Origin of the sequence: Bradyrhizobium sp. CB3481, assembly GCF_029714305.1 — a bacterium.
Taxonomy (GTDB): domain Bacteria; phylum Pseudomonadota; class Alphaproteobacteria; order Rhizobiales; family Xanthobacteraceae; genus Bradyrhizobium.
Window position 1 is genome coordinate 565,952 of record NZ_CP121647.1, and the last position, 57,671, is coordinate 623,622.

The window sequence follows — 57,671 nt, forward strand, 5'->3', positions numbered from 1 at the left end:
AGGATCACGCCCGCAATCATCTTCAATTCGGCGTCGGTGGCCGTCTTCGGCAGCGCGACCGTGCCCGGCGCCTGCGTCGCGACAGGCTGCTGTACGCGCTTCAGCGCCGCGACCTGAACCTGCGCCTCGCCATTATCCGCGCGACGTTCCGTCGGCGTTGTGGGAGTACGCGGGCGCTCGCCGAACACTTTCTCAAAGTCCCAGCCGGCCGGCAGGTTGATCGGCAGTTCCGAGAGCTTGAGCGGTTCGCCCTGGGGACGGCTTGGCGTCTTGTCGACGGCGACCAGGCTGGTCAGTCGCGTCACGAGCTGGTGTTCGAGCGCCAGCGCGAGGATGGTCTTGTCGGCATCCTCAGGCGTCGCCTGCCGCGTGGTGCGCGCAACCTCCGCATCTGCGATCTTGCGGCGGGCCCAGACCTTGGAGAGGCCCTTGCCTTCGGCCGCATTTGCCAGCGGCAGGGTGACGGTCCAAGGACGGTCGCCGATACGGCCCTTGATCTCGACCGAGCCGGTGAGCTTGTCGAGCTTGGCCGCCAGAACCAGCGGCTCGTCGTGATAGACGTCCGGAAGCGCCGCCGGCGTCATGTCGGAGCTCGCCTCGGAGAATTTTGCGACAAGGTTGGTGACCGCGGGATTCTCCAGCTTGGCAAACAGGCCGCGCATGCGCTCCTCGACCTGCTCGACGGAGCCGATATGGGTGAAGGTGCCGCGGCCGAGCTCGGCGGCGCGCGTCATCAGATAAGTGTTCGGGGCCGAGCCGATGCCGACCATGAAGATGCGCGAGCGGCCGCGCAGCGCATTGATAGTCTCGAACAACTGCTGCTCGTTGCCGATGGCGCCGTCGGTGAGGAACACCACCTGCCGGACATAGTTGGCATCCGCCCCCTTGTCGAACAGCGCCGCGCGCATCGCCGGCACCATTTCGGTGCCGCCATTGGCCTGCAGCGCACCGACAAAGGAGGTGGCGCGGCTGATATGCTCGCTGTCGGCCGGCACGGCGGACGGGAACAGCACGTCCATCGTGTGGTCGAAGCGGATGACGTTGAAGCGATCGTTGGGCTGCAGGCGACCGAGCGCGTAGATGAGGCTCGCCTTGGCCTGGACGATCGAGACGCCGCCCATCGAGCCGGAATTGTCGATCACGAAAATTACTTCGCGCGGCAACGGCTTCTGTTGCGTTTGCTCGACCGAAGGCGGCGTGACGAAGGCAAGTAAATAGTCGCTGTCGCCGACGCGTTCACGAAAAAGTCCGACCGAGGGCGCCTGCTCGGCTGCGGGCTTCCAGGTCAGCTCGAAATCGCGATCCGCCGGCACCGCGCCTTCGGCAAGCCTGATAATGCTCGTGTTGGCATCGGGCTTTTCGGTCTTGATCGCGTGATGGTGGCTCTTGACCTCGCCGAGCGGGAAGCCGGCCTGCAGCCGCACCGTGATGCGGGTCGGATTGACCGGCGCGTTTGTCGCGGGATCGAGCACCTCGGGCGAGATACGGTCGCGGTCCGGTACGGGATCGGACCTGGTCGAGCCCCAGCCGCCGTTGCCGGAGCGGAAGTCGACGCTCTGCACGACGGGTGCCGGATTGTAGCGCGGTGCGACCACCATCGGCAGGCGCAGCGAGAACTCATTGCCGGATTGCTGAACCGGCTCCTGATATTCGATCTGCACCAGCACGGTTTCGCCCGGGCCGATATTGGCGACGGAATTGGTGAAGATGTTCGGCCGCTCCTGCTCGGTCAGCGCTGCCTTGTGCCCGCTCTGCTTGGCCTGTTCGTAGATCGCCTTGGCCTGCTGCCGCTCCTTGATGTCGCCGACCACGACGCGATCGCCGATCACCATCTTCAGCGAATCGACGGCGCCGCCTGCGGGCAAGGGATAGACATAGACCGCCTCGACCCAGTCCTGCGACGGGTTACGGAAAATCTGGGTGACGCGGGCACGGACGGTGGGGCCGGATACGGTAAGATCGACATCGACGCCGAGCCTGGCAGCATCAGCATAGCCTTCGTCGATCTTGAGGAGCAGCGAACCGGCGCGGGCATCGCCGGGCTTGAGGTAGTTGGACTGCAGGCGCTCCGCCGACCAGACCGGCTCAAAACTCAAAAATAATGCCGCAAACCCGACCAGGATTACGGCAACGCCTTGCATCACAAAGAACAGCACCAGCCGGATCAGGCTGGGCTGGTTGCCGCGTTTGTCGGCCTCGATTTCGTCGCATGTCGTCATGTCGTCACTCCCGAACGGCGATTTCGCCATGCGGAGGGTGTGGAATCCGGTGATCTGGCGCGAGCGGAATGATCGGCAATGTTCGGTCACTCGCCACCGCGCTCCGCCGCGGTAGCGGCGGTTTTGTGCGGGTTTGTGATGGATTGTGCGTCTGCTAGACTGGCGCGGATCAAGCAGGGGTGACGATGCCACCGCCGGACCAGCAGCTTTCCGCCGAGCAAAGCCGGCAGATCGCGGATACCATTCGTGAGGAGATCGCCCGCCGCCGGATGTCCCGGCAATCGCTGGCCGAGTTGGCAAAACTCAGCCTTTCGACCCTGGAAAAGGTGTTGGGCGGCCGGCGCCCCTTCACCCTCGCCACCACCGTCCGCCTCGAACAGGCGCTCGGCGTCTCCTTGCGCAAGGCGGTGGAGGCGGCGCCGGTACAGACGCCGGCGGTCAACGGTGAGATCGCGCCCGATGGCCTCGGCGCCTATTCGCGCCGTGCGGTGGCCTGGCTCGAGGGCACCTACGTCACGGTCCGTCCCTCGTTCGGCGAGAAGGACGCGATCTTCGCCTATCGCACCGAGATCGTCTGGGATGCGGCGGCTTCATCACTGGTGTTTCGCGAGAGCGAAAGGCAGGACGCGGCCTTCACCCAGTTCGGCGAAGTGGCCGTGCCGAATCAGTCGAGACACATCTATCTCGTCACCAACCGTCACGGCCAGCATCGCCTGATCACGGTGGCGCACCTGGCGATTTCAGGTGAGATGTACGGGATCATCACGACGCTGCTTGCGGGCCGCGGCTCGTTGCTGACGCCGATCGCAGCGCCAATCGCCTATTTGCCGATTAAGGTGGTACCTAACGCGACCTTCGGCAGGATTTCGTCCGACGATCCCAATCATGCGCTGTACCGTCAGCATCTGCGGCGAACGACGGATGAATCGTTCGCGCTGTTTTTGCCGGGATAACTGTTTCCGCCGCCCACCGCTGTCATCGTCCGCCTTGTGCGCGATTGCGCACTGGGGCGGACGATCCAGTACGCCGCGGCTTCACGGCTTAATCACTGCTGTCAGCGTTTACTGGATACCCCGCCTTCGCGGGGCATGACGAGAGAGGCCGTCAAGACGCCAGCTTGTCGGTCGCGCTCGGCGCATTGAACTGCTGGCGCAGCGTCGGCTTGTGAATCTTGCCGGTGGCGTTGCGCGGCAGCGCATCGACGAACTCGATCAGCTTGGGGCATTTGAAGCGCGCGAGGTTGGCCGCGCAATGCGCATGAATTTCCGCTGGTGTCAGCGTCTGGCCGGGTTTTACGGCGACGATCGCCATGCCGACCTCGCCCCATTGCTCACTCGGAATGCCGATCACGGCCGCTTCGGCAATGGCGGTGAGCTGATGCAGCACGCTCTCGACCTCGGCCGGATAGACGTTCTCGCCGCCGGAAATGTACATGTCCTTCCAGCGATCGACGATGTAGTAAAAACCTTCCTCGTCGACGCGCGTGGCGTCGCCGGTGTGCAGCCATCCATCGGTGAACGATGATCGGTTGGCGTCCGGCCTGTTCCAGTAACCGGGCGTGACGTTCGGTCCCTTGACCCAGAGCTCGCCGAGTTCGCCGATAGCGGCGTCGGTGCCGTCGGGGCGAACGATCCGCACTTCTGTATGCAGCACCGGCTTGCCGGACGAGCCGGCCTTGCGCGCGGCGTCCTCGCGGTCGAGCGCCAGCACGGCCGGCGAGGTCTCGGTCATGCCGTAGCCCTGCTGCAGGGCGACGCCGCGCTCTTCCCACACTTTCAGCAGCGGCACCGGCATCGGCGCGCCGCCGACGCCGCCGATCACCAGGCGGCTGAAATCGGCACTCGCGAATGACGGATGCTGCGCCATGAACTGATAGATCGCCGGCACGCCGAAGAATTGCGTGATGCCATATGAAGGATCGCTGATCAGTTGCAGCGCGAGATCCGGATCGAATGCGCGCATGATCAGCACGGTGCCGCCGGCATGCAGCACCGGGTTAGTGTAGCAGTTGAGCCCGCCGGTGTGGAACAGCGGCAGTACGGTGAGCAGCACGGTCGAGGGCGTGACATAAGCGGGGCCGCCGAGATTGACGCAATTCCAGAACGTCATGCCATGGGTGATGATGGCGCCCTTCGGCTGACCCGTGGTGCCCGACGTGTACATGATGGTCGAGATATCGTCGTGGGTGACGAGCTCGAACGTGTCGAGTGGCTTTGCGGCCGTGATCGCCGCCTCATAGCTGCCGTCGGCACCGAGCAGCAGCGTCGACGAAACATTGCAGAGTTTTGCGACTGATAGCGCGACTTCCGAAAGATCAGCGTCATGGATCATCACGCTTGGCGACGCGTCGCCAACGATGAACTGCAATTCGGGAACCGTGAGCCGCGTATTCAGCGGCAGGAACACTGCGCCGAGACGGCCGCAGGCGAACTGCACTTCGAGTGTATCGGTCGTGTTCAGCGCCAGTACCGCGACGCGGGCGCCGCGCTTGACGCCGAGCGCCTCGCGCAGATGGGTGGCAAGCCGCGAGATCCGTGCGTCGAACTGCTCGTAGGAGAGGCGGCGGTCGGTCGCGAGGTCGATGACCGCGATCTTGTCCGGCGTGCGGCGGCCGAAATGGGCGATCCAGTCGTAATAGCGTACGGCCAAGGTCTCCTCCACGCCAAGCAGTCTCCGTCTATTTTCTTGACGGCAATCCATTGAGCTTATGAGAAGCTAACAGGGACGATGCTGTCTTGCGTGGAGTGGCTGGGCATGAAGGGCCCTTCTGCCTTCTCCCGGTGGGTGGGCATCATCCCGCCTGCCCGGACCGTACCAGTGAATCGGGCTGCGGCTCAGCGATGGCAACCGGCCAGGAAATCACGCCGTTCGCTTCTGTCCAATCGCCTCAAACTGCGCCTTCTGCTCGTCGTTCAGCGTCGCATAGAAGGCCTCGAGCGCGGTGCTCACCAGATGAACCGCTTGCAGCATGTCGGCGAGCCGCACTTCCACGGCGTCAAGGCGAGCGGGTGATGTGATCGCATCTTGTGGCTGGCATTCGGTGGTCAGGATCTCGACAGCCCTGGCATTGGCGTCCTGCAGCACTTTGAGCGCCGCGCGTTGCATGTCGTTCGGGTGCAGCCTGGCCTCGATCTCCTCCGCCGGCCACTGCAGCACCGCAGATGGCGCCGCGCCGCAACCTTGGGCAGATGCTTCCGCGGCCCCATTTCCGGTGGTCGTCCGCCGCCGGTCCTCGGCGAACGCATTGAGCCGCGCTTCCTGTTCTTCTTCGAGCAGGTCGTGAAATTTCCCCAGCGGCTCCCGCACGGCTGACAGCGCTCCGATCATCGCGCCGAGGCGCTGGTGCATGATGGCCAGCCGGTTCGGCGCGGTAAACGCTGTCTGCGTCAGACACGTCGCCCGGATCATCTGGGCGGCAAAGATCCATGCGTTGGTAAGTTCGTCCAGAGCGGCGCGCTGCGCCTCGTTCGGTTGGATCGCCTGCTGAATCTGATGGATGGGAAGGCCGGCCATTTCGCTTCTGTCGTCGCCACAGAATTGCTGCAGCGGGGGGACCCTGCGATGTCTTCGGCCGTGGGGGCTCGGTCCGGCAAAGGCGGCGAGTTCATCACGGCCGTAAGGGGCAAAGATCGCAGCGTGGATGTCAGGATAACCGTAGTCCCAGAAGCCGGTGCTATCGCCCCAGACGATGTAGTCGTTCATGTCGTTACTGGCGAATGGCCAGAACAGCGGCCCGACCCATCCATATCCGCCGTCCTCGTGCCGCCACCACCCCTTCGCGGTCTGGCCGCCGTGCCAGCCTGCGAGGGCTGTCGCCGCGGCTATTTGCTTGCGCGCCGCCGGATTACGAAGGTCCGAATCCATGGCGTTGCGCAGGTTTTGAGGTCGGGGAGAAGCCGTTCGGATGTGGCGCTGGCGAGCAAGGGCACGACCGTGATGCAATCCCCCCAGCGACAGCACGCTGGTGACTGCAAATCTCGCGACCCCAAGGGGCCCGATGCCAAGACGCGCTCTGGCCAGTGCCGAACTGGACAGCAGGTTTGCCAGAACGGCGACGGCAATGCCAATGCGCATCTTCGACATGGCACCCTCCCGCGCCAAGCCTCGTCACGTCACATCTCGTCACGTTACATTAGGTGACGCCGAAGGAGACGACGCCGAAAGGAACCGAAAGTTCCCGCGTGCGGTCCGGGTATCAGCTTGGTGAGCGGACGTCGTCGAACCGCGTCCGGGTCGGTCGTCCATGCTTCCAATGGATTCGCGGCGAGTGAGCTGGCCAGGGCAAAAAACCAATGGGTCCAGGCTGATGAAAGAAACGCGAAGCGATTACGGCGACTCAGCCAGCTTCGCGCGGTCGGCGCACCGCGGGATCGTCATTGACCCCGCGGCGACGCGATAATGCTTATGCGACTTCCTCTGCGACAATTTTTTCTTCCAGCACTGGCTCGGCCGGCGTCGCAAGCTTCTCGGCAAGCTCCTTGGCAAGCCTGGTCGCGCCGACATAGTCGGTCTTGCCGGAGCCGAGCAGCGGCACGGTGGCGACCACGCGGATATCTGCCGGCACCGCCAGCTCGGACGCGCCGACGCCCTTGGCCTGGCGCTGCATCGCGGAGCGATCGGCATCCTTCTGCGTGGTCAGCAGCACGATCCGCTCGCCCTTGCGGGCATCGGGGATCGATACCGCCACCGACATCGCCTGCGGCCACAATGTTGCAGCCATGGCTTCGACCGCCGACAGCGAGACCATTTCGCCGGCGATCTTGGCGAAGCGTTTGGCACGGCCCTTGATGGCGATGAAGCCGGCCGCATCGATGGCGACGATGTCGCCGGTGTCGTGCCAGCCGCCGGCGAGCGGCTCCAGCACGCCGGGGTTTTCCGCACGGAGGTAGCCGAGCATGACGTTGGGCCCGCGCACCGACAGGCGTCCGCCTTCCTCGATGCCGGGGACGGGATCGAGGCGGGCTTCCATCAGCGGCGACAGCCGGCCGACGGTGCCCGGACGATTGGCCATCGGCGTGTTCATCGCGAGCACAGGCGCGGTTTCGGTGACGCCATAGCCTTCGAGGATGCGGATGCCGTAGCGCTCCATGTAGACCTGTCGCGTGCGGTCCTTCACCGCTTCCGCGCCGGCGATCACGAGGCGCAGGGTGCGGAAGTCGTAGGCATGGGCCGAGCGTGCGTAGCCGGTGAGGAAGGTGTCGGTGCCGAACAGGATGGTGGCGCCGGTCTGGTAGATCAGCTCCGGCACGATCCGGTAATGCAGCGGCGACGGATACATGAAGATCGGAATGCCGGCCAACATCGGCATCATCATGCCGCCCGTCAGGCCGAAGGAGTGGAACACAGGCAGCACGTTGAACACCTTGTCGTTGGCGTTGGCGTCGACGCGCGCCAGCGCCTGGGCCGCATTGGCCAGGATGTTGCGATGGGAGAGCACGACGCCCTTGGGCGTGCCTTCCGACCCCGACGTGAACAGGATCACCGCCGGGTCATCCGCCTTGCGCGCCACGCGCGGCGCGCTGCCGGCCAGCAGCCCGCGGACCTTGTCGAGCGAGCCGATGCCGGCACGCACGTCCTCCAGGTACACGACCCTGGCCTGCGCGGCGATGGCGGTAATCAGCTTGTCGAGCTTGCCCTTCTCGATGAACGCCTTTGAGGTCAGCACGGTCTTGACCTGCGCGGCCTGCATTGCCGCCAGCACGTTGACCGGGCCGGCGGAGAAATTGAGCATCGCCGGCACGCGGCCGATGGTCTGCAGCGCCATGAACACGACGGCAACGCCGGCCGAATTCGGCAGCAGCACGCCGACATTTTCGCCCGCGGCGGTCCCCATCTCGAGCTTGCCGCTCAGAACCTGGGCGCCGAGGATCATCTTGCGATAGGTCAGCTTGGTGCCGAGCGCGTCCTCGATGATCGGCTTGCCGGTATCGCGGTCGCGGCGGGCATGGGCTAGCGCTTCAAATAAGGTGTGGTCGAGCATGGCGTTCTTGACCACGGCGTCAATCATGACGTCCTGCAGCGCGGCGCCTGCGGCGTTGCGGCGGGTCTTACCCTTCAAGGACGAATCGATCGACAACTTCACCTGCGGCAGGATCGTGATCGTCACCTTGGGGAACCACGAGCGCTTGATTTCGCCGTTCCTGAGATAGCTCAGACGCGAACGCTGCGCGCCCTCGATGCGCACGGGCACAACGACCGCATCGGCCTTGTCGGCGATCATCGCGGTGCCGTCATAAACCTTCATCAGCGAGCCTGAGACCGTGATGCGTCCTTCCGGAAAAATCACCACTGGCTCGCCCGATGCCACCAGCTTGATCAGGTCGCGCGCCGCCAGCGGCTTAGTCGGATCCATCGTGTAGTGCTTGATCAGCTTCAGGAACGGTTTCGCCCACCACGCCTTCGAGATCCCGGTGTCGACGGCAAAGCTGGCATCGATCGGCAGCGTCGCGTGCAGCAAAGGACCGTCGACCAGGCTGACATGGTTCGGCGCGATCAGCATGCGGGTGCCGGGTGGCGGCAGATTCTCCATGCCGCGGACCTCGACACGGAACAGCGCACGAAATAGCAGCGCGCCGAAGTCGCGCACGCCTTCGCGGCCCCATTTGTTAAGCACGAACCAGACCGAGCCAAAGCTCGCGATCGCAAGGCCGAAGAAGATCCATGCGACTGGAAGCCCCAGCGCCTGCAATCCCGCAACGAGGAGCGAGCCTGCTACCATGAAGGCCGCCTGCAGCACGTTGCCGGCGGCGATCACGCGGGCCCGCTCCGACGGGGCGGACCATGCCTGGACCGCGGCGAAGGACGGCACCACGAACAAGCCGCCGCCGAACGCGAACAGGAAGAAGTCAGCCAGCATCCGGATGCCAGTAAAGGAGGTGGTAAATGCAGCGGCCGTTACGTTCTCTCCATGCACCGTGCTTCCGATGGCCCAGGCCAGATCGAGGCCGACGATGCCCATCACGATGGCGCCGATCGGCACCAGCGCGAGATTTGGGCGCACGTGGCTGAGCTGCGCGGCAAACAGCGAGCCGGCGGCAACGCCGATCGCGAACACGGCGAGGCAGACGGTCACGACGCCCTCGGTGCCGCCGATGTTGCCTTTGACCAGAGCGGGCAGCAGCGACAGCACGATCGCGCCGACCATCCAGAACCAGGACACGATCACCATGCCGTCCCACAGGCGCGGTTCGGCATGAAGGGTCTTCAGAAGACGGACGGTGGAGGTCCAGGGATTGGCTGTAATAAGTAGACCAGGCGCGGACGGCTGGCTCACGGGGATGCGGGCCGCGAACGCCCAGGACAGGACCGACAGCCCGACCACGGCCAGGCAAATCCATCCCATATGCGAGGCGCCTGCGACGAACAGTCCGCCGGCAATCGTGCCGATCAGGATCGCAATGAAGGTCGCGCCCTCGACAAGGGCGTTGCCGGTCGCGAGTTCGGAAACCGAGAGCTGGTCGGGAAGGATGGCGTATTTCACCGGCCCGAACAGGGCGGCGACCACGCCGAACAGCGCGAGCGCCACGAACAGCAGCGGGATCGAATGCAGGTAGAAGCCGGCGGCGGCAAAGCCCGCGGCAAATATCTCGGCGAACTTCAGGCGTCGCGCGACGGTCATCTTGACGTATTTATCGGCCAGTTCGCCGCCGAGGGCCGAAAGCACGAAAAACGGAAAGATGAAGACCGCGCCGGCGAGCGTCACCAGCGGCGCGCCCTCCTCAGTGGCCACGCCATAGAGCAGCATGATGACAAGCGCATTCTTCAGCACATTGTCGTTCAAGGCCGAAGTGAATTGCGACCAGAACAGCGGAGCGAAGCGACGAGAGGACAGCAATTCCTTGATCATAACCATTTCCTGTTACTTCCGCCGGGCAATCCGGGATGTGGTCTCAAAGATCGTGAGCGACTAAGGTGAATGGGCGAAGTGGTTGCCGGGCACCGTTGCAGTGAAAGGTTGTACGGAAAGTTATCCGGACACCGCTGCACAGGATCTGGTGGGAGATTTGCCGCGGCATAGTGATCTCTTTCTTACGATTGGAATCGCATTTGGAAGAAAGCGGTGCCTTAGGTCAGATGGTGCAGGGAGCCGAACGGCTTCCACATGCCGTGAGGACGGCGGGCTGCGCGCAGGCGCCGGGCGGCGCGCCGGCGGGCGAGAACGCCGCCGACATCGCAGGCATTGGCCATGCGCTCGATTGGCGCGGTGGTGATGTGGACGATAACCTTGCCAAATCCTTTCACGAGTTCGATGGCGTCGTCGACGAAGGTGGTGGTCAGTTGGGAAACGAGGGTCTGCATTTTGGTAGCCTCCAGATTGAAAATGAACATTGTTCAAAATGTATAGGCCAAACGTGAGCAATGCTCAAGAAGAATCTTTGCGGGACCGCAAAAAAACTTTGCGGCGCCAGCTCATGGTCGAAACCGCGCGCGGCATAATCGCAGCTAACGGGTTGAGATCACTGAAGGTTCGGGATGTCGCAGAGGCCGCCGATTGCTCAATCGGGAGCGTCTATAACGAGTTCGGGGATTTCGACGGCCTGATCCTGACGGTAAATCGCGAGACGGTTCAGTCCCTGACCGCCCGCCTGGTCGCGGTTCCCGCCGAAGACCCGGTCCGCCAGCTCCACGGGCTGGCCGAGGCCTACCTGACGTTCGCCGCCGATCACGCCAATCTGTTGCGCTCGCTGTTCGAACACCGGATGGAGGACGACCGGCCGTTCCCGGAAGACATCCTGAAGATGGTGATGCAGGCGTTCGCGCTGATGCATGAGCCGATGGTCCGGTTGTTGCCCGGCCGCGATCCGGAAGAGGTGGCGCTACTGGCGCGCATGATGTTCTCGGCCGTGCATGGCATCATCTCGCTCGGCCTGGAAGAGCGAATGGTCGCGGTGCCGCCGGAAAAGCTGCGGCAGCAGTTGGCGCAATTCGTGGATACGCATCTGGTGGGCCTCGGCATCTCGCTTGATTGAGCGCGAGTGTCTGTCCGGAATGCCAGCCGCTCAACGCAAGTTTGCGCGAGGCAAATCGAGGCATCGTATTCTTACGGAGGAAGCCATGCTGGAGCGCCCGAAAGTGCAGAGCCCGTTCTATACGGCCGAACACGAAGCCTTCCGCGACGTGATGCGTCGCTTTGTGGCGCGCGAGATCGAACCCTATGCCCACGTATGGGACGAGGCCGGCGAGTTTCCGCGCGAGCTCTATAAAAAGGCATCCGCGGTCGGCCTGCTCGGGCTTGGCTTCCCCGAAGAATTTGGCGGTGTGCCGGCCGATCAGTTCATGAAGATCGTGGCGTCGCAGGAGCTGACGCGCGCCGGTGCCGGCGGGATCAGCTCAAGCCTGATGAGTCACACCATCGGCTCGCCGCCGATCGCGCGTGCTGCAAAGCCGGAGGTGAGGGCGCGCGTGCTGTCGCAGGTGCTGGCGGGCGAGAAGATTTCGGCGCTCGCGATCACCGAGCCGAGCGGCGGCTCCGATGTCGCCAATCTCCGCACCAAAGCGCGGCGCGACGGCGACCATTATATCGTCAGCGGCGAAAAGACCTTTATCACGTCAGGCATGCGGGCCGATTATCTGACCGTTGCGGTGCGCACCGGCGGCGAAGGGCCGGGCGGCGTCAGCCTGCTGCTGATCGAAGGCGACACGCCAGGCCTGTCGCGCACAAAGCTCAAGAAGATGGGCTGGTGGGCGTCGGACACCGCGACGCTGCATTTCGACGAGTGCCGGGTACCCGCCGAAAACCTGATCGGCGAGGAAGGGCAGGGCTTCAAGCTCATCATGCACAATTTCAACAGCGAGCGCATGGGCATGGCGGCGAGCTGCACGGCCTACGCGCGCGTCTGTGTCGAGGAGGCGATTGCCTATGCGAAGGAGCGCCACACGTTCGGCAAGCCGATCGCGCAGCACCAGGTGATCCGTCACAAGATCGTCGACATGGCGCAGAAGGTCGCGGCGTCACAGGCGATGCTGGAAATGCTGGCGTGGCGGCTCGGCCAGGGCGAGAGTCCGGTCGCGGAAATCTGCATGATGAAGAACCAGGCCACCCAGACCATGGCGTTCTGCGCCTCCGAGGCGGTGCAGATTTTCGGCGGCGCCGGCTTCATGCGCGGCGTCAAGGTCGAGCGCATCTACCGCGAGGTCAAGGTCAACGCCATCGGCGGCGGCACCGAGGAGATCATGAAGGATCTCGCGTCGAGGCAGATGGGGTTGTGAGGCTCCGTCGTTCCGGGGCGCGAAGCGAACCCGGAACCTAGAGATGAGTCCAATAATATCGAGGTTCCGGGTTCGACGCTTCGCGCCGCCCCGGAACGACAGGGGAAACAACATGCTCTTCACCGCCGATCACGACGAACCCCGCCGCGCCTTGCAAAAATTCATCGCCGCCGAGATCAACCCCTTCGTCGACGAATGGGAGAACAACGACATCTTCCCCGCCCACGAGCTGTTCAAGAAGCTCGGCGATCTCGGCTTTCTCGGCCTCAACAAGCCGGCCGAATTCGGCGGCCAGGGGCTCGATTATTCCTATGCGCTGATGATGGCCGAGGAACTCGGCGCGATCAAATGCGGCGGCGTGCCGATGGCGATCGGGGTGCAGACCGACATGGCGACGCCGGCGCTGGCGCGATTTGGTTCGGATGAGGTGCGCCGTGAATTTTTGGCGCCGGCGGTCGCGGGCGACGCGGTCGCTTGCGTCGGCGTCTCCGAGCCGGGCGCGGGCTCGGACGTCGCCTCGATCAAGACGCAGGCGCGCTCCGATGGTGACGACTACGTCATCAATGGCGGCAAGATGTGGATCACTAACGGCGTGCAGGCCGACTGGATCTGCCTGCTCGCCAATACCAGCGACGATCAGATTCATCGCAACAAGTCGCTGATCTGCGTTCCCATGAAGAGCAAGGGCGTGCAGGTGGCGCGCAAGCTCGACAAAATGGGCATGCGCTCGTCCGATACCGCGCAGATCTTCTTCGACAATGTCCGTGTGCCCAAGCGCAACCGCATCGGCGAAGAGGGCAAGGGTTTTACCTACCAGATGATCCAGTTCCAGGAGGAGCGGCTGTGGGGCGCGGCGGCCTGTCTCAAGGCGCATGAGTTCATCATATCGGAGACCATCGAATATACCCGTAACCGCAAGGCGTTCGGAAAATCGATCCTCGATAACCAGACGGTTCATTTCAAGCTGGCGGAGATGCAGACCGAGGTCGAGCTGCTGCGCGCGCTGGTCTATCGCGCCGCCGAGGCGCTGGTCGCGGGCGAGGACGTGACGCGGCTTGCCACCATGGCCAAGCTCAAGGCCGGGCGTCTGGGACGCGAACTCACCGACGCGTGCCTGCAGTTCTGGGGCGGCATGGGGTTCATGAACGAGACGCCGGTCAGCCGGGCCTATCGCGACAGCCGGTTGACCTCGATCGGCGGCGGCGCCGACGAGGTGATGCTGACAGTGCTATGCAAGATGATGGGCACGCTGCCGAAAATCCAATAAGAGAAATCACGAACAGGGATAAGGAAGACTGATGATCACGCTCTACCACTGCGACGGCGCACGCTCGTTCCGTCCGCTTTGGATGCTGGAAGAGATGGGCCTCGCTTACGAGCTCAAGATGCTGCCGTTTCCGCCGCGGGTGCTCGCCAAGGAATATCTTGCGATCAATCCGCTCGGCACGATTCCGTTCATGATCGATGGCGAGACCAAGATGACGGAGTCATCAGGCATCTGCTACTACCTTGGTACCAAATACGGGCCTTCACCGCTGGTAGTCGGGCTGGATGATCCCGCCTACGGCGCCTTCCTGAACTGGATGTATTTCAGCGATGCGACGCTGACTTTTCCGCAAACGCTGGTGTTGAGATACAGCCAGCTCGAACCGGAAGAGCGGCGGAACCCGCAAGTCGCCGGCGATTATGCCAAGTGGTTCCTCGGCCGGCTGCGGACGGTCGAGGCCGCGACCGCGAATTCGCAATTCCTCTGCGCCGGGCGCTTTACCGCGGCCGACATCGTCAATGGTTACGCGCTGCGGCTCGCCGGCACTATCGGCCTCGCCAAGGATTTTGGCCCTAATGTCGCGGCGTATTGGGCGCGGTTGCAGGAGCGCGATGGTTACCAGCGGGCGGTTGCGGCCGAACGCAGGGCCGGCGTCGAGCAGAACGTGGCGCCGCGGGTGCGGGCGTAAGGAGGTGTCATTCCGGGATGGTGCGTTAGCACCAGACCCGGAATCTCGAGATTCTCAGGGGCGCAAGGGCGCCCCAGAGTCCGCTTCGCGTCCGGGAATGACGGCCTCTTCTATCGGTGACAGGCCACGAATTTCCGCTATGGTTGACCCATCGCAGCGGCCAAAGAGCCGCGCGAGGAGGAGCCGCCATGGACGATATCGGCCGCAAGTCGGGCCATCTGATGCTGATCACCCCGGAACGCGTGTTCTATGCTGGCCTGCTCGGCAGGCCGAGGCAACGCTGTTCGGGCGGGTTCAACATCTATGTCGCGCTCGAGGGCGGCCTATGGTTCACGACATCGGAGGGACGGCAGACCCACGGCGAGATGATCGCCGTGCTGCCGAATGTCAGGCACACCGTCGCCAGCGACTATCGTTCGGTGTTGAGCATCGTGATCGAGCCGGAGAGCGTTCGCCCCGGCGCACTCGAAGAATTCGTGGCGCGCCTTTCGGGCTCTGAGGGCGCGGCCTTCGCCGATCGCATTCGCGCCGCCTATCGCGAACTGCGCGAGCATCACGCCGGCAATGATTTCTCCAGCGCCGAATTCGATGCGCTGTGCCTCGGCGAGGTTTTGCCGCCGCGCGAGCTCGATCCCCGCGTGGCGTGCGCGATCGTGCAGATCGGAAAGTTCTCGGGCGAGCCGGTTACGGCCGCAAGCTGCGCCGCCGAAGCGGGCCTGTCGCCCTCGCGCTTCCTGCACCTCTTCAAGGAAGAGACGGGAATCTCCTTCCGCTCGTTCCGAGCCTGGAAGCGGGCGCGGCATCTCCTGCACTTCGCCAACCAGGACATCAACCTTGCGCATCTGGCGCAGGATATCGGCTATCCCGATTCCACGCATTTCAGCCACTCGATCCGCCGCTTCTATGGCCTGAAGCCGCGCGCGATCTTTTCGGGCTCGCGCGATCTGGCGATCTATAGCCACCGCCGTGTCGCCGCCGCCAATAGCGGGTTGACGCAAGAAGCCGGCTGATGCGGGACGCATGATCGCGCTGGATTTTCTCGCGATCTCTCGCGTCCTGTTTTCGAAGGTTGATCCATGGGCGACAAGGCCGTCATTACCTGCGCGCTGAACGGCGTGTTGACCGATCCGAAACAGCACAATGTGCCTGTCACGCCGGAGCAGATGGCGCACGAGGCCAAGGCCGCGTTCAACGCCGGCGCCAGCATTATGCACGTCCATCTGCGCCAGCAGGCGCCGAACAAGGGCCATCTGCCGTCCTGGGACGTGAACGTCTCCAGGGAAATTCAGCAAGCGATCCGCGAAGCCTGCCCCGGCGTCATCATCAACCACACCACAGGCACGTCCGGCCCGAACTATCAGGGCGCGCTCGATTGCGTGCGTGAGACGAGGCCCGAGATCGCGGCCTGTAACGCCGGCTCGCTGAACTATCTGAAAGTGAAGGCCGACAACAGTTGGGCCTGGCCGCCGATGATGTTCGATAACGCGGTCGAGAAGGTGCAGGACTATCTCGACGTCATGAAGGACGCCGGTACGATCCCCGAGTTCGAATGTTTCGACGTCGGCATCGTGCGCTGCGTCGGCATGTACGTGCAAACGGGCATGTACTCCGGACCGCTCGAGTATAATTTCGTAATGGGCGTGGCCTCCGGCATGCCGGCCGATCCGGAACTGCTGCCAATCCTGCTCAAGCTGAAACAGCCAGAGGCGCATTGGCAGGTCACCGCGATCGGCCGCGCCGAAATCTGGCCGCTGCACCAGCGCTGCGCCGATCTCGGCGGCCACCTGCGCACCGGGTTGGAGGATACGTTCTATCTGGGCGACGGCACCAAGGTGACCTCGAACGGGCAACTCATCGAAGCCATCGCCGCCTGCGCGCGGCGCGCGGGACGCGAGATCGCGAGCCCAGCGGAGGCTCGGCAGATTTTTGGAACGAGGCATTGAGACTGTCATTCCGGGGCGCGAAGCGAACCCGGAATCTCGAGGTTCCGGGTCTGGTCCTTCGGACCATCCCGGAACGACGGAGTGAGTTAATTTATGGCCATACTCGAATCCACCATCTCCCCCTCCAGCGCTGCCTTCAAGGCCAACCGCGACGGCATGCTGGCGCTGATCGCGCGGACGCGCGCGCTGGAAGAGCGCACGCGCGCCGCGTCGGCCGCGGCCAAGGATCGCTTCCACAAGCGCGGGCAATTGCTACCGCGCGAACGCGTCGCGCTGGTGCTCGATCCCGGCTCGCCCTTCATCGAATTGTCGACACTCGCCGGCTACATGTTCGATGTTCCGGATGCGGAAAAAAGTGTGCCTGGCGGCGGCGTGATCGCGGGCATCGGCTTCGTCTCCGGCATCCGCTGCATGGTCAGCGCCAATGATGCCGGCATCGACGCCGGCGCGTTGCAGCCCTACGGCCTCGACAAGACATTGCGCGTGCAGGAGCTGGCGCTGGAGAACAAGCTGCCCTACGTGCAACTGGTCGAAAGCGCCGGCGCCAATTTGCTGCGCTACCGCGTCGAGGATTTTATTCGCGGCGGCAACATCTTCCGCAACCTGGCGCGGCTGTCGGCGGCCGGTCTGCCTGTCGTGACCGTGACGCACGGATCGTCGACCGCGGGCGGGGCCTACCAGACCGGACTGTCCGACTACATCGTAATGGTCCGCGGCCGTACCCGCGCCTTCCTGGCCGGTCCGCCGCTGTTGAAGGCGGCGACCGGAGAAATCGCGACGGAGGAGGAACTCGGCGGTGCCGAGATGCACACCTCCATTTCAGGGCTCGGCGATTATCTGGCCGAAGACGACCGCGATGCGCTGCGTATCGCGCGCGATATCATGGCCAATCTGGAGTGGGATCGGCGGAAGCCGGTGGCGGCGTCCTTCAAGCCGCCGCGCTATGATGCCGAAGAACTTCTCGGCATCATGCCGATGGACCACAAGCGTCCTGTCGACATGCGCCAGGCCATCGCGCGCTTCATCGACGATTCCGACTTCACGGAGTTCGGCGCGAACTATGGTCCTGCCACCGTTTGTGGCCACGCCCGCATCGAAGGGCAGGCGATCGGGATCATCACCAACAACGGCCCGCTCGACGTGCCCGGCGCCAACAAGGCGACGCATTTTATCCAGGCCTGCTGCCAGTCGCGCACGCCGATTCTCTACATGAATAACACCACGGGCTACATGGTCGGCAAGGCCTATGAAGAAGCCGGCATGATCAAGCACGGCTCGAAGATGATCCAGGCGGTGACCTCGGCGACCGTGCCCCAGATTACGCTCTATTGCGGCGCGTCCTTCGGCGCCGGCAACTACGGCATGTGCGGCCGCGGCTTCCATCCGCGCTTCTGCTTCTCCTGGCCGAACGCCAAGACCGCGGTGATGGGTGGCGAGCAGGCGGCTGAGACCATGGCGATCGTGACCGAGGCGGCTGCTGCGCGCCGCGGCAAGCCGATCGAGAAGGAAAAGCTGGAGGCCATGAAGGCCCAAATCACGGGCGTGTTCGATGGCCAGATGGACGTGTTCTCGACCAGCGCCCGGGTGCTCGACGACGGCGTCATCGATCCGCGCGATACCCGCAGCGTGCTCGCGGAGGTGCTGGCGATCTGCCGCGAGGCCGGGGCACGCACGCCGCAGCGCATGCAATTCTCGGTCGCCCGGCCATGAGCGGTGCAGCCATGAGAAGGACGCCGTTCTTCAAGATCCTGATCGCCAACCGCGGCGAGATCGCGCTGCGGATCATGCGCACCGCGCGCCGGCTCGGTTATGGCGTGGTCGCCGTCTATTCGGACGCTGACCGCGATGCCCTGCATGTCCGCGGGGCGGATCAGGCGGTAAGAATCGGCGAGGCGCTGCCGGCGCAATCCTATTTGCGGATCGATGCGATCATCGCGGCCGCCAAGGCCAGCGGCGCCGGCGCGGTGCATCCCGGCTACGGCTTCCTCGCCGAGAATGAGGAATTTGCGCAGGCCTGCCGCGATGCCGGGCTGGTGTTCATCGGGCCGTCACCTGAGGCCATCCGCGCGATGGGCAACAAGGCCGGCGCCAAGAACATCATGCAGAAGGCGGGCGTGCCTGTCGTGCCCGGCTATCAGGGAACGGACCAGAGCGACGCCGCGATGCTGGCAGAAGCCAAAAAGATCGGCTTCCCTGTGATGATCAAGGCGGTTGCGGGCGGCGGCGGGCGCGGCATGCGGCTGGTTGCCGATGCAGCAGCGTTTCCAGACGCGTTGCGCAGCGCGCGATCCGAAGCGCAAGGCGCGTTCGGCGATGCGAGCGTGATCCTGGAGCGTGCGATCGTCGATCCCCGCCATATCGAAATCCAGGTGTTCGGCGACCGCTACGGCAGCGCCATCCATCTCGGCGATCGCGACTGCTCCGTGCAGCGCCGACACCAGAAGCTGATCGAGGAAGCGCCGTCGCCGAAGGTGACGCCGGAATTGCGCGCGCGCATGGGCGCAGTCGCGGTCGCTGCGGTGAAATCGATTGGCTATGAGGGCGCCGGCACGCTGGAGTTCCTGCTCGACGAGGCCGCCGAGTTCTATTTCATGGAAATGAACACGCGCCTTCAGGTCGAGCATCCCGTCACCGAGGCGATCACCGGGCTCGATCTGGTCGAACTGCAGCTCCGTATCGCCGCGGGCGAGCCGCTCGGGCTCAAGCAGGAGGATGTGAAATTCTCCGGTCACGCCATCGAGGTGCGGCTATGCTCGGAAGATGCGGACCATGACTTCATGCCGCAATCGGGGCGGATGGCGCTGTGGCGAATGCCGGATGGCATCCGCCTCGAGCACGCGCTGCAATCAGGTTCGGAAATTCCGCCGTTCTACGATTCGATGATCGCCAAGATCATCAGCCATGGTGCCGATCGCAACGAGGCGCGGGGCCGGCTGATCTGCGGACTGGAGCAGACCGCAGCGTTCGGTGTTACCACCAATCAGGGATTTCTGATCTCCTGCCTGCGCCATCCCGCGTTTGCCAAGGGCGAAGCGAGCACGGCCTTCATCGGCAATCACCGCGACGAATTGCTCGCGCCACGCGCGAACGACAAAGCGAAAGCCGCGCTGGCGGCGCTGCTGCTCTACGTCACCAATCCGCATGCGCCGCCCTGGCGTGGCGGCCGGTCGCTGGCAGCCACTTTTCCGCTGACGGCGCGGATTGACCTTGGCCATGGTGCGATCGAGGTCGATATCGTTCGGAACCGCGATGGAAGTTATCTGGCGAGCCTCGATGGCGGCGAGCAGCGTTTCGAGATCGACGAACTCGGTTCCGATGCGATCCGCTTCCGAACCGACGGCATGATGGAGTCAGCCAGATTTCTGCGCGATGGCGACCGGCTCTATATGCTGCATCGTGGCATCACGATCGCCGTCCGCGACCTGACGCTGGCAGCCCCAATTTCGGCAGCCGCAGCCGGCGGCGACGGCAAGGTGCGCGCGGCGATGAATGGTCGCGTCGTGGCGGTGCTGGTCAAGCCGGGCGAGGAGGTTGCGGCTGGGCAGCCCGTGATGACGCTGGAAGCGATGAAGATGGAACATGTGCATATGGCGGGCATTGCCGGTACGATATCCGCCATCGATGTGGTCGAAGGCGACCAGGTGACGACCGGCAGGATCGTCGTCGAGATCGAGGCGGCGTGACAAAAGTCTCTGTCGTCCCGGGCTTGACCCGGGACCCATAACCGCGAATGTTCGATTTGTGCGAAGCTGCGGCGATAAATTTCGTTTATAAGTCGCAGCGAGGTTATGGGTCCCTGCGTTCGCAGGGACGACGATAAACTTACTCCGGCCGCCCCGTGCCGTCGTTCAGCCAGCACGCCACCTGATGCCCTTCGCCGGCTTCCACCAGCGCCGGTCGTTCCACCTTGCAGCGATCCATCGCGTAGCGGCAGCGGGTGTGGAAGGCGCACCCCGAGGGCGGATTGATCGGGCTCGGGACGTCGCCGTCAATCATCGGCGCCAGCTTCTTGGCCTTGGGATCGGCGACCGGGACTGACGCCAGCAGCGCCTGCGTGTAGGGATGGCGCGGGTTGGCGAACAATTCCGTCTTGTCGGCGATCTCGACAATGCGGCCGAGATACATCACGGCGACGCGATGGCTGATATGGGCGACCACGGCGAGATCGTGCGCAATGAACAGATAGGAAAAATCGTTCTTGCGCTGCAGGTCGATCAACAGGTTGATCACCTGCGCCTGGATCGAGACGTCGAGCGCCGACACCGGCTCGTCGCACACGATTAGGCTCGGCCCGAGCGACAGCGCGCGGGCGATGCAGATGCGTTGCCGCTGGCCGCCCGAAAACTGGTGCGGATAGTTCTTCATCTGGTCGGACCGCAGGCCGACCTGTGCGAACAGTTCGGCGACGCGATCCTGCTGCGCCCGCCCGGTCGCGATGCCGTGCACGCCGAGCGGCTCGCCGACGATGTCGCCCGCGGTCATGCGCGGGTTGAGCGAGGCGAACGGATCCTGGAACACGATCTGCATCGAGCGCCGGTGCGGCCGCATGTCTGATTTGCTGAGGCCGGTGATGTCGGTGCCGTTGAGCTTGATGGCGCCGCTCGAAGGCTCGACCAGCCGCAGCACGCTGCGCGCCACCGTCGATTTGCCGCAGCCGGATTCGCCGACCAGGCCGAGTGTCTCGCCCTTGCCGACCGAAAAGCTGACGCCGTCGACCGCATGCACCGTGCCGACGCGCCGGCGCAGGATGCCGCCGCGCACGGCGTAATGCTTGACGAGATCGGTAACCTCCAGCAGGGGGCGTTGCTCGCTCATGGCGCGCCCACCAATTCCGCCGCGCGCCAGCACGCCGCAAAATGATCGTCGCCCGTTTCCTGCAGCGGCGGGTATTCGGCGCGGCAGCGGTCCACGGCGAGGCTGCAGCGCGGCGCAAAGGCGCAGCCCGGCGGCAAATTGGTCAGCGACGGCACCATGCCGGGAATTTCGTTGAGCCGCGCATCGGCCTTCGCCCCGAACGAAATCACCGCCGGCATCGAAGCCATCAAGCCGCGCGTATAGGGATGTTTCGGATTTTCGAACAGATCCTCCACGCTCGCTTCCTCGACCTTCTTGCCGGCATACATCACGATCACGCGCTGCGCGGTCTGGGCGACCACACCAAGGTCGTGGGTGATCAGGATCAGCCCGGTGCCGAGCGTCTTCTGCAAATCGACGATCAGCGCCAGGATCTGCGCCTGGATCGTGACGTCGAGCGCCGTGGTGGGCTCGTCCGCGATCAACAGCGCCGGCCGGCATGCCAGCGCCATCGCGATCATCGCCCGCTGGCGCATGCCGCCGGAAAGCTGGTGCGGATATTCATGCGCGCGGCGCTGCGGCTCGGGGATTCTCACCAGCCGCAGCATCTCGACCGCTTTGGCCCAGGCTTCCCTCGCGGTCATTTCCTGGTGCAGGCGCAGCACTTCGGTGATTTGATCGCCGATCCGCATGACCGGATTGAGCGAGGTCATCGGCTCCTGAAAGATCATCGAAATGCGGTTGCCGCGGATGTTGCGCATCTCGGCTTCATCAAGACTGAGCAGATCCTGGCCTTCCAGTGTGACCGTACCGCCGACCACCCGGCCCGGCGGGTCCGGCACCAGCCGCATCACCGAGAGCGCGGTCACGCTCTTGCCGCAGCCGGATTCGCCGACGATCGCCAGCGTCTCGCCGCGGCGGACGCTGAAGGAGACGTCATCGACCGCCCGGAACAGCCCGGAATTGGTGAAGAACACCGTCTTCAGGTTCTTCACGTCGAGAACCGTGTCTGCCGCTTTTGCCTCCGTCATTAGCCGCGCTGCCTCGGGTCGAGGATGTCGCGCAGGGCATCGCCGAACAGATTGGTGCCGAACACCGCAAGACTGATGGCGACACCAGGGAAGATCACCAGCCACGGGGCGGTGCGGACATATTCAGCCGCCGATTCCGATAGCATGCGGCCCCAGGATGGATAGGGTTCGGGAATGCCGAGGCCGAGGAACGACAGCGACGCTTCGGTGAGAATGGTGGAGCCGAGCTGTGCGGTCGCCAGCACGATCAGCGGCGCCAGCGTATTGGGCAGCACATGGCGGAGCGCGATGCGCGTCTCGCTCATGCCGATCGATTTGGCGGCTTCGACGAACGGCAGCTCGCGCAGCGCCAGCGTATTGGCACGGATCACGCGGGCCACCGTCGGGATTAGCGGAATCGCGATGGCGATGATGACGTTCGGCAGCGAGGGCCCGAGCGCCGCCGTCATCACCAGCGCCAGAACGAGCAACGGCAAGGCCTGCAAAATATCGGTCACGCGCTGGAACAGGAGATCAACCCAGCCGGACAAATAGCCTGACACGAGGCCGACGATGACGCCGAGTGTGGAGCCCAGCAACGTGGCGCCGATGCCGACGGCCAGCGAGATCCGCGCGCCGTGCACGATGCGGCTCCAGACGTCGCGGCCGAAGGAATCGGTTCCCATCCAGTGCGCCGCGCTGGGCGCGGCTAGCCGCTGCGCCGAATCGACGCTGAGCGGGTCGTAACGGCTGATCAGGTCGGCGGAGAGCGCCATCCAGACGAACAGCACCATGATGATAAGGCCGATGGTGCCGAGCAAATACCGCTGCGCCAGGAACAGCAGGCGGCGCCAGCCGTGGGTCGAATGGGCGCCGGCCCGTCTCAATTCGCTGTCGAAGTTGATCGTGGTCAACGGCTAATCCCCATAGCGGATACGCGGGTCGATTGCGGCGTACAGCATGTCGACGGTGAAGTTGGCGACCACCACGACCACGGCGATCAGCATCACGAGATTCTGGACGATCGGATAGTCGCGCCAGCGCAGCGCCTCGACCAGGAAGCGGGCGACGCCGGGAATGTTGAACACGGTCTCGGTGACGATCAGGCCGCCGATCAAGAACGCCGCCTCGATGCCGATCACGGTGATGACGGGAAGAATGGCATTCTTCAGCGCGTGGCGGTAATTCACTGACGCTTCCGAAGCGCCCTTGGCGCGCGCGGTGCGGATAAAATCCTGCCGCAGGATTTCAAGCATCGAGGAGCGCGTGATGCGCATGGTCAGCGCGGCGCTGCGAAACCCGACCGCCATCGCCGGCACGGCGTAGATCGCAAAGGCTTCGGTCCAGGTCCTTGGATTGGGATTATAGATTGGCATGCTGCCGAACAGCGACACCGACGCCATCAGGATCAGGAGCCCAAGCCAGAACGACGGCAGCGACAGGCCGCTCAGGCTGATGACGCGCAGCGTATAGTCGAGGCGCGAACCTTGATGGACGGCGCTCAAAACCCCTAAGGGAATGCCGATCGACGCCGAGAACAACAGCGCCAGCGCCGCCAGCCGCGCGGTGATCGGAATGCGCGGCAGGATCTCCTGCAGCGCCGGCTTCTCCGACACGTAGGAATAGCCGAGATCGCCGTGCAGCAGCCCGCCGATCCAGTTCAGATATTGCTGCCAGATCGGCAGGTTGAGGCCGAGCTCCTTCTCCAGGTTGGCCTTGTCGGTCGGATCGACGAAACCGGCAGCGTCGAACAGGATGTCGACGATGTTGCCGGGGACAATGCGCAGCAGCACGAAGATGATGATCGAGATCCCGATCAGGGTCACGAGCATCAAAGCAAGGCGTCGCACGAGATAAGCAAACACCTGGCTTTCTCCCTTCAGGATGCGGCGGCTACGCTATCCACAACGCAGCTTACTTGTCCATCCAGACGTCTTCGTACCGGTAGCCGTTATAGGAGCTGTTGGACATGATGGTGACGTTCTTGACGTAAGGCGCCCAACAGGTTCCGGTCCGGCTGTGGAAGATGATCGGCCGCGCCACGTCCTCCTGCAGCTTCTTGTCGATCTCCCAGACCAGCTTCTTGCGCTTGTTGATGTCCTTCTCCATCGACTGCTGGTCGAACAGTTTTTCGATTTCCTTGTTGCAGTAGCCGGTGTAGTTGCGTTCCGAGCCGCAGGAATAATTCTCATAGAAGGACTGGTCGGGATCGTCGACGGCGTTGCCGGTCAGGTTGAGGCCGAGTGAATAGTCCTTGCGCGCCACTTTCGGGAACCATTGCGCGGTATCGACGACGTCGAGCTCGGCGTCGATATAGATGCTCTTGAGCTGATCGATCAGGATGATCGCGGGATCGCGATAGACCGGGATATTGCGCGTGGAAATCTTGATGGCGAGATGCTTGTCGGGGCCATAGCCGGCCTTTTGCATCAGTTTGCGACCTTCCTCGCGGTTCTTCTCCACGTCAGGCCCGTAGCCCGGGATCGATTCCAGCATCTCCTTAGGCATCGCCCACAATCCCGCCGGCGCGGGCAGCATGGTGCCGCCGATATCGGCCTGGCCTTCGAACTGGATCTGGACGAAGGCCTTGCGATCGAGCGCCAGCGCCATCGCGCGGCGGACGTCGAGATTGTCGAACGGCGGGTTGGACGAGTTGACGATGATGTTGGTGGAGACGTTGTTCGGCTCGACCACGCAGACGGCGTTCGGCGCCTGTGACTTGACGTCCTTCAACAGTGGGATCGACACTTCCGTCGGGAAGGTCATGTCGAACTTGCCGGAGACGAACCCGAGAATCGCGGTTGAGCGGTTCGTGATGATATTGAACTCGATGCCATCGAGATAAGGAAGGCCCTTCTTCCAGTAGTCCGGGTTCTTGGCCAGCTTGATCGACTCGTTGGCCTTGAACTCGACGAACTTGAACGGCCCGGTGCCGACCGGCTTGGTGCGCATGTCGGCCGGCGACACGTGACATGGGTATACCGGCGTGTAGCCGGAGGCGAGCAGCGACAGCAATGACGGCTGGGGACGTTTCAGGTTGAACGACGCCTCAAAGTCGCCATTGACGGTGACTTCGTTGACTTCATTATACCACGTCTTGCGCGGGTTCTGCCGGAACTTCTGCTGCGACTTGCCCATCAGCATGTCGAACGTGCATTTGACGTCGGCCGAGGTGAACGGCTTGCCGTCATGCCATTTGACGTCTTTGCGCAGCTTGAATGTCAGCGTCTTGCCGTCGTCGCTCCACGCCCAGCTCTCGGCGAGTTCCGGCCTGATCGTGTCCTGGCTGTTCTGCGCGATGTGCTGGTCGAAGATGACCAGGTTGTTGAACACCGGCATGAACGGGATGTTGATCGAATACGTCGCGCCCTCGTGGATCGAGGCGCTGCCTGGGCTGTCGCGGTGATAGATTCTGAAAATCCCACCGTGCTTCGGCTCGCCCGCCGACGCAACGTCGTAAGTCGGCAGCAACAACAACGCCGCCGCGGCAAGCGCTTGAACGCTCCGCATGATCTCCTCCACTTTTTATTCGGTCTCAGCGGGCCGATTGGTATCGAGGATACCATGGCATGGCGTGGGGGCAACCGGCCGCGCCAATACGGGGATTGGCAATTTGGACTACGCGAAATCCGCCTGGCGGAAGTCGCGGTTTGCATCGGCTTGGGCGACGCAGGTTTGCGCGCCAAAATGTCTCAGCCGATGATGCACTGCAGTACGGGCCACGCCACTCATGCTCGACCGAGCCGTCTCACATCGTGACATGCTTCAGACGATCCGCGAGGTCTTGTTGCCCCAGTAGCGGTCGCGCAGCAGGCGCTTGTAGAGCTTGCCGGTCGGCAGCCGCGGCAATTCCGCTTCGAAGTCGATCGAGCGCGGCACTTTCTGGCGCGACAGCGACTGGCTGCAGAAGGCGATTAGTTCGTCGGCCAGCTCTTTTCCCGGCGAAACGCCCGGCATCGGCTGCACCACGGCTTTAACTTCCTCGCCGAGATCCGGATTGGGCACGCCGAACACCGCCGCATCCGCGATCTTGGGATGGGTAATCAGGAGGTTCTCGCACTCCTGTGGGTAGATGTTGACGCCACCGGAGATAATCATGAACGTGGCGCGATCGGTCAGGTAGAGATAGCCGTCTTCGTCGACATAGCCGACGTCGCCGACTGTGCTCATGGTGCTGTCGGGCGAGCGGGCCTCCTGGGTCTTGGCCGGATCATTAAAGTATTCGAACGGCGAGGCCGTTTTGAACCACACCGTGCCGGCCGTGCCGACGGGGCAGGGTTTCATGTTCTCATCGAGGATATGCAGATCGCCGAGCAGAACCTTGCCGACAGTGCCGCGATGCGCCAGCCATTGCTCGCTGTTGCAGGCGGTGAAGCCGAGCCCTTCGGTGGCGCCGTAATATTCATGGATGATCGGGCCCCACCACTTGATCATGTCGTCCTTCACGGCGGCGGGGCAGGGCGCGGCGGCGTGAATGGCGATCTCGAGCGTTGACAGGTCGTAATGCTGGCGCACGCCTTCCGGCAGTTTCAGCATGCGCGAGAACATCGTCGGCACGAGCTGGGTATGGGTGATACCCCATTTCTGCACCAGCTCCAGATATCGTTCGGGATCGAAACTCTCCATGATGATGACGGTGCCGCCCATGCGGATCGTGAGGTTGACCGCCGCCTGCGGCGCCGAATGATAGAGCGGCGCCGGCGAGAGGTAGATCATTCCCTCGCGGTACTGCCAAAGATTGATCAGGAAATCGAACAGCGGCAGGTTCTGTATCGGCGGCTGCTCAGGCAGCGGTCGCAGGATGCCCTTGGGCCGGCCTGTCGTGCCGGAAGAATAAAGCATCGCAGTGCCGAGCCATTCGTCGGCAATCGGCGTTGCTGGCAGGTCCGCGGTTGCCTGCTGCAGCCCGACAATGCGGTCGCTTTCGCCGTCACCGTCCGTCACGATGCAAAGCTCAACCTGGGGGCATTCCTTCAGCGCCTCGCGCGCGACGTCGAGTTTTGCCTGCGACGTGATGAGAATGCGCGACTGGCTGTTGGTCAGGATGTAGGCGAGCTCGCCCGCCGTCAGGTAGGAGTTCACGCAGGTGTAATAAAGCCCGCTGCGCTCGCCGGCGCCGCAGGCCTCGAGATAGCGGCTGTTGTTCTCCATGAAGATCGAATAGTGGTCGAGCCGCTTCAGGCCGTGCTTGCGAAACAGATGCGCCAGCCGGTTGCTGCGGGCTTCCAGCTCGCGATAGGTCACCGTCTCCCCGGTGGATGCCATGATGAAGGCGGGCTGAAGCGGACGAAGGTGCGCATGCTTGCCGGTGTACATGTGTGTTCTGGTCTCCTTACGCGGCCATATCCAGGATCTCGCGCACCTGCGCCGGTCCCTCGATTTTGCGCGGATTGCGCGGCACCCAGGGCGTCGCCATCGCGGCTTGCGCGATGCGGTCGAAATGCTCAGGTCCGACGCCGACCTCGCGCAGGCTGCGCGGCATGCCAAGGCCGCGAATGAAACGGTCGAGCACGCCGCCGGCGTCTTCGATCGGATGCCCCATAGCGGCGGCTATCTGCGCCTGCCGCTCGGCATTGGCCGGCTTGTTCCAGCGCATCACCGATGGCAGCATGACGCAGGAAGTATAGCCGTGCGGCACGCCGAATTCTGCGCCGAGCACGTAACCGATGCCATGGCTGGCGCCCATCGGCACGCCTGATGCCAGCGGCCCGGTCGAAAGCCACGTGCCGATCTGGCAATCCATCCGCGCGTCGAGATCGTTGGCGTCGGCCTTCACCCGCGGCAGCGCCTGCGCCAGCATGGAGAGGCCCTTCAGCGCTTGAGCGTCGCCGTAAGGATGCGCCTCGCGCGAGCAGATGCCTTCGACACAATGGTCGACGGCGCGAATTCCGGTCGAGAGCCACAGCCATTCCGGCGTATGCAGGCTGAGCCAGGGATCGAGGATCACGGCGCGCGGCATCAATAAGGGATGGCGCAGCGCTTCCTTGACCTTGGTCGTCTCGTTGGTGACGCCGGCCGTGGCGGAGAATTCGCCGCCGGCAATCGTCGTGGGGACGCTGATCTGGCGTACCATCGGCGCCTTGAGCTGCGGCGGTGCGCCGCGACCGGCCCTGATGGTGCCGATGTCGTCCGCGTTGCGGATGTCGTTGGCAAGACAGAGCTGCACCGCCTTGGCGCCATCGGTGATCGAGCCGCCGCCGATCGTGACGATGAGGTCGGCATTCGCAGCTCGGGCCTGTTCGCTGGCGGCGATCACGGCGCCGCGCGGCGTATGCGGCGGCATCGAATCGAAGGTGCCGACGCAGCGTGCGCCCAGCGCACGGCGGATGTTTTCGATGATATCGGTCTGCCGGTTCAGCGTGCCGCTGACCATCAGGAAGGCGCGTGCGGAGCCGAGCCGGTTCAACTGCTCGACGAGCGCCTCGGATGCAGGCCGTCCGAACACGACCTCATCCATCGCGCCGAATACGACACGCCCGCTGTGCACCCTTGTCCTCCCCGGACATTTTTCGGCCCTTGTGGCGGGCCTTGCGAGGAAGGTTAGCCGAGGAAATTCGCGGCGTCATGCCCGAAGATGGGGGACTGCTATCGTCGCATTAGCGGATCCTGCCTGCGCTCCATCCGTGTCATGCGAGCCAACGGGTCGCGCGAATGCGCGCCCGATGACAGGCTCCGCGAAGTAATCCATGCTTCTGCGCGGGGACAGATGGATTGATTCGTCGCTTCGCTTCTCGCAACGACGTGGATGGAGCGTCGGCAGGACCGACCATCCCCGGCGCGGGCAAGCGACCCGCCCACCATGTCACGTTTTCGTCACCGGCCGACGATTAGCTGACGCCCATCGCGCCGGGTTCCGTCTCATCGCACTGCGGGAAAAGCACGAAATCCGGATAGTGCAGGCCGTTGGCTACACGGATGCATAACGATTGTGCTTGATCCGCGGAGCTTCTTGACGAGACTGGGAACCAATCACATCTGTGGCCTCCGCCATTTGTTCCACGGCGGCTTTCATCGACATGGGATGTCAGGAGTGCAGGGGAGATGGGGTTTGACCGCAATTGAGCCATTGAAACGTTGGGCCTTGCCAGCGGCAGGCGATGTCAGCCTGTCCGTTGGCATCAAATGGCTGACCCCGCTGCTTGCGGTTGCACTGTCTGCTTGCGGCGACAAGCCGCCGCAACAGCCCGCAGCGGCGGCGCCTCCGGTCACCGTCGCGCAGCCCGTGAAGCGCACTGTCACCGATTGGGATGAATTCACCGGCCGGTTCGAGGCCGTGCAGGAAGTCCAGGTCCGCGCCCGCGTCGGCGGCTTCGTGACATCGGTCGAATTCCGCGACGGCGCCATCGTCCGGACCGGCGACCTGCTCTATGTGATCGATGCCCGTCCGTTCGAGGCGGTCGCCGAACAGGCCGACGGTCAACTATCCGACGCGCGCGCCAAGGCGGAGCTTGCCAAGCGCGAGCTCGACCGCGCGCTGACGTTGAACCAGACCCAGGCGGTATCCGATTCCATCGTCGATCAGCGCCGCCAGACCCTGCAGGCGGCGCGCGCCGCCGAGATGCAGGCTGAAGGCGCCCTCAAGGCCGCCAAGCTCAACATCGAATTCACCCATGTGATGGCGCCGATCACCGGCCGCGTCAGCCGTCATCTGGTGACACCCGGCAACCTCGTGCAGGGCAGCGAGGGCGGCGCCACGCTGCTCACCTCGATCGTATCGCTCGATCCGATCTACATCTATTTCGACGTCGACGAGGCGACCTATCAAAGGAACAGCAAGCTGTGGTTCGAAGGCAAGCGGCCGAGCTCGCGCGATACGCCGAACCCTGTGCAGGTGACGCTGACGGGCGAGACCAAGCCCTCGCATGACGGCAAGATGGATTTCCTCGACAACCGCCTCGACGTCTCGACCGGCACGCTGCGCAGCCGTGCTGTCATTCCGAACAAGGACCTCTCGATTCTCCCAGGCCAGTTCGGCCGCGTCCGCATCATCGGCAGTTCGCCTTACGAGGCGCTATTGCTGCCCGACACCGCTGTCGCGACCGATCAGTCGCGCAAGATCGTTTTCGTCGTCAAGGACGACAACACGGTCGAGGCGAAGCCGGTGACGCTCGGGCCGCTCGATGAAGGCCTGCGCGTGATCCGCGAAGGGATCAATGCCGAAGACAAGGTCATCATCGATGGCCTGCAGCGGGCGCGGGTCGGCGCAAAGGTCACGCCAAAGACGGCTGAAATCAAGCCGGCCGGTGGCAAGACATGAATCTCGGCCGTCTCTCCATCAACCAGCCCATCCTGGCGATGGTGCTGTCGATCGTGCTGCTGATTGTCGGCGCGCTCGCCTACACGACGCTGCCGGTCTCGGAATATCCGCAGGTGGTGCCGCCGACGGTGGTGGTGACCACGCAATATCCGGGCGCCTCGGCGCAGACCGTCTCCGATACCGTGGCCGCGCCGATCGAGCAGGAGATCAACGGCGTCGAGGACATGCTGTATCTCTACAGCCAGGCGACCTCGAACGGGCAGTTGACAATCACTGTCACTTTCAAGCTGGGCACCGACCTCGACAAGGCCCAGGTGCTGGTGCAGAACCGCGTCGCGATCGCGCAGCCGCGCCTGCCGGAGGAAGTGCAGCGTAACGGCGTCGTCACCCGCAAGAACAGCCCTGATATCCTGATGGTGGTGTTCATGCTGTCGCCGGACGAAACGTTCGACCAGCTCTACATCTCCAACTACGCGTTGTTGCAGGTCCGCGACCAGTTGCTCCGGCTCGATGGCGTCGGCGACATCCAGATGTTCGGCGCGCGCGACTATTCGATGCGGCTGTGGCTCGATCCGGACAAGATCGCGACCTTGGGCCTGACCTCGGCCGAGGTGGTGGCGGCGATCCGCGCGCAAAACGTCCAGATCGCGGGCGGACAGATCGCGGAGCCGCCGATTTCCGACCGCGCCTTTTCGCCTAATCTCACCTTCACCGGCCGCCTGAAGGATCCGAAGCAGTTCGAGGAGATCGTGGTGAAGGCCGGCGCCGACGGGCGCACGGTCAAGCTGCGCGACGTCGCACGGATCGAGCTCGGCGCGCTCGCCTATTCGACCAACAGCTTCCTGCTCCGCAAATCCGCTGTCGCCATGCTAGTGACGCAGCGGCCGGGTTCCAATGCGCTGGCGACCGCCAAGGGCATTAACGATACCATGGAGCGGCTCAAGGCGACCTTTCCAAAAGGGCTCGACTACAATATCGGCTACAACCCGACCGAATTCATTGCGCAGTCCGTCAGCGAGCTGATCAAGACGATCTATGAAGCGATGGCGCTGGTCGTCATCGTGGTGCTGGTCTTCCTGCAGGGCTGGCGCCCCGCCATCATTCCGATCATCGCAATCCCCGTCTCGCTGGTCGGCACTTTCGCCGTCATGGCGGCGCTGGGATTCTCGATCAACAATCTCACTTTGTTCGGCCTCGTGCTCGCGGTCGGCATCGTGGTCGACGACGCGATCGTGGTGGTCGAGAATGTCGAGCGCCATCTGGAGCATGGCATGAGCCGGCGCGACGCCGCGCTACGCACCATGGAAGAGGTCGGCAGCGCGCTGGTCTCGATTGCGCTGGTGCTCGGTGCGGTGTTCGTGCCCACCGCGTTCATTGGCGGCATCTCCGGGCAGTTCTTCCAGCAGTTCGCCGTCACCATTGCGGTGGCGACCGCGATTTCCTGCTTCTGTTCGCTGACGCTGTCGCCTGCGCTGGCCTCTTTGATCCTGCAGCCGCATGAGGACAAGCGGCCGGCGGCGCGCTGGAATGTCATCGCCCGCGGCTGGGATGCCTTTACCGGCGTATTCAACCGCGGGTTCGACCGGCTGTCGCATGGCTACGCCCGCGCCGCCGATTTCGTGATCCGCCATGCCGTCGTGATGCTCCTGCTCTATGTCGCGCTGATCGGCAGCGCCGGCTGGCTCTTGATCACCACCCCCCAGGGCTTCATTCCGGCGCAGGATCGCGGCTACGTCATCGTCTCCGTGCAACTGCCGGGCGCCGCGTCGCTGGCGCGCACCACCGAGGTCGTCCGCGAGATCGAGCGGATTGCGCTGGATACGCCGGGCATCATTCGCGTGGCGGCGTTTGCCGGCTTCTCGGGCGCGACCCGAACGCAGGCGAGCAACGCCGCGGCCTTGTTCCCGGTATTCGCGGACCCGGAGGAGCGGCACAAGAAGGGGCTGTCGGCCGGCGCGATCGCCAACAATCTGCGGATGCGGCTGTCGAGCATCCAGGGTGCCTTCATCATCGTGATCCCGCCGCCTGCGGTGCCCGGCATCGGCACCGGCGGCGGCTTCACCATGCGCATCCAGGACCGCCAGGGCCGCGGCTCGGAATTGCTGGCGGCGGCAACCGACGAACTGGTCGGCGCGGCGCGCAAGGCGCCGGGGCTGACCCAGGTGTTCTCGACGTTCACGGCCAACACGCCGCAACTCTTCGTCGATATCGATCGCGTCAAGGCGCAGAAGCTCGGCGTGCCGATCGCGGGTATCACCGAAACGATCCAGACCTATTTCGGCTCGTCCTATGTCAACGACTTCAACCTGTTCGGCCGGACCTATCACGTTACCGCGCAGGCGGACCTGCCGTTCCGCAAGGAGACATCCGATCTGGCGCGGCTGCGCACCCGCAACGCCGCCGGCGACATGGTGATGCTCGGCAGCGTGGTCAGTTTCCGCGACATCTCCGGCCCCGACCGTGTCGCGCGATACAACCTCTATCCGGCGTCCGAGCTGCAGGGCGACACGCTGCCGGGCACGAGCTCCGCGACAGCGATCAACACCATGAAGCGGCTGGCTACCGAGACGTTGCCGAGCGGCTTCTCGTTCGAATGGACCGACCTGTCCTATCAGCAGGTCACCGGCGGCAATACCGGTCTGCTCGTCTTCCCGATCTGTGTGTTGTTCGTCTATCTCGTGCTGGCGGCGCAATATGGCTCGTGGAGCCTGCCGTTCGCGGTCATCCTGATCGTGCCGATGTGCCTGCTCGCCGCCACCATCGGCGTGCGTATCATGGGCCAGGACGTCAACATCCTGACCCAGATCGGCTTCGTGGTGCTGGTGGGGCTTGCGGCCAAGAACGCCATTTTGATCGTCGAGTTCGCGCGCGATATCGAGCTGGAAGGAAAATCGCGGCTGGACGCAGTGATCGAAGCCTGCCGGCTGCGGCTGCGGCCGATCCTGATGACCTCGTTCGCCTTCATCCTCGGTGTGCTGCCGCTGGTGATCTCGTCGGGTTCGGGTTCGGAGATGCGGCAGGCGGTCGGCGTCGCCGTGTTCTTCGGCATGCTCGGCGTCACGCTGTTCGGCCTGATCTTCACGCCGATCTTCTACGTCATCGTGCGCAATCTCGCCGAGGGCAGAAACGACAAGAAGCCGGGCGTGGCGTGAGGCGCGCGCGCTTCTCCACATGGCCGTCGTTCCGGGTTCGCGACTTCGTCGCGCCCCGGAATGACGAGTGAGGTTGCAGCCACGCCCCCTTCCGCAAGTTCCTCCAATACTTTTGGCTGATCCGAAATGGATGGGCAGTGGCGGGGTTATTGAATAGTGTTGATGGGTTCCTCTGACAAAAAATTCCGGGAGAAAAGGATGAAGTCGGGATTGTTGGCCGCCGTTGCGGTGGGTGGTGTTTTGCTCGCCGCGCCGGCATTGGCGCAGGGCATCAAGATCGGTATTTTGAACGATCAGTCCGGGGTCTACGCCGATTACGGCGGCAAATGGTCGGTCGAGGCGGCCAAGATGGCGATCGAGGATTTCGGCGGCGAGGTGCTGGGCCACAAGATCGAGATCGTTTCCGCCGACCACCAGAACAAGCCGGACCTCGGCAGTGCGATTGCGCGGCGCTGGTACGACGTCGAAGGCGTCGACATGATTACCGAGCTGACGACCTCGTCGGTCGCGCTCGCCATTCACGAACTTTCGAAGGAGAAGAAGAAAATCGACATCGTCGTGGGTGCGGCGACATCGCGTCTTACCGGCGATGCCTGCCAGCCCTACGGTTTCCACTGGGCCTACGATACCCACGCGCTCGCCTACGGCACCGGCGGTTCGCTGGTGGAAGCCGGTGGCGACACCTGGTTCTTCATGACTGCGGACTACGCCTTCGGTTATGCGCTGGAAAAAGACACCAGCGATTTCGTCAAGGCCAAGGGCGGCAAGGTGCTGGGCGCGGTTCGCATTCCCCTCAATTCGTCGGACTTCTCTTCATTCCTGCTGCAGGCGCAGAGCTCGAAGGCCAAGATCATCGGCCTGGCCAATGCCGGCCTCGACACCACCAACTCGATCAAGCAGGCGGCCGAATTCGGCATCGTGAAGAGCGGCCAGAAGCTCGCCGGCCTGCTCTTGACGCTCGCCGAAGTGCACGGCCTTGGGCTCGACGCGGCGCAGGGCCTGGTGCTGACCGAAGGCTATTACTGGGACCGCGATCCCAAGAGCCGCAACCTTGCCGAAAAATTCTTCAAGCGCACCGGCCGCATGCCCAACATGATCCAGGCCGGCACTTATTCGGCAACGCTGCAATATCTCAAGGCCGTGAAGGCTGCCGGCACCAAGGATGCCGAGGCGGTCGCCAAAAAGCTGAAGGAGCTTCCGGTCGACGACGATTTTGCGCAGGGCGGCAAGGTGATGGAAAACGGCCGCATGGTGCATGACCTCTATCTGTTCGAGGTCAAGAAGCCGTCGGAATCGAAGAAGCCGTGGGACTACTACAAGCAGCTGGCCGTGGTGCCCGGCGACAAGGCGTTCCCGGCGGCGAAGGATTCGGGCTGCCCGCTGGTGAAGTAGCTCTTTCGGTCGTGCCGCGAAAGCAGGGGGCGACAGCGTCGCTGCCGTAGGGTGGGCAAAGCGAAGCGTGCCCACCATCTCGCAGCTCGTTCGCTGATGGATGGTGGGCACGTCGCTACGCTCCTTTGCCCACCCTACTAGTCTGCCTCATTGATAGAACACGGCGTATGGGTCCCGGGTCGCGCTTCGCTTGCCCGGGACGACGTGGATAGATCTCGTTTTTCTCACCCCTGCACCAACCGCCACACGATCGTGCCGAATGCGCCCACCCACAGCGCAATCGTCGCCAGCGCCTGGATTGCAAAACCCAGGCTGCGCTTGGCGACCGCCTGAGCATAGCCCAGCACGTAGAGGATACGGCCGATCACCCAGGCCAGCCCGATCAACGCCGCAATGCTATCGCTGAGATAGATCGCAAATAGCCACAGCGACGGCAAAAAGATCGGCAGCCATTCCAGCGTGTTCATCTGTGCGCGAAATACACGCTCGAAATCCGGATTGCCCGAAATCGCCGGCAGCTTGACGCCGAACTTGCCGCGCGCCCGCGACACCAGGATGGACGAATAGAAGTAGACCAGGATCGCCAGCAAGGTGACGAGCGCGGTGAAGTGATACATGGCTGAATTTCCCCGACGTGATGCGGTGGCTTAATAGCCCGTCATTTCCAGGTAGCCCACCCCCGTGTGGCTGCCGGCGAGGCGGATCGGGCCTTCCCAATAGGGGAAGCTGGTGCCCATCCAGCATCTAACGTTGAGCGGCGTGCACTCGATCGATAGCGCCATCTTCGGAACGGCGACACGCCACGTCGTCGGTATCTTTCGTCCCTCGATCTCGGTGAAGACCAGCGGCGTCATCGTGATGTCGGCCGAGGCGAGTTGCTCGGCCTTGCCGTCGGGAAGTATCCACTTGCCGGAGCCGTAATGCTGGCCGTCGCTCTGGCGCATCCGGTACAGCATCAGCTTGTCGCCTGACTTGAAGTGGAGCGACAGCCAGTCCCACCCGCTTTGATCCGATGCCAGCGGCTGGCTGCTCCATTCGCGGTCGAGCCAGGCCATGCCGGTGACATCGACCGGCTTGTCGTCGATGGTGAGGACACCGGTCGCCGAATAATGCGGCTGGCTGTAGTAGTAGGAGGCCTGTTCGCGCAGCGATTTGCGGCTGTAGCCGCCATCGCCCTGCAGCACCAGCGGACGCAGCGCCCCTAGCCGCAGCGCGTAGCTGAAGTCGGTGCCGGAAGCCTTCAGCGCAAGTGGCGCGATGTTCTCATCGCTGACCGGATCGATGCCGCGCATTTCCCAGGCATCGATCCAGGCCTGAAATGGCTGCGCCTCGACACCGGCCTGACCGATGCCGCCGCGTGCAAAAGCCTGGGCAACGCGATGGGTGTCGGCGCGGGTGACGGCGGCATGGCCCATCCAGATCTGCTGGTTGGCCCACCCCTCTGTCGATCCACCTGGTGCAATCGCCTGGCGAAACAGCGTCCACTGCGCGCCATAGGCATTGCCGTTGGCATCGCTGAGATTGGCCGTCACATACCACCACTCGATGCGGAATTCCGGGTGCGGGCCGTGATCGGCGGGAAATGCGAACGTCCTGCCGGGAACGACCGGCGCAAACCCTTCCCCGCTTTCGCTCAAACCGGCATAGCCCTGCGCGAACGCCTTGCCACCGATCCCTGCAAGGAGCGCGCCGCCGACGAAACCGCGGCGGGTGATGCGGCCGCTAGCGTTCATTGGCGAATATCCTGATCAGGCTGGCCGGCTGCATGCGCGCCAGGCGGATGACAGGCAGCGCAGCGGCGGCAAAGGCGGCGGCCATCGCGACGCCGGTGAGCCACAGCAATTGCACCGGAAACACATGGAACGGCAGCCGCCAGCCAAATGCCTTGACGTTGACGATCGCGAGCAGGCACCACGCGACGAGCAGACCCAGCGGCAGCGCGAAGATCGTGGTGATCAGCGCGACCGACATCGTCTTGAGAAGCTCGATCGCCGCCAGGCGCCGCCGCGTGATGCCGATCGCCCAAAGCGGGGCCAGTTGCGGCAGCCGCGAATTGGCCAGCGTCAGCAAGCTCGTCAGCAGCGCGACGCCGGCAACGCCGAGCGTGAAGGCATTCAGCGCGGCGGTCACGGAAAAGGTGCGATTGAAGATCCGTGTCGATTCCGCCTTCATCGTCGCCTGGTCGGCGACGTTGCGGTCGTCGAGGCCGAATTTATCCTGCAGCGCCGAGATCAATGCCGGGATGTTGGCCGTGGCAACCCGCAGCCCCATCCGCGTCAGCGGAATCTCCGGAAAGCGCCGCGTCAGCGCGGCAAAATTCACCGCGATCTGGCCCTTTGGGTTGCCGTAGTCAGCATAGATGCCGACGATGTCGAGCGGCCAGTTGCCGCCCGACGCCGGCACCTCGATCCGGTCGCCGACCGAAAGATGCATGCGCCGCGCCAGTTGTTCGCTGACAAGGGCTGCGTTGCCGGGGCGCAGCCTGGTCCAGGCATTGTCGGCCGATTGCAGCAGCGGCCAGTTATCGCGATAGGTGGCGTGATCGGGCAGGCCCAGCACCTCGATCGGCGCGCCGGCCAGTTGCGTATCGGCACGGCCGCCGGGGAGGATCGCCTCGACCTCCGGCCGCTCGCGCAGCCACGCCTTGATCTCATGCGCCTGATCGTCATTGGCGGCATTGACGTAAACATCTGCCGCCAGCCGTCCGTCGAGCCAGACCAGGAAGGTGCGGGAAAAACTCTCGACCATGGTGGAAACGCCGACATTGACTGCAAGCGCAAGCAGCAGCGCCATCAACGCGAGCGACAATCCGGAGAGCTGCTGACGGCTGTCGGCCCAGAACCAGACGCCGATCGGCTGACGTGCGTAGCGTTGTCCGATCGAGAGGGCGATCTCCAGAAACATCGGCAGGATCAGCGCCGCGCCAAGCATCAGCGCCGCGAGCACGGCAAAGCCCGACATCAGGGAATCGCCGAGCCATAAAAAGGCGCCGGCCCCTGCGAAAGCCGCGAGCGCCAGCGCACTCTGATAGGTCAGCCAGCGCCGCTGCGCCAGTTGCCAGGCAAACGGCTGGGCGGTGGCGAGCAGCGGCAGCCGTAGCGCCTTGGTCAGGCTGGCCGCCGCCGCGGCGAGCGCGCCGACAATGCTGATGGCGATGCCGGCGAACCACCATTGCGGCTTCAGCACCAGCTGTCCCGGAATCTGCGCGCCATAGAGCCCGCGCAGCGAGGCCACGACATCGGGCAGCAGTGCGCCGGCGATGAAGTAGCCGCAGACCAGCCCAACCAATCCCGCGACCAGCGCCAGCGACACCAGTTCGAGCACCAGCACGACGTTCAGCATCCGCGCCGAGACGCCGCAGGCGCGCAAGGTGCGCAGCGTGGGCAGGCGCTGCTCGAAGGCGAGCCCGATCGCCGAATTGACGATGAACAGGCCGACAAAGAACGACAGCAGTCCGAATGCCGTCAGGTTCAGGTGAAAGCTGTCGGTGAGGCGTTCGAGATCGGTCTCGGCATCCGGTTCGACCAGACGCAGCCTGTCACCGGTGACGTCTTCCAGCGACGGGTGCTTGCCAGCCGCCTTGCCGATCAGGAGGCGCGAGAGCTGATCCGGCATCTTCAGAAGGTTTTGCGCGATGCCGATATCGACGACCAGCACGCCGGGCACCAAATTCGGCTGCACGCGCAGCGGCGGCAGTGACATGCCACTGGCCTCAAGCCGCGCGCCCTCGGCGAGCTTGAGATCGGCAAGCGTCTCCGGCGCGACCAGCATTTCGCCCGGCGGCGTCATGAAGGACTGCAGGCTGGCCTTGCCGACCGTCGGCGCATTGCCGACCTCGGCGGGCAGCGTGACCGGCTCGATCCCCATCAGGCGGAACGATCGTCCCTCGATCTGGATGCGGCCCTCGAGCACCGGCGAGACCGGCCAGCCGGCGCGGCGCAGATCGACAAAGAGTTTTTGCGGGAAGGTCGCGCCGCGGCTCGCGACCAGCATCGCGGCGCGCGCGCCGCCAAAGGTCGCCGCGGCGCGGTCATAGGAAGTGCGGGCCTGCTGGTTGAGCGCCTGCACGCCGCTCCATAGCGCGGTCGCCGAGATCAATCCGATCAGCAACGTTGCGAGCTGCATCGGATGCCGCCGCCAATGGCTCAGCAGCACGGCCAGCGTCCACAGCGCGCGCTTCACGCGATCACCCCGGCATGGAGGTTGACCTGCCGGTCGAGCGTGGCGGCCAGCCTTGCGCTGTGCGTCACCATTAGAAAACCGCAGCCGCTGCGCGTCACCAGATCGCGCGCCAATGCCAGCACCTCGTCGGCGGTGTCCTCGTCGAGATTGCCGGTCGGCTCGTCCGCGAGCAGCAGCAGCGGCTTGATCGCCAGCGCCCGGCCAATGGCGACGCGCTGCTGCTGGCCGCCGGACAATTGCTCGGGATACCGCTTGAGGAAGCGGCCGAGCCCGAGCCGCTCAACCAGCTCGTTATGCCAGATCGCATCATGACGGCCGGCGATGCGCGACTGAAAGGCGAGGTTATCCTCTACCGTCAGGCTCGGGATCAGGTTGAATTGCTGGAACACCAGGCCGAGCCGGTCGCGGCGCATTTCGGCGCGGTCGGCATCGCTGAGCTCGCCAACCTGTGCATCCGCCAGCCGGATCTCGCCGCCATCGGCCGCGTCGAGACCTGCGATCAGATGCAGCAGTGTGCTCTTGCCGCTGCCGGATTCGCCCGTCAGCGCGACGCTCTCGCCGGCCGCAACCGTCAGGTTCACGCCGCGCAATACCGCAACCTCTTCACCAGCGGTGCGGTAGCTCTTCGTCAGGCTGGTGACGTGAAGCACCGGGCCGGTTGCATTGGGACTATCTTTGGTCATGCGCGACAATGAACCGATCTGACCATGAAAAATCCCCTGAACATGATGGCATGCAACATATCAGGGCGAGTGCGCGGGATCACGGCCTCAATTCGCGCGGCGACGTGAACGTGATCCGGCCTAAGGCGAGCGCCTGGTGCAGGTGCTTCGCGGAAAATCCCGGTTGCCTTGCCTGCAACGCCCCTTGTACCATTGGAACCGGCCGATCTTACAGAGCCAGCAAAGACATAAGTACAGACGGGGAAAACAGCCATGACCGCGCAACCGACGCCCGCAGGCGCTTGGAAAATCACCTTCCTGCTGTTCCTGTTCATGCTGGTGAATTTCGCCGACAAGATCGTGGTCGGCCTCGCCGGCGCGCCGATTATGGATGAGCTGAAGCTGTCGCCGGAGCAGTTCGGCTTCCTCGGCTCCTCATTCTTCTTCCTGTTTTCGATCTCGGCCATCGTGGTGGGCTTCATCGTCAACCGTGTCGACACCCGCTGGGTGCTGCTGGTGATGGCGGTAATCTGGTCGGTGGCGCAGTTTCCGATGGTCGGCACGGTGGGTTTCGTGACGCTGGTGATCTGCCGCATCATCCTCGGGGCCGGCGAGGGGCCGGCTTTCTCGGTGGCGGCGCACGCGATCTATAAATGGTTTCCCGACGAGAAGCGCACGCTGCCCACCGCCATTCTCTCCCAGGGCTCGGCGTTCGGCGTGATCCTCGCGGTGCCGGCGCTGAACTGGATCATCGTCAATCATAGCTGGCACTACGCCTTCGGTGCGCTCGGCGTGGTCGGTCTGATGTGGGCGGTGGCCTGGCTCGTCATGGGCAAGGAAGGCCCGCTGGTGCAGACGGTCGAAACCGCCGCCGCTGATCCGCGCGTTCCTTACTTTCAGCTTCTGACCTCGCGGACCTTCATCGGCTGCTGTGCGGCGACCTTCGGCGCCTACTGGGCGCTGTCGCTCGGCTTGACCTGGTTCACACCGTTCATCGTCAAGGGGCTCGGCTTCACGCAAAAGGATGCCGGCTGGATATCGGTACTGCCCTGGATGTTCGGCGCGGCCATCGTGCTGCTGACGGGGTGGATTTCGCAGGTGATGCTGGCGCGCGGCTATACCACGCGCGGCGCCCGCGGCGTGCTCGGCTCGGTGCCGCTGATCGTCGGCGGAGCGATCCTCTCGGTAATGCCGCATGTCAACGGCGCCGGCCTGCAGATCGCACTCCTCGTGGTGGGCTCCGGACTGTGCGGCTCGATCTATGTGGTCTGCCCGCCGATGCTCGGCGAGTTCACGCCGGTGCAGCAGCGCGGCGCGGTCATTGCTATCTACGGCGCGATCTACACGCTGGCGGGAATGATCGCGCCTTCCGTGATGGGCGTCGTGATCCAGAACGCAGCGGTGCCGCTCGACGGCTACATCACCGGCTTCACCATCAATGCCGTGATCATGGCGGCTTCGGGCCTGCTCGGGCTGCTCCTGCTGTGGCCGAATTCGGAGCGCAAGCGGCTGATGGCCCAGGCGGCGGCTCAGCCGAAGTTTGCGTGAACGGAATGGCCCGCTATCGGCTTCATTGCATTGGCGCCTCGGGCAATTCCTACAAACTGGCCCTCTATCTGAACTGCGCGGGCCTCGACTGGGAGCCGGTCGGAGTAGATTTTGCCGGCGGCCAGACGCGCGATCCGGACTGGCGGACCAAAATCAACGCAATGGGCGAAGTCCCGGTGCTGGAAGTTGACGGCCAGTTGATGTCTCAGTCGGGCGCGATCCTGATCTGGCTTGCGGAAACCACCGGCAAGTTTGCGCCCGCCAACGACCAGCGATACGAGGCCCTGCGCTGGATCATGTTCGACAATCACAAGTTCACCAGCAACCATGCGATGCATCGGTTTCAGAATTCATTCATGCCGGAGCCAGTGCATCCCGCCATACTGTCGTTCCTGCGCGCGCGCACCGAGGCGAGCTTTGCAATTGTCGAAAAGCATCTCGCAGATCGGGCCTTCATGCTCGGTGACAAGCCAACGATCGTGGATTTTTCCTTGGCGGGGTATGTGTATTACCCCAAGGAAGAGACCGGCTTCGACATCGCGGTGGATTTTCCGGCGCTCCACGCCTGGCGCCAGCGCCTCGCGGCGCTGCCGGGCTGTCAGCCGCCCTACGAACTGATGCCGGTGGGTTCGGATCTGCGGCAAACGATGCGCCGCCCTGCATAGCCTTGCAGCCTGTAGCCCGGATGAAGCGCAGCGCAGCCCGAGACCAGCTTGTCAGATTGTGGGACCCCGGGTTTTGCTTCGCTCCACCCGGGCTACGCTCTATCCGTCGTCCCTGCGCACGCAGGGACCCCGAGCGTGAGCGCAATGCGCTCATCGCGGCGCCGCGGCCCATCCATTGAGGCGCTATGGCAGACGCCTGACTTCGACAATCAGCATTGGTGGTTATGGGTCCCTGCGTTCGCAGGGACGACACCTGTTGTGTTGAAGCTTGGCCGCCTCAACTCGCCGCCGCGTCGAGTTGCGGCTTTGAGCCCTGCGCGCCGCGCACCAGTTTGCCCGGGCGGGCGCCGGTAGCCTTGCCGCCGCGCTGCGTCACCACGCCGGAGACGATGGTCGCATCGTAGCCGTCGACCTGCTGCATCAGGCGGCGGCCGCCGACCGGCAGGTCGTAATGCACTTTTGGCGGATGCAGGTGCAGGCGATCGTAATCGATCACGTTGACGTCGGCCTTGAAACCCGGGGCGATCACGCCGCGGTCGTAGAGGCCGACCGAGAGCGCCGTCTTGCGCGACTGCGCTGCCACCACGAACGGGATCGACAGCTTTTCGCCGCGGCTGCGGTCGCGCGTCCAGTGCGTCAAGAGATACGTGGGGAAGCTGGCATCGCAGATGATGCCGCAATGCGCGCCGCCGTCGGAGAGACCCGGCACGGAATTGGCGTGACGCAGCATCTCGCTGACAGCATCCAGATTGCCGTCCGCATAATTGAGGAATGGCACGTAGAGCATGCCGCGGCCCTCGTCCGTCAGCATCGCATCATACGCCAGCTCTTCCGGCTGCTTGCCCAAGCGGCGGGCCTGCGCACCCAGCGTATTCTCCGGCGGTTGCTCATAGTCCGGCGGATTGCCGAGCAGGTACATCTTGTCGTAGTTCGGCCGGAAGAACAGCGGATCATCGGTCGCGGTGGCGTGCTCGCTCAGGATGGCTTTGCGCACTTCCGGCCGGCGCAGCCGCGCGAGGCGCTCGGCGAGCGGCAGATGCGCAATCGCCTGATAGCTCGGATGGGTCTGGAACGGGTTGCGCGATAGTTCCAGTCCCAGCATCAGCCCGACCGGGCGGGCAGCGATCTGCGCCGTGATCGACAGGCCGCGTTCGGAGGCTTGTTTGATGGTGTCGAGCGTCTGGCGCCAGCGCTGCGGCGCCTTGTCGTTCTGGGTGATCGAGAACGACACCGGAATTTTCGTGTTCTCGGCAACCCGCAGCATCATCGGCAGGTCTTCGTTGATGGTGGAGAGGTCGAGCACGAATTGCAGCACGCTGCGTCCCTTGGCATGCATCGCCGCCGCGATGGCCGTGAGTTCATCCTCGCCGGCCTTCAGCGTCGGCGTGAAGTCACCGGTCGAGGTGCGGTGGTTCAGTGTGCGCGAGGTCGAGAAGCCGAGTGCGCCGGCCTTTACGGCGTCGCCAGCCAGCACGGCCATCGCCTTGTTGTCGTCGGGCGTGGATGGATCGCGGCGAGCGCCGCGCTCGCCCATCACATAGACGCGCAAGGCGGCATGCGGCAGTTGCGCGCCGACGTCCATATCGAAGCTACGCTTCGACAGCCAGTCCATGTAATCCGGAAAGCTTTCCCACGCCCAGGGAATGCCGGCGCTCAGCACCGGCTCGGGAATGTCCTCGACGCCTTCCATCAACTGGATCAAGCGGAGATGATCCTCCGGACGGCACGGCGCGAAGCCGACGCCGCAATTGCCCATGATCGCTGTGGTGACGCCGTTCTGTGAGGAGGGCGTGATGTCCTGGCTCCAGGTGACCTGGCCGTCATAATGGGTATGGACGTCGACAAAGCCTGGCGTGACCAACTTGCCCTTGGCGTCGATCTCTTCCCTGCCCTTGCCGGCGACCTTGCCGACTTCGCTGATGCGGCCGCCGGTGATCGCAACATCGGCTTCGAAGAGATCGCCACCCTTGCCGTCGGCAACGGTGCCGCCACGGATCACGAGGTCGGGGGTCGAGGTCATGGCTTCCATCCCGGTTTTGTTTTGTTGGCGCATCATCTGACGCCGTCCGATGCTGTCAACCGCCGGGGATGGGGTTCAGAAATCCGTTTATGCCTTGGCGGGTTCCGCCGGCTTGCGGTCGGTCACCAGCGCCAGCAGGACCGTCAGCACCATGAAGGCGACGGAGGCGCCGAACACCCAGTGCGGCAAATGCTGGTCCATGATCCAGCCGAACAACAGCGGTGAGAGAATGCCGCTGAAATTAAAGCCGGTGGAGACGATGCCGAAGGCGCGGCCCGCAGCGCCCGCCGGCGCTGCGTTGCGGACCAGCATGTCGCGCGAGGGCGCGATCACGCCGCCGAGAAAGCCGGCCAGTCCCATCGCAGCGGTGAGCACCACCGACGGCAGGTTGATCGTCGCAATGACCGTGATGATGACGGCGTTGATGCCAAAACAGGCGGCGGCGACATTGCCGTGGCGCCTCGTGCGGTCGGCAAGATAGCCGCCGGCGAGCACGCCGGCGGCGCTGGCGCCGAGAAATGCGGTCAGCGCGATGTTGGCGGCCGAGAAGGTCACGCCATAGCCGCTCATCAGCGCGACCACGCCGAAATTGCTGATGCCGGCATTGGACAGGCCGAGCAGCATGAAGAAGATCGTCAGCACGATGATGGCCGGCGTCAAGATACTCTGCTGCTGATCCGGCGCGCCGTCGGTCTTGCGATCGGCCGAGCTCGCATCGGGAATCCGGGCCGCGATCAACAGCAGCGCGACGAGCGGCCCGACCGCACCGGCCACGATCAGCGCGCCGAAACCGCCGACGGCGGCCACCAGTGCAGCCATGATCGCCGGCGCCACCGCACCGCCGAGAAAGCCCGCAAACGTATGGATCGAGAAGGCGCGGCCCATCCGCGCTTCATCCATATGCGTCGAGAGGATCGCGTAATCGCAGGGATGATAGACGCTGTTGGCGAGGCCGAGCAGCGCGGCGCTGGCGATCAGCGAGACGTAGCTGAGATGCAAGCCGAGCACGATCAGCGCAAGCCCGCCAACGGTCAGCCCGATCAGCAGCACCTTTCGCGCGCCGATATGGTCGGCGAGATACCCGATCGGCGCCTGCGTCAGGCCGGAGACGACGCCGAACACGGTGAGCGCAAAGCCGAGCTCGATATAGCCGACGCCAAGCTGCTCTTTCAGGAACGGGAACAGCATCGGCAGCACGAACAGGTGGAAATGGCTGACCCAATGCGCGATCGAAATCGCCGTCAGCGTACGCAGCGCCGTGTCTGCCTTGGCAGTATCAGTCTTGGCTTGTTGCAGTGCGGCCAGAATATCGACCATGTCAGCTCAAATTCCCGGATCGTTAAAGTCTTATCGAGCCCGCTGAAAATATAGGCAGGCCGTTATTTGTCCATGAATGCCACTGCATGGCTGCCCCGGCGCAGGGCAGGGCGCGGGCATCGCCCCATCAAATCGCGACGATCAAGCCGGCTGCGGCAGCTTCGGCGCGCCTCTGCAAGCATAGGGTAATAGAGTTCGGAGACGTCGCCTAAGCAAGCTCGTCATCGCCCGGCTTGACCGGGCGACCCAGTAATCCGAGGCGTTTGCTTTTCGATGCAAAGACCGCGGCGTACTGGATCGCCCGCTTTCGCGGGCGATGACGACCTGACTTGCCTTGCCTGCCGTACTTGTCGCTACAACGGCTCATCGTCATTGCCGTGGCGGTCGCGCTTTGGCGTGGCGATGTCGCCGTCCTCGTGGTCGTCGTCCTCGACCGGAATGCGCTCCGGCTTCTTCGGCTTATCCTCCGGCTGTTTCGGAGGTTCGTTCTTTCTGCCCGTTCCGCCCATGTGATGCCTTTTCGGATGAGCAATCGGCGTTTGCGCTGCATGCCGACTCATTGTATCGGCATGATCTCAATCTGACCGCGTTCGGGTGCATCCTAGCGCCGGTCAGAGGATTCTTCCTGCCCTTTTTGCGGCGTTTCAGCCCGAAGGGCGTTCACATACGGAGCCAGCATGAAGAAGCCCCGCCCTGTGGTGGACGAGCCGCAGCCGCGCAAAGCCATCCGCGCCGACAAGGCGCCGACCACCGGCTATTCGCTGGTGGTCGACGGCCATTTCAAAACGCATTACGAAACGGTCGAGGCCGCCGAAGAGGCTGGCATGGCCCTGAAGAACAGGTTTCAGATGCTTCAGGTGCAGGTGTACGACGCCGAGAACAAGACGCGATCGATGATCGATTGGCCGGGTCCGGCCTGACGCATCGGGGTTTCGCGTCTGTCCCGCCGGATCAGATGCGCCGTCCGCCGCTTTGCTGGCTCGCCAGCCAGTCGGAAAGGGCGGGGGTCTTCTCGGCCGGCTTCCTTGTTGCCTTGCTCGTTGTCTTGGCGGTGCGCGTCTTTCTGGCGGTCGGCGCGCGCTGCGGCTCAGCGGCTTCGCGCGCGAGGCGCAATGCCCTCAACCTTGCCATGTTATCGAGCGTGGCCTTGGCGGCGGCTTCCCGCTCTGCCAAGGCGGACCTGGCATCCTCGGCCGCCCTTGCGGCCTTGTCGGTACGATCTTGATCGTCGTTCGTCATTTCAAGTCAGTCTCAGTCCATTTGTTGTTTTTAACCGCGCGTCCGACCGAATCCGCCGCGGATCGGCGCCGTCTTCGACGCTCGCGTTCCTGTCACGCCGTTTGAGTTGCGACAGATATGTCGAGCGATTTTGCGGCTTCATTTATCACGGGATCCGATCACGGAAAGCGTTATTTTTGGTCGAAAAGATGTCGCTTTCTTTTCAAATCAATCGCGACCGTGCCATTCCGTAATATCCAAAAACCATTCTCCCGGGCGGAGCTGCCCGGGAGAATATCGTTTCGCCGGATCCGGCATGGCCGGACCGGTCATTCCGCTCAGAAAGTCGCGCCCGCCTTCACCATGAAGGTGCGGCCCGGCAGCGGATAGGCGGAGAAGCGGCCCGGTGTGAATGAACTGGCGATCGCGTAATCGTAATAGAGCGCGTTGAACAAATTGTTCACGCCGACCGACCAGAAGAAGCGATCGTAGGCGCCGCTCAGTTTCAGATCGACGGTGGCGTCCGCCGGAATACGCCGCTGAGTGTTGGCCTGGTCGTTGTCCATGAAGCGTTCGCTCCAGGCGCGCACCGTGGCGTCGAACACGAGATAGTTCTGCCAGATGTTCCAGGTCACGCCGCCGCTCGCGGTGTAGCGCGATACCAACGGCACGTCGTTACCGGCGAACTCCCCTTCGCGAAACACGGCGCGGGTGTAGGCCACGCCGCCGCGGAGCGTCACGGTGTCGCTGACCCTCAAGGAGGCGCTGGTCTCCGAGCCGTAGCGGCGGGTCGGACCGAGGTTGACGTTGTAGAACAGTGCTGGAATGAAATGGATCTCATTCTCGAGATCCATGTTGTAGATGCCCGACTGCATCTGAAAGCCACCGCTCTTGATGCGGAATCCGCCCTCGATGTCGTGCGAGGTCTGGGTCTTCAACTGGAAAGTCCCTGGAACGAAGAAGGGGCCGTTGGAGACACGCTCGTCGACGGTTGGGGTGCGGAATGCGCGCGCGGCGCGGCCGAATACCGAGAACACGCTATTGAAGCGGTGCTCGAGGCCGGCATGCAGCGCGTATTGTGTTTCGTTGCTGTCGAGCGGAGAGGCCGCGGGGCTGCAATTGAAGAACATGGCGCAACCGGGCGCATTGGGATCGAACCGATCGCGGGCACTCAGGCTGGTGTTTTGAATCCTGGCGCCATAGGAGAAATCGGTCGTTGGCAACAGGCCGATCGTTTGCTGCCAGTAGCCGGCCAGCGTCTGTTGCGACAGGTCGTAGATGTGGGTGGGCGCCAGGCCTTTGAACGCTCCACGGTCCTGATTGAATGTCGCATCGTAATAATCGATGCCGGTCAGTATCTGCGAGGGAATTCCGAAGATCGAATTTTTGACGCTCAATCGCGGCGTGATCGACCAGGTCAGCAACGCTGCGTCGTTATAGGTGGAGGAGAAGCTCGGAAGTGGCGAGGCAAATGGCACCGCGCCGAAGAAACCGCTTTGCGTATCCTTCTTCCGGAAGCCGCCGTCGACGATCAGGTCGACGCCGTTCATGATTGTCTTGGTAAAGCCGGTGGTGGCGCTGGCGCCCTGCTGGTTGCCGTAGTCGAACGGCGTATTGGTGCCCCTGCGGTCAGTCACGAGTTGATTGAGTCCGATTGAGGGATCGACGGTGCGTCCGCCCGGGAATCCGAGCTTCTGGTCGTCACCGGTTACCGTAAGGAAGGCCTTGAGGTCCGGTGTGCTGTAGTTGAGATTGCCTACCCCGTTGCGCTGGTCGAGCGCGTTGTTGACCCGGTAACCATCAGACTTGATGGCGTTGCCATAGAAGGACGTCGACCAAGGTCCGTAATTGGTCGCGGCTGAGATATTCGCAAGCCGCTGGTTGAAGGAGCCGACACCGGCCTCTGCGCGCATCGCGACGGGTGGGCCGCCAACGCCATCCTTCAAGACGATATTGACGACGCCGCCGACCGCATTGTCGCCGTAGAGCACCGCACCGCTGTTGCCGCGGGTGATTTCGATCCGCTCGATCGACTGGAGCGGGATGGTCGAGAGATCGACGCCGGCCATGTCGATATCATTGAGCCGGCGACCATTGATAAGGACCAGGGTGTTGGCAGTGGCAAACGCGCCGAAGCCGCGGAGATCGACCGACGTCTTGGCGCCGTTGACGCCGCCATAGAGCGATTGCAACTGCACGCCCGGCTGTTGCGCAATGATCTCGGATAGCGTCTGCGCCGGCGAATGCGAGATCTCGGCTGCCGTGATCACCGTCGCCGACGCGCCGACGATGCCGGAGAACTGCCGGCCGCCGCTGCCGCCCGCGCCTTGCGAAGCGCTTTGCGACGAGGCATCCGAGCCGGGCCCTGATGCGGGCCGCGCGCCGGTCGATGGCGCAGCGGCCGGCACGACGCGGCGCGAGGTCGATGGTTCATCGTAGGTCGGTTTCGCGCGGGTCCGGTTCGGGTCGGTGGGCGAGGTTATCTCAATCGGCGGCAATGGCTCGGATGGCGTCTGCGCGGCTGCGCCGGAAATGCCGAGCGATACGATCGGCACCAGGAAACTGGAGGCGAGCCAGAAGCGGCGTTGCCGCATGGGGGTGGTTGAAGACATGGTCGAGACCTCGGTATGACGTCAGTGGCACGTCACAGCGAACCAAGTCTCACCATGTGCTCTCAGCAGCTCAGGTGAAGCTAATGCCTGTACTCCCCGACCGACATCTTCGCGTGTGACCACGGCTGACGGCAGGTCTCCTGGCTCGCGGGTCGTTACCCCATCGTCGCCTTCCCAGGACCGAGATGCCCAGTGGCCTATGACGAAGGATTCGCCGCTTACAGTTGCGGGGGCAGCCGCGGAATTGGGGATTTCCCCGCACCGCATTCCCTTTTGATCCCCAAACGGGAACCGTCGGGAACTATGGTAGAAGTTTGTCAAATAGCGAGTCAATCCGCCGGAGGCGCTCTCGCAATCCTCACTGGACAAGTGCGCTATTTTTGTCGCATGCGCGGCGCCTGCCGGGCGCCTGTACCTCAGCGCGCAAAACTGCTTTAGGACGATCGATGAGTGTCGAGGCCGTAACCCTGACCAACGCGGACGCCGCGCGCCGGCGTATCGGCGCGACCTTCGCGTTATCAGCGCTCGTTGTGCTGCTGATGCTGATCTCGCTCGCTATCGGGCCGGTCCGGCTGACGCCACCAGCGGTCGCGGAGGCGTTGTTCGGCGGCGGCAGCGACGTATCGCAGGTCATTGTGCGGGAAATCCGCCTGCCGCGGACGCTGCTGGCGCTGGCGATCGGCGCCATTCTCGGATTATCGGGCGCATCGCTGCAGGGCCTGTTGCGCAATCCGCTGGCGTCGCCCTCGCTGTTCGGCGCGCCGCAATCGGCCGCGTTCGGCGCGGTGCTGGTAATCGCACTGGGCCTTGCCGATGTGCGCTCCTATGCGCTGCCGGTCGCGGCGATCATCGCCGCCTTCGGCTCGGTGTTCGTGCTGCTGTCGATCGCGGGGCGCAATGCCGGGTTATTGATCCTCATTCTGTCGGGACTTGCGATCTCGAGCTTTGCCGGAGCCGCGACGGCGCTGGTGATGAATCTCTCCAGCAATCCCTTCGTGGTGCTGGAGATCGCGTTCTGGCTGCTCGGATCGCTGGAGGACCGCAGCTTTCAGCACGTGATGCTGGCGTTTCCCTTCATCATATCAGGCGCGGCCATGCTGCTCAGCCAGCGCCATGCCTTTCGCGCGCTCAGTCTCGGCGAGGAGACCGCGCAAAGCCTCGGCGTCGATGTCGGCCGTCTGCGGCTACTAGTCATTTCGGGCGTCGCGCTCGGCGTCGGCGGGGCGGTCGCGGTCACCGGCACGATCGGCTTCATCGGCCTGGTCGCGCCGCATCTGATGCGGCCCGTGATCGGCCATGATCCGGGCCGGCTGCTCGTCCCGAGCGCGCTCGCCGGCTCCGCGCTATTGCTGGCAGCGGATATCGCGGTACGCATCATCCCCTCGACGTCGAACATCAAGGTCGGCGTGCTGACCTCGATCATCGGCGTGCCGTTCTTCCTCTATCTGATCATGCGCGAGCGCCGCGCGCTCGGCGGAGGTGTCGCATGAGCGAGCTGCTGACCGCAACCGGGCTCAATGTGCGGCTCGCCGGCCGTATCGTGCTGCAGGATGTCTCGCTGGCGCTGACGGCGGGCCATCTGGTGGCGCTGGTCGGTCCCAACGGCGCCGGCAAGACCACACTGCTGCGCGCGCTGGCGGGATTGATCCCGTCCGAGGGCGCGATCGAGATCGGGGGGCAGGCGCTGTCGTCGCTGCCGCTGCGCGAGCGCGCAAAGCGCTTCGGCTATCTGCCGCAGGGGCACATGGTGCACTGGCCGCTGCCGGCGCGCGATATCGTGGCGCTCGGCCGCTATCCGCACGGCGCGACCGATCCGGCGCGGCTGTCGCCTGCGGATGCCGAGGCGGTGCTGCGCGCGATGCAGGCGGTCGACGTAACGGAGTTCAGCGATCGCCGCGTCACCGAACTATCCGGCGGCGAGCGCAGCCGCGTCGCGCTGGCCCGTGCGCTGGCGGTGGAAGCGCCGGTGATCCTGGCCGACGAGCCGACCGCTTCGCTCGATCCGCGGCACCAGATCGACGTCATGCAGAATTTGCGCGCGACTGCCGACAAGGGCGTGCTGGTGATCGTGGTGACGCACGATCTCGGGCTTGCCGCGCGCTTTGCCGATCACGTGCTGGTGCTGCGCCAGGGCCGCCTGGTGTCGCAGGGCGCGCCGGCCGAGGCGCTCTCCGAACAGGTAATGGCAGATGTATTCCGGATCAGCGCCTATCGCGCGGAACACCAAAACGAAGCCGTGATCGTGCCCTGGGCCGACGTCTGATGCGACGGCGGCAGCGTTGAAAGTTGTGGGGGGCAGGAGCCGCAAATACCGCGTCGTCCCTGCGAAGGCAGGGACCCATAACTACAGGGCGTTGTAATTCAAGCTAGGCGTCAGCCACGGCATTCACTCATCGGCGCCACGGCGTATGGGTCCCTGCGTTCGCAGGGACGACGACATCATCTTGACTACCCCTGCACCACCGGCCCGCCGACCTTCTTCCACGCGTCGATACCGCCCTCGATATGCGCGGTATTGGCGAGCCCCGCATTCTTCGCGGCGGCTACCGCCATCGCCGAGCGCTCGCCGAAGGCGCAGAAGAACACCACGCGGCGGCCGGTCGCGGCGGCGACCTCGCGCAGCATGCCGCCGGGCTTCAGGCTCTCGGCGATGCCGGGATAGGGCGCGTGCAGCGCGCCCGAGATCGTGCCGTGCTTGGCGCGCTCGCCGGCCTCGCGCAGATCGACGAGCAGGATATCGGGCCTGCCGAGGCTGTTGATGGCGTCGCGCGCGGTGAGCGCCAGCCCCTGCTTGGCGAGATCCTCTTGGTGCAGGCCGACATGCATGTTGGCGGGCACCGCGACGTCCATCATCTTGGGATTCGGCAACTTCAGGTTCGCCATCAGCTCGATATATTCGTCGACGTTGCGCACCTGCAGCCGCGGATTGTAGCGCTTCTCCTCGCCGATGGTGGAAACCGTGTCACCCTTGTAGTCATGCGCGGGATACACCAGCGTTTCCTCCGGCAGCTTCAAGAGCCGGTTGAAGATCGACTCATATTGCGCGCGCGAAGAGCCGTTCTGGAAATCGGTGCGGCCGGTGCCGCGGATCAACAGCGTATCGCCGGTGAAGACGCGGTCGCCCATCAGATAGGAATAGGAATCGTCGGTGTGGCCGGGCGTGTACATGACGTCGAGGCTGACGCCCTCGATCGTCACCTTGTCGCCGTCGGACACCCGCATCGACACCACGTCGGCCTTGCTCTGCTCGCCCATGATGGTGATGCACTGCGTGCGGTCGCGCAGTTCGCCCAAACCCGTGACGTGGTCGGCATGCAGATGGGTGTCGACCGCCTTGACCAGCCGCAGATCGAGTTCGCGCAGCAGCTGGCAATAGCGGTCGGCCTTCTCCAGCACGGGATCGAGGATCAGCGCCTCACCGCCGGCGCGGCTTGCCAGCAGATAGCTGTAGGTGCCGGAAACGCTGTCGAAGAGTTGGCGAAAGATCATGGCTGTATGCCCGTTGAATGTCTGGTCAGATCAGGGCCGCACATAGCTCCAGCCCTGTTCCTGCAATTCCATCAAATGTACCACGCCTGAGGGCACGATGGTGGCATCAGACACAATTGTGATCGCGCGCCCCTCGGCCTTTTCCATGTTCTGCCTGGTGTTGTTGCAGGCGGAAAACTGCACATTGCCGGGGAACGCCATGTCCTTCAGCCGCTTCAGGCGATCCTGCACCGGCGAGGTATCGGCGCGCAGCTGTGCAGGCCCGGGCCGTAGGCGACGATGTCGATGTCTACGTCCTCTTTCCTGGCGCGGTAATATTCGATGACGTTGCTGGCGTTGTTCAGCGCAAGATTCATCACCTGCGGGTCGTTCTGGTTGACCTGGATGGCGAGGCGATGCGTCTTGACGTCGGCGGCGAGGGCGCTGGAGGTGAGAGTAAACAAGAGCAGCGCGATAGTTGAAAAACGGCGAAGCATTACGGATTCTCCGATTTAAAGCGAAAATCTATCCTTCGTCATTGCGAGCGGAGCGAAGCAATCCATACATCCGTTATGCCGTGACATGGATTGCTTCGCTCCGCTCGCAATGACGAGGAGGCACCCTCGCGTCTCGCTTCACGCAACGACAATCACGGCCTTACCAGCGTATACCCATTCTCCGTCAGAAACAGAATCTGAGCGACGCCGACCTGCACCGGCGTTGCCGCCGCGATGAACTCCGGCCGCTTGCCGCTCTCGCGCTCCAGCGTATCGACGGTGTTGAGGCAGATGTCGAAGCGCGCGCCCTGCACCACCAGGCTCTCGACCATCTTACGGTTCGGGTTTTCCGGCCGCAGCAAATCGATGCCGGGGCCGAATGCCACGATTTCGATCGCGACCTTGTCTGGGTCGTAATGCTTCATCAGGTTGCTGGCGACGCTGAGCACGAGGCTCTGCTTGCGCGGGTCGTTGTCGGAGAGCTGCAGCACGATCTTGTGCTCGGCAAACGGCTTGTCCTGCAGCGGCGCCTGCTGGGCGCGGGCGCTCGGGGCGGCGGCTGCGATCAGAAGCGCCGCGATCCCCGTGCGAGCGATGGCCGCAAAGCCCATCATAACTGTCCCGCAATGCCCGGATTGCCCTCGACACCCTTCAGCGTGACGCCGGGCGCTGCCCGGTTTGGCGGCTTGCCCGATTTCAAATGGCTGGTGACGACGTCCCAGATCGGCGCGCCGCTCTGCTCGTTGACCGAGGCCCAGCCGGCCACTTTGTAGCGCTTGCCGGCCTGCAGCGCATGGCCGTTCTCGAGCTTCAGATCGGAAATCCGCTTGCCGACGGATTCAGCCGGCGTGCAGGTGTAGTGCAGGCCGCCGACGCGAACCATGTCGCCGCCCTGCTGGTAATATGGATCGGCGTTGAAGAGATTGTCGCAGATGTCTTCCAGCACGTCCTTGATCTGGCCGCCGGTCATGGTCGCCACGTAGGTCTCGGGATAGCTGACGGCGGTCTGCGCCAGCACGTCCTCCATGGTCAGCGGCTGGCCCGCCAGCGCCGTGGTGCCCCAGCGGAAGCCCGGCGACAGCGCGATCTGGGCGTTCAACTCGCCGAGCAGCGCGTCGCAGATCAATTGGTCCATGCTGCCGCTGAAATTGCCGCGGCGATAGAGCAGGCGATCGGCGACGCCGACCTTCTCGCCGAACGCGGCCGCCTGCGGTTCGCGGAGCTTGTCGACCAGCGCCTGCATCGCCGGATCGGACTTCAGCAGTTCAGAAAACACCGGCAACAGCCGGTAGCGCACATCCTTGACCTTGCCCTTGCCGATGTCGAGATCGAGCACGGCCAGAAACTTGCCGTTCGAGCCGGCATTGGTGACGAGCGTAACGCCGCCTGCATTGGTCACGGAGACCGGCTGCGGCACGGCATCATGGGTGTGGCCGCCGAGAATGACGTCGATGCCGGTGACGCGGCTGGCGAGCTTGAGGTCGACGTCCATGCCGTTGTGCGACAGCAGGATGACGGCATCGACCTTGTCGTTGCTGCGATGGGCATCGACGAGCTTCTGCAGCTCCTCATCGCGGATGCCGAATTTCCAGTCCGGCGTAAAGCGCTTCGGATGCGCGATCGGCACGTAAGGGAATGCCTGGCCGATCACAGCGATGCGATGCCCGCCGATTTCCTTGATGGTGGAAGGCTTGAACACGCGCCCCGAGGCCGGATCGAACGCCTTGGCGTCGTTGAAGGCGGCCTCCTCGGTGAGGAAGACGTTCTGCGCCAGGAATTCGCCCTTGAAGCGTTCGAGGTTGGCGCGTAGCGCCTTTTCGCCATAGGTGAATTCCCAATGGCCGGTCATCGCTTCGATGCCGAGCAGGTTGGCGGCCTCGACCATGTCGGCGCCCTGCAGCGTATTGGCAAGGCCGGAGCCCTGCCAGAGATCGCCGCCGTCGAGCAGCAGTGCGCGTCCGCTGCCGGCCTCGCTGCGCAGGCGGTCGATCAGCGTCTTCAGATGCGCGAAGCCGCCGAGCTTGCCGAAGCGGCCGGCGGCCTTCTCGAACTCGACGCAGGTGAAGGCATAGGCGTCGGCGCTGTCGGGCCGGATGCCGAAGCGATCGAGGAAGGCGCGGCCGACCAGATGCGGCGGGTTGCCCTGCATCGGCCCAACCCCGAGATTGACGCTCGGCTCGCGGAAGAACACCGGTCGAAGCTGCGCGTGGGTGTCGGTGAGGTGCAGGATGCGCGCATTGCCGAAGCGCTCGAGATCGTAGACGCCGGCGTTGTCGGCGCCGCGCGCGAACCGCGGCAGGCTGCCCGAAAGGGTCGCGGCGCCCGCGAGCATCAGAAAATCGCGGCGGCGGATGGTCATGCGGGTCTCACGCGTCGTAGCGGCGTCATTGTTTGCGCATGATCTCCGCGCAAACGCGTTCTGCGTTTGTCGCGAGGAAAGACCGGTTTCCACTTTGCACTAACGTGGCCCTCCGGATCCGGATCATGCTCTAGCGTATTTCCATATCCTTCCAGCGGGTCTTCTCGCTGGTGGCCTGGAAGATCGAAGCCTTGGCCAGTGCCTCGGCTTCCTTGGCGGAGGCGGTGGCCTTGTCGAAGTCGCCGGCATCGGCCGCCTTCTTCGCCGCGGCCAGCGTGTTCGCCGTGGTGGTCCACTGGTTGCGCAGCTTGCCGGCTTCCTTGTTGGCGGCGTCAGCCGCGGCGTAGGCCGCCTTGAACTCCTCCTCGGAGCCCGCCGCACGCGCGGATACGGCGCTAGCGGCGAGCAGCGCCAGAACAAACGCTGATTGCTGTATCATGTTCCTCATGGCCGCGCTCCCGGACCCGAAATCGGCAGCCCGTTGCTGACATAGGACAGATAATATTCGACGTTGCGGTATTCGTCGTCCTGCGGGCTGAGTGGCACGGCGCGGATCTGGCTGTTGCAGGTCGTGAAGCGGCGGCTGGTCGTGCCCATGCCGCTCCATTCCGAGCGGTAGATCGGCATCGCGTTGACGATGCCGAGCGCGGGGGCCAGGATTTCGGCGCGGATGCGCTCACCCGGGCTTTGCACGTGGCAGGTGGCGCAGGAGAAGTTGAGCTGGCCGCGCCGCGTGTAGAAATATTCCTTGCCCTTCTCGTAGGCCTCCAGCGCGCGCGGGTCGTTCGGAATCTTGATGTCCATCAGCTTGCCGCGCGAGGTGAAGGCCATGTAGGCGGTCAAGGCCGCCATCTCGTCCTTCACATAGGAATAGGGTTGTTCGCCATTGGCCTCGCGGCATCGGTTCAGCGCCAGTTCAAGCGTGACGACCTTGCCTTCCTTCTCGTCGAAGCGGGGATAGCTCTGGCGGATGCCGATGCCGCCGTTTTCGAAGCAGTCGGCATAGGTTTTGCCGTTCTTGAACGGCTTGGCGAACATTTCCTTGCCCATTTCGAGCGCGAACTCGTAAGGCGGGAATTGCTCCTTGTCCTGCCACTGCCGGTACAGGTCCTCATTCATCGAATAGGGACCGTTGACGAAATCCTCGAGCTTCACCTTCGGGAATTTGTCAGTGAAGAATTTCTTGAACGCCTTGGCGTCGGCGACGGGATCGACCTTGTCGGCGGCGCCGGACGGCAGGGCGCTCGCGAGCGTCAGCGCCGCGAGCGCCAGCGCTGCGGACGCCAGAGTGATCGCGGATCGCAGCTTCATTGGATTTTCGCCGTGGTGGTATCGGTGGCGCCCTTGTTGTCGACCCAGCTGATCTTCAGCTCGTCGCCCTTCTTGCCGCCCTTGAAGGCAAACTTGACGTAGGGGTCCTTGGAGACGCCGCCGCCCCAGTCGGCCGCGAACACGGTCTTGCCGTCATGTTCGAAGGTCAGCTGCTGGATGAAGTGCGGCGGAATCAGCTCGCCCTTCGAGTCCTTCACAAAGCCGGAATCCATCGGGTGCTGGATCAGCGCCTGCACCTCGGTGGTCTCGCCGCTCGAAGTGGCGCGCACGCGAATGGTCGATGCCATGTTCGTTCTCCCTCGAGGACCTAACCGCCGCAGCCGCCGACGGTAACTTTGACTTCCTTGACGGCGCTATAGAGTTTGCCGCCGGCTTCAACCAGCACGGTCACGTTGCTGGTCCTGGCCATCTTGATGCGGTTGGCGACGTTCGGCAGCGTACCGGCCGGAATGCTGTACTTTGCGATCAATACGTTCGGATTCTCGCTGACGAGGAACGCGATCGAGGTCACGTCGGCCAGCGTGGTGGAAACCGCGATCGGCACCACGGCGCCGTTCTCGGCGATTTCAGGCGCGTCCATCTTCACCTTGTCCGAGGGCTCGGCGGTCTTGCCGTAAAGCGCCTTGATGACATCGGCATCGCTCTTCTGCTTGAACGCCTCTTCCGGATATTTGTCGTTGGCGGCGGCGAATGCGCGTGTGAGGTCGAGCGGGACGATGCCGAGCCCAACCAGCGTCAGCACGCCGGCGCCTTTTAGGATCAGCCGCCGCGTCGCCGAAAAGTCATTTTCCTTGCTGTTCATCTAAAGAAATCTCCTGCGGCGCGTGCCGCGTTCAAAGGGTCTGCAGGAAATCAACCAC

Annotated in this window: 46 protein-coding genes, 1 pseudogene and 1 riboswitch (2 of these 48 running past the window's edge); of the genes and pseudogenes, 17 read left to right on the forward strand and 30 right to left on the reverse strand. The window is 63.8% G+C overall.

Features of this window, described 5'->3' with window-relative positions; genetic code table 11:
• Positions 1 to 2,219, reverse strand: the 5' portion of a protein-coding gene (locus QA643_RS02690) for a marine proteobacterial sortase target protein (protein ID WP_283031674.1). 58 nt of this gene lie to the left of the window's left edge; the window shows 2,219 of its 2,277 coding nt (coding positions 1–2,219); it begins with the start codon at positions 2,217 to 2,219; its stop codon lies beyond the left edge, outside the window.
• A gap of 185 nt (positions 2,220 to 2,404) precedes the next feature.
• Here QA643_RS02690 and QA643_RS02695 point away from each other — a divergent pair, with 185 nt between their 5' ends.
• The gene (locus QA643_RS02695) at positions 2,405 to 3,172 is read left to right on the forward strand and encodes a helix-turn-helix transcriptional regulator (RefSeq protein WP_283031675.1); all 768 of its coding nucleotides are present in this window, start codon (positions 2,405 to 2,407) and stop codon (positions 3,170 to 3,172) included.
• 151 nt (positions 3,173 to 3,323) lie between these two features.
• Here QA643_RS02695 and QA643_RS02700 read toward each other — a convergent pair whose 3' ends face one another.
• The 4 genes from QA643_RS02700 to QA643_RS02715 all read right to left on the reverse strand — a co-directional run bounded on the left by QA643_RS02700 (position 3,324) and on the right by QA643_RS02715 (position 10,517).
• The gene (locus QA643_RS02700; RefSeq protein ID WP_283031676.1) at positions 3,324 to 4,868 is read right to left on the reverse strand and encodes a long-chain fatty acid--CoA ligase; all 1,545 of its coding nucleotides are present in this window, start codon (positions 4,866 to 4,868) and stop codon (positions 3,324 to 3,326) included.
• Positions 4,869 to 5,078: 210 nt separating this feature from the next.
• Entirely contained in the window at positions 5,079 to 6,302 is a 1,224-nt protein-coding gene (locus QA643_RS02705; protein WP_283031677.1) for a Spy/CpxP family protein refolding chaperone, read from the reverse strand.
• A gap of 319 nt (positions 6,303 to 6,621) precedes the next feature.
• Positions 6,622 to 10,065 carry an acyl-[ACP]--phospholipid O-acyltransferase gene (locus QA643_RS02710; protein ID WP_283031678.1) on the reverse strand — a complete coding sequence of 1,148 codons (3,444 nt, stop codon included), beginning with the start codon at positions 10,063 to 10,065 and terminating at the stop codon, positions 6,622 to 6,624.
• 218 nt (positions 10,066 to 10,283) lie between these two features.
• Complete coding sequence (locus tag QA643_RS02715) at positions 10,284 to 10,517, reverse strand: hypothetical protein (RefSeq protein WP_283031679.1); 234 nt, start codon at positions 10,515 to 10,517, stop codon at positions 10,284 to 10,286.
• 53 nt (positions 10,518 to 10,570) lie between these two features.
• On the opposite strand from QA643_RS02715, the gene QA643_RS02720 reads away from it, so the two are divergent.
• The 8 genes from QA643_RS02720 (at position 10,571) to QA643_RS02755 (ending at position 20,009) form a co-directional block, all read left to right on the forward strand.
• A complete protein-coding gene (locus tag QA643_RS02720) occupies positions 10,571 to 11,188 on the forward strand; it encodes a TetR/AcrR family transcriptional regulator (RefSeq protein WP_283031680.1) in 618 nt (205 codons plus the stop codon).
• 85 nt (positions 11,189 to 11,273) lie between these two features.
• A complete protein-coding gene (locus QA643_RS02725; protein WP_283031681.1) occupies positions 11,274 to 12,428 on the forward strand; it encodes an acyl-CoA dehydrogenase family protein in 1,155 nt (384 codons plus the stop codon).
• A gap of 112 nt (positions 12,429 to 12,540) precedes the next feature.
• Positions 12,541 to 13,695: an acyl-CoA dehydrogenase family protein gene (locus QA643_RS02730; protein ID WP_283031682.1), complete on the forward strand. Its 1,155-nt coding sequence runs from the start codon at positions 12,541 to 12,543 to the stop codon at positions 13,693 to 13,695.
• Positions 13,696 to 13,726: 31 nt separating this feature from the next.
• Positions 13,727 to 14,383 carry a glutathione S-transferase family protein gene (locus QA643_RS02735; protein WP_283031683.1) on the forward strand — a complete coding sequence of 219 codons (657 nt, stop codon included), beginning with the start codon at positions 13,727 to 13,729 and terminating at the stop codon, positions 14,381 to 14,383.
• Positions 14,384 to 14,571: 188 nt separating this feature from the next.
• Positions 14,572 to 15,393 (forward strand): AraC family transcriptional regulator, encoded by an 822-nt coding sequence (locus tag QA643_RS02740; protein ID WP_283031684.1) that lies wholly within the window; start codon positions 14,572 to 14,574, stop codon positions 15,391 to 15,393.
• 66 nt (positions 15,394 to 15,459) lie between these two features.
• Positions 15,460 to 16,326 (forward strand): 3-keto-5-aminohexanoate cleavage protein, encoded by an 867-nt coding sequence (locus tag QA643_RS02745; protein ID WP_283031685.1) that lies wholly within the window; start codon positions 15,460 to 15,462, stop codon positions 16,324 to 16,326.
• Between the two features lie 93 nt (positions 16,327 to 16,419).
• Positions 16,420 to 18,036 (forward strand): acyl-CoA carboxylase subunit beta, encoded by a 1,617-nt coding sequence (locus QA643_RS02750; RefSeq protein ID WP_283031686.1) that lies wholly within the window; start codon positions 16,420 to 16,422, stop codon positions 18,034 to 18,036.
• A gap of 11 nt (positions 18,037 to 18,047) precedes the next feature.
• Positions 18,048 to 20,009 (forward strand): acetyl-CoA carboxylase biotin carboxylase subunit, encoded by a 1,962-nt coding sequence (locus QA643_RS02755; protein ID WP_283031687.1) that lies wholly within the window; start codon positions 18,048 to 18,050, stop codon positions 20,007 to 20,009.
• A gap of 139 nt (positions 20,010 to 20,148) precedes the next feature.
• Here QA643_RS02755 and QA643_RS02760 read toward each other — a convergent pair whose 3' ends face one another.
• The 7 genes from QA643_RS02760 to QA643_RS02790 form a co-directional block, all read right to left on the reverse strand.
• The gene (locus tag QA643_RS02760) at positions 20,149 to 21,141 is read right to left on the reverse strand and encodes a dipeptide ABC transporter ATP-binding protein (RefSeq protein WP_283031688.1); all 993 of its coding nucleotides are present in this window, start codon (positions 21,139 to 21,141) and stop codon (positions 20,149 to 20,151) included.
• On the reverse strand, positions 21,138 to 22,151 hold the full coding sequence (locus tag QA643_RS02765) for an ABC transporter ATP-binding protein (protein WP_283031689.1): 1,014 nt from the start codon (positions 22,149 to 22,151) through the stop codon (positions 21,138 to 21,140). Before QA643_RS02765 ends, QA643_RS02760 begins: the two co-directional genes overlap by 4 nt.
• On the reverse strand, positions 22,151 to 23,044 hold the full coding sequence (locus QA643_RS02770) for an ABC transporter permease (RefSeq protein WP_283031690.1): 894 nt from the start codon (positions 23,042 to 23,044) through the stop codon (positions 22,151 to 22,153). The genes QA643_RS02765 and QA643_RS02770 overlap by 1 nt, the downstream gene beginning before the upstream one ends.
• Positions 23,045 to 23,047: 3 nt before the next feature.
• Complete coding sequence (locus QA643_RS02775; protein ID WP_283031691.1) at positions 23,048 to 23,995, reverse strand: ABC transporter permease; 948 nt, start codon at positions 23,993 to 23,995, stop codon at positions 23,048 to 23,050.
• 49 nt (positions 23,996 to 24,044) lie between these two features.
• Positions 24,045 to 25,640: an ABC transporter substrate-binding protein gene (locus QA643_RS02780; RefSeq protein ID WP_283031692.1), complete on the reverse strand. Its 1,596-nt coding sequence runs from the start codon at positions 25,638 to 25,640 to the stop codon at positions 24,045 to 24,047.
• A 255-nt stretch (positions 25,641 to 25,895) separates the two neighbouring features.
• Entirely contained in the window at positions 25,896 to 27,446 is a 1,551-nt protein-coding gene (locus QA643_RS02785; RefSeq protein ID WP_283031693.1) for an AMP-binding protein, read from the reverse strand.
• Positions 27,447 to 27,462: 16 nt separating this feature from the next.
• Positions 27,463 to 28,617, reverse strand: coding sequence for an iron-containing alcohol dehydrogenase (locus QA643_RS02790; RefSeq protein ID WP_283031694.1), 1,155 nt, complete (start codon positions 28,615 to 28,617; stop codon positions 27,463 to 27,465).
• Positions 28,618 to 29,280: 663 nt separating this feature from the next.
• On the opposite strand from QA643_RS02790, the gene QA643_RS02795 reads away from it, so the two are divergent.
• The 3 genes from QA643_RS02795 (at position 29,281) to QA643_RS02805 (ending at position 34,931) form a co-directional block, all read left to right on the forward strand.
• Entirely contained in the window at positions 29,281 to 30,387 is a 1,107-nt protein-coding gene (locus tag QA643_RS02795; RefSeq protein ID WP_283035091.1) for an efflux RND transporter periplasmic adaptor subunit, read from the forward strand.
• Positions 30,384 to 33,539: a multidrug efflux RND transporter permease subunit gene (locus QA643_RS02800; protein WP_283031695.1), complete on the forward strand. Its 3,156-nt coding sequence runs from the start codon at positions 30,384 to 30,386 to the stop codon at positions 33,537 to 33,539. Before QA643_RS02795 ends, QA643_RS02800 begins: the two co-directional genes overlap by 4 nt.
• Positions 33,540 to 33,737: 198 nt before the next feature.
• Positions 33,738 to 34,931: an ABC transporter substrate-binding protein gene (locus QA643_RS02805; RefSeq protein ID WP_283031696.1), complete on the forward strand. Its 1,194-nt coding sequence runs from the start codon at positions 33,738 to 33,740 to the stop codon at positions 34,929 to 34,931.
• A 224-nt stretch (positions 34,932 to 35,155) separates the two neighbouring features.
• On the opposite strand, the gene QA643_RS02810 is transcribed toward QA643_RS02805, so the two are convergent.
• The 4 genes from QA643_RS02810 to QA643_RS02825 are packed head-to-tail and all read right to left on the reverse strand — an operon-like array spanning position 35,156 to position 39,796.
• Positions 35,156 to 35,548: an MAPEG family protein gene (locus tag QA643_RS02810; protein WP_283031697.1), complete on the reverse strand. Its 393-nt coding sequence runs from the start codon at positions 35,546 to 35,548 to the stop codon at positions 35,156 to 35,158.
• A gap of 30 nt (positions 35,549 to 35,578) precedes the next feature.
• On the reverse strand, positions 35,579 to 36,664 hold the full coding sequence (locus QA643_RS02815; RefSeq protein WP_283031698.1) for a lipocalin-like domain-containing protein: 1,086 nt from the start codon (positions 36,662 to 36,664) through the stop codon (positions 35,579 to 35,581).
• Positions 36,654 to 39,113 (reverse strand): ABC transporter permease, encoded by a 2,460-nt coding sequence (locus QA643_RS02820; protein ID WP_283031699.1) that lies wholly within the window; start codon positions 39,111 to 39,113, stop codon positions 36,654 to 36,656. Before QA643_RS02820 ends, QA643_RS02815 begins: the two co-directional genes overlap by 11 nt.
• Entirely contained in the window at positions 39,110 to 39,796 is a 687-nt protein-coding gene (locus QA643_RS02825) for an ABC transporter ATP-binding protein (RefSeq protein WP_283031700.1), read from the reverse strand. The genes QA643_RS02820 and QA643_RS02825 overlap by 4 nt, the downstream gene beginning before the upstream one ends.
• Before the next feature lie 252 nt (positions 39,797 to 40,048).
• On the opposite strand from QA643_RS02825, the gene QA643_RS02830 reads away from it, so the two are divergent.
• Positions 40,049 to 41,323, forward strand: coding sequence for an MFS transporter (locus QA643_RS02830; protein ID WP_283031701.1), 1,275 nt, complete (start codon positions 40,049 to 40,051; stop codon positions 41,321 to 41,323).
• 5 nt (positions 41,324 to 41,328) lie between these two features.
• Positions 41,329 to 41,988, forward strand: a complete 660-nt coding sequence (locus QA643_RS02835) for a glutathione S-transferase (RefSeq protein ID WP_283031702.1) — start codon at positions 41,329 to 41,331, stop codon at positions 41,986 to 41,988.
• Between the two features lie 277 nt (positions 41,989 to 42,265).
• On the opposite strand, the gene QA643_RS02840 is transcribed toward QA643_RS02835, so the two are convergent.
• The 3 genes from QA643_RS02840 to QA643_RS02850 form a co-directional block, all read right to left on the reverse strand.
• Positions 42,266 to 44,008 (reverse strand): amidohydrolase family protein, encoded by a 1,743-nt coding sequence (locus tag QA643_RS02840; RefSeq protein WP_283031703.1) that lies wholly within the window; start codon positions 44,006 to 44,008, stop codon positions 42,266 to 42,268.
• A gap of 87 nt (positions 44,009 to 44,095) precedes the next feature.
• Positions 44,096 to 45,325, reverse strand: coding sequence for an MFS transporter (locus QA643_RS02845; protein WP_283031704.1), 1,230 nt, complete (start codon positions 45,323 to 45,325; stop codon positions 44,096 to 44,098).
• A gap of 353 nt (positions 45,326 to 45,678) precedes the next feature.
• Positions 45,679 to 45,834, reverse strand: a complete 156-nt coding sequence (locus tag QA643_RS02850) for a hypothetical protein (protein WP_283031705.1) — start codon at positions 45,832 to 45,834, stop codon at positions 45,679 to 45,681.
• 168 nt (positions 45,835 to 46,002) lie between these two features.
• Between QA643_RS02850 and QA643_RS02855 the strand changes: the two genes are divergently transcribed.
• Positions 46,003 to 46,245 (forward strand): hypothetical protein, encoded by a 243-nt coding sequence (locus tag QA643_RS02855; protein ID WP_283031706.1) that lies wholly within the window; start codon positions 46,003 to 46,005, stop codon positions 46,243 to 46,245.
• 31 nt (positions 46,246 to 46,276) lie between these two features.
• Here QA643_RS02855 and QA643_RS02860 read toward each other — a convergent pair whose 3' ends face one another.
• Both QA643_RS02860 and QA643_RS02865 read right to left on the reverse strand, forming a co-directional pair.
• Positions 46,277 to 46,564, reverse strand: coding sequence for a hypothetical protein (locus QA643_RS02860; protein WP_283031707.1), 288 nt, complete (start codon positions 46,562 to 46,564; stop codon positions 46,277 to 46,279).
• A gap of 317 nt (positions 46,565 to 46,881) precedes the next feature.
• Positions 46,882 to 49,155, reverse strand: coding sequence for a TonB-dependent receptor (locus QA643_RS02865; protein ID WP_283031708.1), 2,274 nt, complete (start codon positions 49,153 to 49,155; stop codon positions 46,882 to 46,884).
• Between the two features lie 112 nt (positions 49,156 to 49,267).
• Positions 49,268 to 49,466, reverse strand: a riboswitch (cobalamin riboswitch).
• Positions 49,467 to 49,601: 135 nt separating this feature from the next.
• Between QA643_RS02865 and QA643_RS02870 the strand changes: the two genes are divergently transcribed.
• Both QA643_RS02870 and QA643_RS02875 read left to right on the forward strand, forming a co-directional pair.
• Positions 49,602 to 50,645, forward strand: coding sequence for an iron ABC transporter permease (locus QA643_RS02870; RefSeq protein WP_283031709.1), 1,044 nt, complete (start codon positions 49,602 to 49,604; stop codon positions 50,643 to 50,645).
• On the forward strand, positions 50,642 to 51,418 hold the full coding sequence (locus QA643_RS02875; protein ID WP_283031710.1) for an ABC transporter ATP-binding protein: 777 nt from the start codon (positions 50,642 to 50,644) through the stop codon (positions 51,416 to 51,418). Before QA643_RS02870 ends, QA643_RS02875 begins: the two co-directional genes overlap by 4 nt.
• A 185-nt stretch (positions 51,419 to 51,603) precedes the next feature.
• On the opposite strand, the gene QA643_RS02880 is transcribed toward QA643_RS02875, so the two are convergent.
• The 9 genes and pseudogenes from QA643_RS02880 to soxX form a co-directional block, all read right to left on the reverse strand.
• Positions 51,604 to 52,644: an MBL fold metallo-hydrolase gene (locus tag QA643_RS02880; RefSeq protein WP_283031711.1), complete on the reverse strand. Its 1,041-nt coding sequence runs from the start codon at positions 52,642 to 52,644 to the stop codon at positions 51,604 to 51,606.
• A gap of 30 nt (positions 52,645 to 52,674) precedes the next feature.
• A pseudogene (locus QA643_RS02885) lies at positions 52,675 to 53,120 on the reverse strand (DsrE family protein).
• A gap of 152 nt (positions 53,121 to 53,272) precedes the next feature.
• A complete protein-coding gene (locus QA643_RS02890) occupies positions 53,273 to 53,734 on the reverse strand; it encodes a hypothetical protein (protein ID WP_283031712.1) in 462 nt (153 codons plus the stop codon).
• Positions 53,731 to 55,479: a thiosulfohydrolase SoxB gene (gene soxB / locus QA643_RS02895; protein ID WP_283031713.1), complete on the reverse strand. Its 1,749-nt coding sequence runs from the start codon at positions 55,477 to 55,479 to the stop codon at positions 53,731 to 53,733. The genes QA643_RS02890 and soxB overlap by 4 nt, the downstream gene beginning before the upstream one ends.
• Before the next feature lie 130 nt (positions 55,480 to 55,609).
• Positions 55,610 to 55,927, reverse strand: a complete 318-nt coding sequence (locus tag QA643_RS02900; protein WP_283031714.1) for a hypothetical protein — start codon at positions 55,925 to 55,927, stop codon at positions 55,610 to 55,612.
• Positions 55,924 to 56,790, reverse strand: a complete 867-nt coding sequence (soxA, locus tag QA643_RS02905) for a sulfur oxidation c-type cytochrome SoxA (RefSeq protein ID WP_283031715.1) — start codon at positions 56,788 to 56,790, stop codon at positions 55,924 to 55,926. The genes QA643_RS02900 and soxA overlap by 4 nt, the downstream gene beginning before the upstream one ends.
• Positions 56,787 to 57,098: a thiosulfate oxidation carrier complex protein SoxZ gene (gene soxZ / locus QA643_RS02910; protein WP_283031716.1), complete on the reverse strand. Its 312-nt coding sequence runs from the start codon at positions 57,096 to 57,098 to the stop codon at positions 56,787 to 56,789. Before soxZ ends, soxA begins: the two co-directional genes overlap by 4 nt.
• 20 nt (positions 57,099 to 57,118) lie before the next feature.
• Positions 57,119 to 57,613 carry a thiosulfate oxidation carrier protein SoxY gene (gene soxY, locus QA643_RS02915; RefSeq protein ID WP_283031717.1) on the reverse strand — a complete coding sequence of 165 codons (495 nt, stop codon included), beginning with the start codon at positions 57,611 to 57,613 and terminating at the stop codon, positions 57,119 to 57,121.
• A 31-nt stretch (positions 57,614 to 57,644) separates the two neighbouring features.
• Positions 57,645 to 57,671, reverse strand: the 3' end of a protein-coding gene (gene soxX, locus QA643_RS02920) for a sulfur oxidation c-type cytochrome SoxX (RefSeq protein WP_283034688.1). The gene runs 318 nt beyond the window's last position; only the last 27 of its 345 coding nucleotides appear in the window; its start codon lies beyond the right edge, outside the window — the gene reads right to left on this strand; its stop codon occupies positions 57,645 to 57,647.

What these genes read in the sequence shown, in the direction of transcription:
- QA643_RS02740 (WP_283031684.1), top strand. Translation starts at nt 14,572, where the DNA reads ATGGACGATATCGGCCGCAAGTCGGGCCATCTGATGCTGATCACCCCG.
- QA643_RS02715 (WP_283031679.1), bottom strand. Translation starts at nt 10,517, where the DNA reads ATGCAGACCCTCGTTTCCCAACTGACCACCACCTTCGTCGACGACGCC.
- QA643_RS02765 (WP_283031689.1), bottom strand. Translation starts at nt 22,151, where the DNA reads ATGACGGAGGCAAAAGCGGCAGACACGGTTCTCGACGTGAAGAACCTG.
- QA643_RS02730 (WP_283031682.1), top strand. Translation starts at nt 12,541, where the DNA reads ATGCTCTTCACCGCCGATCACGACGAACCCCGCCGCGCCTTGCAAAAA.
- QA643_RS02815 (WP_283031698.1), bottom strand. Translation starts at nt 36,664, where the DNA reads ATGAACGCTAGCGGCCGCATCACCCGCCGCGGTTTCGTCGGCGGCGCG.
- QA643_RS02750 (WP_283031686.1), top strand. Translation starts at nt 16,420, where the DNA reads ATGGCCATACTCGAATCCACCATCTCCCCCTCCAGCGCTGCCTTCAAG.
- QA643_RS02745 (WP_283031685.1), top strand. Translation starts at nt 15,460, where the DNA reads ATGGGCGACAAGGCCGTCATTACCTGCGCGCTGAACGGCGTGTTGACC.
- QA643_RS02850 (WP_283031705.1), bottom strand. Translation starts at nt 45,834, where the DNA reads ATGGGCGGAACGGGCAGAAAGAACGAACCTCCGAAACAGCCGGAGGAT.
- QA643_RS02780 (WP_283031692.1), bottom strand. Translation starts at nt 25,640, where the DNA reads ATGCGGAGCGTTCAAGCGCTTGCCGCGGCGGCGTTGTTGTTGCTGCCG.
- QA643_RS02890 (WP_283031712.1), bottom strand. Translation starts at nt 53,734, where the DNA reads ATGATGGGCTTTGCGGCCATCGCTCGCACGGGGATCGCGGCGCTTCTG.
- QA643_RS02840 (WP_283031703.1), bottom strand. Translation starts at nt 44,008, where the DNA reads ATGACCTCGACCCCCGACCTCGTGATCCGTGGCGGCACCGTTGCCGAC.
- QA643_RS02760 (WP_283031688.1), bottom strand. Translation starts at nt 21,141, where the DNA reads ATGAGCGAGCAACGCCCCCTGCTGGAGGTTACCGATCTCGTCAAGCAT.
- QA643_RS02705 (WP_283031677.1), bottom strand. Translation starts at nt 6,302, where the DNA reads ATGTCGAAGATGCGCATTGGCATTGCCGTCGCCGTTCTGGCAAACCTG.
- QA643_RS02830 (WP_283031701.1), top strand. Translation starts at nt 40,049, where the DNA reads ATGACCGCGCAACCGACGCCCGCAGGCGCTTGGAAAATCACCTTCCTG.
- QA643_RS02810 (WP_283031697.1), bottom strand. Translation starts at nt 35,548, where the DNA reads ATGTATCACTTCACCGCGCTCGTCACCTTGCTGGCGATCCTGGTCTAC.
- QA643_RS02710 (WP_283031678.1), bottom strand. Translation starts at nt 10,065, where the DNA reads ATGATCAAGGAATTGCTGTCCTCTCGTCGCTTCGCTCCGCTGTTCTGG.
- QA643_RS02880 (WP_283031711.1), bottom strand. Translation starts at nt 52,644, where the DNA reads ATGATCTTTCGCCAACTCTTCGACAGCGTTTCCGGCACCTACAGCTAT.
- QA643_RS02785 (WP_283031693.1), bottom strand. Translation starts at nt 27,446, where the DNA reads ATGTACACCGGCAAGCATGCGCACCTTCGTCCGCTTCAGCCCGCCTTC.
- QA643_RS02805 (WP_283031696.1), top strand. Translation starts at nt 33,738, where the DNA reads ATGAAGTCGGGATTGTTGGCCGCCGTTGCGGTGGGTGGTGTTTTGCTC.
- soxA (WP_283031715.1), bottom strand. Translation starts at nt 56,790, where the DNA reads ATGAAGCTGCGATCCGCGATCACTCTGGCGTCCGCAGCGCTGGCGCTC.
- QA643_RS02860 (WP_283031707.1), bottom strand. Translation starts at nt 46,564, where the DNA reads ATGACGAACGACGATCAAGATCGTACCGACAAGGCCGCAAGGGCGGCC.
- soxZ (WP_283031716.1), bottom strand. Translation starts at nt 57,098, where the DNA reads ATGGCATCGACCATTCGCGTGCGCGCCACTTCGAGCGGCGAGACCACC.
- QA643_RS02800 (WP_283031695.1), top strand. Translation starts at nt 30,384, where the DNA reads ATGAATCTCGGCCGTCTCTCCATCAACCAGCCCATCCTGGCGATGGTG.
- QA643_RS02870 (WP_283031709.1), top strand. Translation starts at nt 49,602, where the DNA reads ATGAGTGTCGAGGCCGTAACCCTGACCAACGCGGACGCCGCGCGCCGG.
- QA643_RS02855 (WP_283031706.1), top strand. Translation starts at nt 46,003, where the DNA reads ATGAAGAAGCCCCGCCCTGTGGTGGACGAGCCGCAGCCGCGCAAAGCC.
- QA643_RS02900 (WP_283031714.1), bottom strand. Translation starts at nt 55,927, where the DNA reads ATGAGGAACATGATACAGCAATCAGCGTTTGTTCTGGCGCTGCTCGCC.
- QA643_RS02875 (WP_283031710.1), top strand. Translation starts at nt 50,642, where the DNA reads ATGAGCGAGCTGCTGACCGCAACCGGGCTCAATGTGCGGCTCGCCGGC.
- soxY (WP_283031717.1), bottom strand. Translation starts at nt 57,613, where the DNA reads ATGAACAGCAAGGAAAATGACTTTTCGGCGACGCGGCGGCTGATCCTA.
- QA643_RS02835 (WP_283031702.1), top strand. Translation starts at nt 41,329, where the DNA reads ATGGCCCGCTATCGGCTTCATTGCATTGGCGCCTCGGGCAATTCCTAC.
- QA643_RS02825 (WP_283031700.1), bottom strand. Translation starts at nt 39,796, where the DNA reads ATGACCAAAGATAGTCCCAATGCAACCGGCCCGGTGCTTCACGTCACC.
- QA643_RS02865 (WP_283031708.1), bottom strand. Translation starts at nt 49,155, where the DNA reads ATGTCTTCAACCACCCCCATGCGGCAACGCCGCTTCTGGCTCGCCTCC.
- QA643_RS02845 (WP_283031704.1), bottom strand. Translation starts at nt 45,325, where the DNA reads ATGGTCGATATTCTGGCCGCACTGCAACAAGCCAAGACTGATACTGCC.
- QA643_RS02735 (WP_283031683.1), top strand. Translation starts at nt 13,727, where the DNA reads ATGATCACGCTCTACCACTGCGACGGCGCACGCTCGTTCCGTCCGCTT.
- QA643_RS02725 (WP_283031681.1), top strand. Translation starts at nt 11,274, where the DNA reads ATGCTGGAGCGCCCGAAAGTGCAGAGCCCGTTCTATACGGCCGAACAC.
- QA643_RS02695 (WP_283031675.1), top strand. Translation starts at nt 2,405, where the DNA reads ATGCCACCGCCGGACCAGCAGCTTTCCGCCGAGCAAAGCCGGCAGATC.
- soxB (WP_283031713.1), bottom strand. Translation starts at nt 55,479, where the DNA reads ATGACCATCCGCCGCCGCGATTTTCTGATGCTCGCGGGCGCCGCGACC.
- QA643_RS02755 (WP_283031687.1), top strand. Translation starts at nt 18,048, where the DNA reads ATGAGAAGGACGCCGTTCTTCAAGATCCTGATCGCCAACCGCGGCGAG.